The 46,689-nt window shown below is 70.6% G+C and carries 38 protein-coding genes (1 of these 38 only partly in view); 29 read left to right on the forward strand and 9 right to left on the reverse strand.

The window, feature by feature from the left end; all coding sequences use genetic code 11:
- From ABJI51_RS03860 to ABJI51_RS03870, 3 genes are all read left to right on the forward strand, one after another.
- Positions 1 to 443 carry the 3' portion of a hypothetical protein gene (locus ABJI51_RS03860; RefSeq protein WP_348947517.1) on the forward strand. It extends 100 nt beyond the left edge of the window, so the window shows 443 of its 543 coding nt (coding positions 101–543); its start codon lies off the left edge, out of view; the stop codon is at positions 441 to 443.
- 595 nt (positions 444 to 1,038) lie between these two features.
- On the forward strand, positions 1,039 to 2,028 hold the full coding sequence (locus ABJI51_RS03865) for a tyrosine-type recombinase/integrase (RefSeq protein WP_348947518.1): 990 nt from the start codon (positions 1,039 to 1,041) through the stop codon (positions 2,026 to 2,028).
- An 81-nt stretch (positions 2,029 to 2,109) separates the two neighbouring features.
- Entirely contained in the window at positions 2,110 to 2,778 is a 669-nt protein-coding gene (locus ABJI51_RS03870; protein ID WP_348947519.1) for a hypothetical protein, read from the forward strand.
- A gap of 122 nt (positions 2,779 to 2,900) precedes the next feature.
- Here ABJI51_RS03870 and ABJI51_RS03875 read toward each other — a convergent pair whose 3' ends face one another.
- Positions 2,901 to 4,346, reverse strand: a complete 1,446-nt coding sequence (locus ABJI51_RS03875) for an MFS transporter (protein ID WP_348947520.1) — start codon at positions 4,344 to 4,346, stop codon at positions 2,901 to 2,903.
- Between the two features lie 118 nt (positions 4,347 to 4,464).
- Between ABJI51_RS03875 and ABJI51_RS03880 the strand changes: the two genes are divergently transcribed.
- The 6 genes from ABJI51_RS03880 (at position 4,465) to ABJI51_RS03905 (ending at position 9,980) form a co-directional block, all read left to right on the forward strand.
- The gene (locus ABJI51_RS03880) at positions 4,465 to 5,688 is read left to right on the forward strand and encodes a cytochrome P450 (RefSeq protein ID WP_348947521.1); all 1,224 of its coding nucleotides are present in this window, start codon (positions 4,465 to 4,467) and stop codon (positions 5,686 to 5,688) included.
- A gap of 4 nt (positions 5,689 to 5,692) precedes the next feature.
- Positions 5,693 to 6,361 carry a TetR/AcrR family transcriptional regulator gene (locus tag ABJI51_RS03885; RefSeq protein ID WP_431605561.1) on the forward strand — a complete coding sequence of 223 codons (669 nt, stop codon included), beginning with the start codon at positions 5,693 to 5,695 and terminating at the stop codon, positions 6,359 to 6,361.
- Entirely contained in the window at positions 6,358 to 6,558 is a 201-nt protein-coding gene (locus tag ABJI51_RS03890) for a ferredoxin (RefSeq protein WP_348947522.1), read from the forward strand. Before ABJI51_RS03885 ends, ABJI51_RS03890 begins: the two co-directional genes overlap by 4 nt.
- Positions 6,555 to 7,742, forward strand: a complete 1,188-nt coding sequence (locus tag ABJI51_RS03895) for an NAD(P)/FAD-dependent oxidoreductase (RefSeq protein WP_348947523.1) — start codon at positions 6,555 to 6,557, stop codon at positions 7,740 to 7,742. The genes ABJI51_RS03890 and ABJI51_RS03895 overlap by 4 nt, the downstream gene beginning before the upstream one ends.
- A 17-nt stretch (positions 7,743 to 7,759) precedes the next feature.
- Positions 7,760 to 8,950, forward strand: a complete 1,191-nt coding sequence (locus ABJI51_RS03900; RefSeq protein WP_348947672.1) for a cytochrome P450 — start codon at positions 7,760 to 7,762, stop codon at positions 8,948 to 8,950.
- 178 nt (positions 8,951 to 9,128) lie between these two features.
- Positions 9,129 to 9,980 (forward strand): glycoside hydrolase family 16 protein, encoded by an 852-nt coding sequence (locus ABJI51_RS03905; RefSeq protein ID WP_348947524.1) that lies wholly within the window; start codon positions 9,129 to 9,131, stop codon positions 9,978 to 9,980.
- A gap of 220 nt (positions 9,981 to 10,200) precedes the next feature.
- Here ABJI51_RS03905 and ABJI51_RS03910 read toward each other — a convergent pair whose 3' ends face one another.
- Complete coding sequence (locus tag ABJI51_RS03910) at positions 10,201 to 11,211, reverse strand: LacI family DNA-binding transcriptional regulator (RefSeq protein WP_348947525.1); 1,011 nt, start codon at positions 11,209 to 11,211, stop codon at positions 10,201 to 10,203.
- 149 nt (positions 11,212 to 11,360) lie between these two features.
- Here ABJI51_RS03910 and ABJI51_RS03915 point away from each other — a divergent pair, with 149 nt between their 5' ends.
- The 14 genes from ABJI51_RS03915 to ABJI51_RS03980 all read left to right on the forward strand — a co-directional run bounded on the left by ABJI51_RS03915 (position 11,361) and on the right by ABJI51_RS03980 (position 27,000).
- Positions 11,361 to 12,395 carry a LacI family DNA-binding transcriptional regulator gene (locus ABJI51_RS03915; protein WP_348947526.1) on the forward strand — a complete coding sequence of 345 codons (1,035 nt, stop codon included), beginning with the start codon at positions 11,361 to 11,363 and terminating at the stop codon, positions 12,393 to 12,395.
- Positions 12,396 to 12,472: 77 nt separating this feature from the next.
- Positions 12,473 to 13,396, forward strand: coding sequence for a carbohydrate ABC transporter permease (locus ABJI51_RS03920; RefSeq protein ID WP_348947527.1), 924 nt, complete (start codon positions 12,473 to 12,475; stop codon positions 13,394 to 13,396).
- Complete coding sequence (locus ABJI51_RS03925) at positions 13,386 to 14,225, forward strand: carbohydrate ABC transporter permease (protein ID WP_348947528.1); 840 nt, start codon at positions 13,386 to 13,388, stop codon at positions 14,223 to 14,225. Before ABJI51_RS03920 ends, ABJI51_RS03925 begins: the two co-directional genes overlap by 11 nt.
- Positions 14,226 to 14,245: 20 nt before the next feature.
- Positions 14,246 to 15,541, forward strand: coding sequence for an ABC transporter substrate-binding protein (locus tag ABJI51_RS03930; protein WP_348947529.1), 1,296 nt, complete (start codon positions 14,246 to 14,248; stop codon positions 15,539 to 15,541).
- Between the two features lie 25 nt (positions 15,542 to 15,566).
- A complete protein-coding gene (locus ABJI51_RS03935) occupies positions 15,567 to 16,664 on the forward strand; it encodes a Gfo/Idh/MocA family protein (RefSeq protein WP_348947530.1) in 1,098 nt (365 codons plus the stop codon).
- Complete coding sequence (locus tag ABJI51_RS03940) at positions 16,661 to 17,572, forward strand: DUF6807 domain-containing protein (protein WP_348947531.1); 912 nt, start codon at positions 16,661 to 16,663, stop codon at positions 17,570 to 17,572. The genes ABJI51_RS03935 and ABJI51_RS03940 overlap by 4 nt, the downstream gene beginning before the upstream one ends.
- 124 nt (positions 17,573 to 17,696) lie before the next feature.
- On the forward strand, positions 17,697 to 18,746 hold the full coding sequence (locus ABJI51_RS03945) for a glycosyl hydrolase 53 family protein (protein WP_348947532.1): 1,050 nt from the start codon (positions 17,697 to 17,699) through the stop codon (positions 18,744 to 18,746).
- Positions 18,743 to 20,545 (forward strand): GDSL-type esterase/lipase family protein, encoded by a 1,803-nt coding sequence (locus tag ABJI51_RS03950; protein ID WP_348947533.1) that lies wholly within the window; start codon positions 18,743 to 18,745, stop codon positions 20,543 to 20,545. The genes ABJI51_RS03945 and ABJI51_RS03950 overlap by 4 nt, the downstream gene beginning before the upstream one ends.
- 29 nt (positions 20,546 to 20,574) lie before the next feature.
- Positions 20,575 to 21,459 carry an alpha/beta hydrolase family protein gene (locus tag ABJI51_RS03955; RefSeq protein WP_348947534.1) on the forward strand — a complete coding sequence of 295 codons (885 nt, stop codon included), beginning with the start codon at positions 20,575 to 20,577 and terminating at the stop codon, positions 21,457 to 21,459.
- Positions 21,460 to 21,486: 27 nt separating this feature from the next.
- On the forward strand, positions 21,487 to 22,533 hold the full coding sequence (locus ABJI51_RS03960; protein WP_348947535.1) for a glycoside hydrolase family 43 protein: 1,047 nt from the start codon (positions 21,487 to 21,489) through the stop codon (positions 22,531 to 22,533).
- Positions 22,534 to 22,547: 14 nt separating this feature from the next.
- Positions 22,548 to 23,549, forward strand: a complete 1,002-nt coding sequence (locus ABJI51_RS03965; protein WP_348947536.1) for a family 43 glycosylhydrolase — start codon at positions 22,548 to 22,550, stop codon at positions 23,547 to 23,549.
- 18 nt (positions 23,550 to 23,567) lie between these two features.
- The gene (locus ABJI51_RS03970; RefSeq protein WP_348947537.1) at positions 23,568 to 25,058 is read left to right on the forward strand and encodes a glycoside hydrolase; all 1,491 of its coding nucleotides are present in this window, start codon (positions 23,568 to 23,570) and stop codon (positions 25,056 to 25,058) included.
- Between the two features lie 135 nt (positions 25,059 to 25,193).
- The gene (locus ABJI51_RS03975; RefSeq protein ID WP_348947538.1) at positions 25,194 to 26,024 is read left to right on the forward strand and encodes an SDR family NAD(P)-dependent oxidoreductase; all 831 of its coding nucleotides are present in this window, start codon (positions 25,194 to 25,196) and stop codon (positions 26,022 to 26,024) included.
- 31 nt (positions 26,025 to 26,055) lie between these two features.
- The gene (locus ABJI51_RS03980; RefSeq protein WP_348947539.1) at positions 26,056 to 27,000 is read left to right on the forward strand and encodes an alpha/beta hydrolase; all 945 of its coding nucleotides are present in this window, start codon (positions 26,056 to 26,058) and stop codon (positions 26,998 to 27,000) included.
- A 51-nt stretch (positions 27,001 to 27,051) separates the two neighbouring features.
- Here the strand turns inward: ABJI51_RS03980 and ABJI51_RS03985 are convergent, their stop codons facing one another.
- Genes ABJI51_RS03985 through ABJI51_RS04000 form a run of 4 tightly spaced genes read right to left on the reverse strand, consistent with a single transcriptional unit; the run spans position 27,052 to position 32,045 of the window.
- Entirely contained in the window at positions 27,052 to 27,240 is a 189-nt protein-coding gene (locus ABJI51_RS03985; protein ID WP_348947540.1) for a ferredoxin, read from the reverse strand.
- Positions 27,237 to 28,529: a cytochrome P450 gene (locus ABJI51_RS03990; RefSeq protein WP_348947541.1), complete on the reverse strand. Its 1,293-nt coding sequence runs from the start codon at positions 28,527 to 28,529 to the stop codon at positions 27,237 to 27,239. Before ABJI51_RS03990 ends, ABJI51_RS03985 begins: the two co-directional genes overlap by 4 nt.
- Before the next feature lie 19 nt (positions 28,530 to 28,548).
- A complete protein-coding gene (locus ABJI51_RS03995; protein WP_348947542.1) occupies positions 28,549 to 30,315 on the reverse strand; it encodes an ABC transporter ATP-binding protein in 1,767 nt (588 codons plus the stop codon).
- Positions 30,312 to 32,045, reverse strand: a complete 1,734-nt coding sequence (locus tag ABJI51_RS04000; RefSeq protein ID WP_348947543.1) for an ABC transporter ATP-binding protein — start codon at positions 32,043 to 32,045, stop codon at positions 30,312 to 30,314. Before ABJI51_RS04000 ends, ABJI51_RS03995 begins: the two co-directional genes overlap by 4 nt.
- A gap of 56 nt (positions 32,046 to 32,101) precedes the next feature.
- On the opposite strand from ABJI51_RS04000, the gene ABJI51_RS04005 reads away from it, so the two are divergent.
- Entirely contained in the window at positions 32,102 to 32,521 is a 420-nt protein-coding gene (locus tag ABJI51_RS04005; RefSeq protein WP_348947544.1) for a helix-turn-helix domain-containing protein, read from the forward strand.
- Between the two features lie 235 nt (positions 32,522 to 32,756).
- Here ABJI51_RS04005 and ABJI51_RS04010 read toward each other — a convergent pair whose 3' ends face one another.
- Together ABJI51_RS04010 and ABJI51_RS04015 are read right to left on the reverse strand one after the other, a co-directional pair.
- Positions 32,757 to 34,526, reverse strand: a complete 1,770-nt coding sequence (locus ABJI51_RS04010; protein WP_348947545.1) for a glycoside hydrolase family 3 protein — start codon at positions 34,524 to 34,526, stop codon at positions 32,757 to 32,759.
- Positions 34,523 to 35,839: an MFS transporter gene (locus ABJI51_RS04015; RefSeq protein ID WP_348947546.1), complete on the reverse strand. Its 1,317-nt coding sequence runs from the start codon at positions 35,837 to 35,839 to the stop codon at positions 34,523 to 34,525. Before ABJI51_RS04015 ends, ABJI51_RS04010 begins: the two co-directional genes overlap by 4 nt.
- 312 nt (positions 35,840 to 36,151) lie before the next feature.
- On the opposite strand from ABJI51_RS04015, the gene ABJI51_RS04020 reads away from it, so the two are divergent.
- Positions 36,152 to 38,776 carry a hypothetical protein gene (locus ABJI51_RS04020; protein WP_348947547.1) on the forward strand — a complete coding sequence of 875 codons (2,625 nt, stop codon included), beginning with the start codon at positions 36,152 to 36,154 and terminating at the stop codon, positions 38,774 to 38,776.
- Positions 38,777 to 38,781: 5 nt separating this feature from the next.
- Here the strand turns inward: ABJI51_RS04020 and ABJI51_RS04025 are convergent, their stop codons facing one another.
- On the reverse strand, positions 38,782 to 39,783 hold the full coding sequence (locus ABJI51_RS04025; RefSeq protein WP_348947548.1) for a LacI family DNA-binding transcriptional regulator: 1,002 nt from the start codon (positions 39,781 to 39,783) through the stop codon (positions 38,782 to 38,784).
- Between the two features lie 133 nt (positions 39,784 to 39,916).
- Here ABJI51_RS04025 and ABJI51_RS04030 point away from each other — a divergent pair, with 133 nt between their 5' ends.
- From ABJI51_RS04030 to uidA, 4 genes are read left to right on the forward strand one after another with little or no spacing between them, the layout of a single operon-like run.
- On the forward strand, positions 39,917 to 40,510 hold the full coding sequence (locus ABJI51_RS04030) for a TetR/AcrR family transcriptional regulator (protein WP_348947549.1): 594 nt from the start codon (positions 39,917 to 39,919) through the stop codon (positions 40,508 to 40,510).
- 54 nt (positions 40,511 to 40,564) lie between these two features.
- Positions 40,565 to 41,812, forward strand: coding sequence for a glycoside hydrolase family 1 protein (locus ABJI51_RS04035; RefSeq protein ID WP_348947550.1), 1,248 nt, complete (start codon positions 40,565 to 40,567; stop codon positions 41,810 to 41,812).
- Between the two features lie 2 nt (positions 41,813 to 41,814).
- Entirely contained in the window at positions 41,815 to 44,823 is a 3,009-nt protein-coding gene (locus ABJI51_RS04040; protein ID WP_348947673.1) for a glycoside hydrolase family 2 TIM barrel-domain containing protein, read from the forward strand.
- Positions 44,823 to 46,604 (forward strand): beta-glucuronidase, encoded by a 1,782-nt coding sequence (uidA, locus tag ABJI51_RS04045; RefSeq protein WP_348947551.1) that lies wholly within the window; start codon positions 44,823 to 44,825, stop codon positions 46,602 to 46,604. The genes ABJI51_RS04040 and uidA overlap by 1 nt, the downstream gene beginning before the upstream one ends.
- Positions 46,605 to 46,689 lie beyond the last annotated feature (85 nt).

Here is a 46,689-nt window from a genome sequence, read left to right on the forward strand (position 1 = left end):
CCGGGGCCCGGCCGGGCCGGCGGTGCGCCGAGGTCGGCGCAGGCGGCGGCTCGATCGCGGAATGGCTCGTGCGCACGGTCGGACCGGACGGCCGGTGGTACGCCACCGACCTCGACACCCGGTTCCTCACCACCATCGACGCCGAAACCTCGGTGCAGGGCACTGCTTGCCGGAAGAGGGTCGAGTTCCGAGAAATTCTCGACCGTGTTCCCGATGGCGAGGAATCCAAGCCGCGTCATCCGATGTGGTCGGCAGCTGCGGTAGGAAGCCGATTTCCGCGGCACGTTGTAGTCCGAAATCCGGCCCCGGGGACGGTTACCGGGGCCGGACCGGGCTTGTCCATCAGATGGTGCGCTCGAGCAGCACGGCGTCATTCACGCATCGCTGTCAGTTGCAGAAGACATCAGATTCGAAGACATGCGACCCCCAGGAGGTACCTGTGAAATAAGGGCCCAGCACCGTAGGCCTGCGGCCTTCGCTTACGCACTTGAGCGCGTAGACCCCGGCCACTCGGCTGGTCCAGGTCTTGCTCGGGGAGTAGCACTTCTGGAACCAGGCGCCGCTAACGGAATTTAGGCCCTCATTGCAGAAGCTCGGCTCCGAGGCGGAGGTGGCTGCCTGTGCGGGGGTGGCGGCGACCCCGAAACCGGCCGCGGTGATGATTGCCGTGGCGGCGAGTGCCCGGCAGATGCGCTTGCCTGCGTTCATGTGAAGGCCTTTCTTTGTGGCAGTGTGTTCGACCGGTGCCGTCGACGGCGTTGGTCAACTGCTGAAGTAGTGTGGCCTGGGTGCAGGGCACTGCTTGCTGGAAGAGGGTCGGGTTCCGAGATATTCTCGACTGTGTTCCCGATGGCGCGGAATCCAAGTCCGGTCATCCGACGTGGTCGGCAGCAGCGGCAGGACTCTCAGCATGACACCGTGGCCGCGCACGAACACCTCGCCGGGCGTTCCGGTCGGGGAGATCCGGCCGACAGCATTTTGTGAACAGGCCCGGCGGAGTCGCTCCGCGCCGGACGCAGACCAGCAGGCCCCGCGCCCATGCCGAAGCCGTGGGCGACCGGTGCCGAGGACCCCGGACGGATCCGCCGCCGGCAACGTCGAGTCGCCAAGGCCGTCTCCGCAGGTACTCGTCGCGCTTATGGCTCGTACTGGGAGCGTGTCGTCGAGGTTTGGGGTGATCGGCGAATCGACGAGCCGACGCCGCTGGAAATCCGGCAGCTTGCCGAGGAGGTCAAGGCTCGCGCTGTCGTCCGCAAGAACTCACGCGGCGGACGAAGCGCAGCCGAGCATTTGATCGCTGCGCTCCGGTGCATGTACCGGCATGCTGTCGCCGACCAGTTGATCGCTGAGGCGGACAACCCGGCGACACGCGTTCCGAAGCCTCGACGGCTGGCCAGCACGCGACGAGCGTTGCCGAACGATCGGCTTGCCGAGATCGACGACGTCGCAGGGGTGACTGGCAACGATCCCGAGCTGGACCTGCTTATTCTGCGGCTCCATACCGAGACAGCGTGCCGCCGGGGTGGGGCTCTCGCCTTGTGCCCCGACGACCTGGACGCCGAGCAGTGTCTCGTTCGGTTGCGTGAGAAGGGCGAGACGGTGCGGTGGCAACCGGTGTCTCCCACCCTGATGCGTCATCTCCTCCGGCATGCTGCAGAGCGCGGCGCGACCTCGGGTGACCAGCTCTTGCGGTATCGGACGGGCCAGCCGATCACTGCCCGGCGCTACGACTACCTGTGGACGCGCTTGGGCAAACACCTGCCGTGGGTCGCGAGGCAGGGGGTCACTACGCACTGGCTGCGACACACGACTCTGACGTGGGCCGAGCGGAATTTCGGGTACGGGGTAGCGCGGGAGTATGCGGGCCATACCGGCAAGAGCGACGCCGGTACCACGACCACCTACGTCCGAGCCGATCTCCATGAAGCCGCCGCTGCTCTGGCCGCCATGACCGGCGAGCCTCACCCGCTCGCAGAAAGACGCCAACGAGACCTGGCCAGCGCTCGCCAGTACCACCGGGCCGCGTAGTAGGTTCGGCGACTCGATCATTCGTTACCGACGATGTCCGTCACCAGCTGACCGAATATCGAGGCCTACTTCGCCGACGACGTGACGATCCAGTCCATCGAGGTCGCCGAGACCGTGCCGAAGGCGCACGGCGCGGACTCCAACGGCATCGACGCGGACACGGCCACCACCAAGGTGGTCGTCCAGTACAACTGGTCCCCCGGCAACGGCGACGGCGTCCTGCTGTGCCAGTTCGCTTTCGGGGACGTCGTGCTGCGCTACAACGTGCTCGCCGGCAACACCCAGTACTCGCTCTACCTGCACTCCGACAAAGCCGCGAAGGCGAAGGTCTACGGCAACACGCTCTACAACGACCGCGCCAAGAACCTGGTCTACGGCTACGGCACGTCCCTGGCCGCGTCCTACGACTTCACGGACAACATTCTGTACTCGACCACGGCCGGGGCGTCGCTGACCACCAGCCCGACGATCCGCTATGACAGTACCCTCTACGGCGGAGCGACCCTGCCGGTACCTGAAGGGTATGCCCACGCCGTCCGCGCGGACCCGCAGTTCACCGGAGCGCCGGACTACACGCCAGGTACGCCGGCGTCCGGGTCGCGCCTGTCCGGGGCGTACGGCTTGCGGGTTCGTGCCGGCTCACCGGCTGTCAACCGGGGCGTCACGATCGGCGGCAACGGCGGCCGGGACTACGCGGGCAGCCTGCTGTATACCGGCAAGCCGGACATCGGGGCGTTCGAGGTGGGGTGAAGCGAGCCGTGCATGCCCGCCCTTCGAAATGCGGGCCGTGGGCCGCGCTCAGCAACGGTCCACGAGAGACGGACGGGCCACGCAGTCGGACAGCGAACCTGTGTGGCGATCTTGCGAGGTCTTTACCGAGTGGTCGCCAGTGCGTGGTCGTCGGTTGCCTGCCCGCGCCGGGAGGCAGCGGGAATGAACGCCGCTATCGCGAGTGCGGCCAGCGCCATGACGCCGCCGAGGCCGAGGATCAGGCGGAAACCTCCCTGGGAAGGGACGGTTGCCGGGCCGAGTGTGACGGTCAGTTGGGCCAGGATCATTCCGGTGACCGCGCTGGAAATCGAGGTGCCGATCGAGCGCATCAGCGTGTTGAGGCTGTTGGCGGCCGCGGTCTCGGATACCGGAACCGCGCCCATGATGAGGGCGGGCATGGCGCCGTAGGCGAGGCCGATGCCGGCGCTGATCGTCGCGGATACGAGCACCAGCTGCGCCACGTTCGCCATGAGCACGACTCCGAGGCCGTAGCCGACGGCGACCACGAGGGCGCCGGGCATGAGCGTCACCTTGGGGCCGCGGGCCGCCGTGATCCGTGCGGAGATCGGTGCGGTGGCCATCATCAGCAGGCCGGACGGCATGAGCACCAGGCCGGTGACGAGCATGGTCTGGCCGAGGCCGTAGCCGGTGGCTGTGGGCAGCTGCAGAATCTGGGGCAGTACCAGCGACATCGCGAACATGGCGAACGCGAACACCAGCGACGAGAGGTTCGTCAGCAGCACCTGTGGCCGCGCGGTGGTGCGCAGGTCGACCAGGGGCTGTCCGGCGCGCAGTTCCCACCAGCCCCACACCAGCAGGAGCGCCGCCGCTGCGGCGAACAGCCCCAGCGTCGTGGCGCTGCCCCAGTCCCACGCCGCGCCTTTGGAGATCGCGAGCAGCAGGCAGACCAGCGCGGCCGAAAGGCCCGCCGCGCCGACGAGGTCGAAGTGCCCGCCGGTGCGCACGGTCGACTCCGGTACGCAGGTTGCCACGAGCGCGGTGACGACCACGCCGAGGCCGGCTGAGGTCCAGAACAGCACGTGCCAGTCGGTGTTTTCGGCGAGGAAGGCCGCGGCGGGCAGGCCGAGGGCGCCGCCGACACCGAGGGACGCGCTCATCATCGCGGTCGCCGAGCCGAGGCGTTCGGCGGGCAGTTCGTCGCGCATGATGCTGATGCCCAGCGGGATGACGCCGGCCGCGAGGCCCTGCAGCGCGCGGGCCACGACCAGCGGGACGAGTGTGTCGGCGAGCGCGGCGACGACCGAGCCGGCCACGAGCAGGCCCAGGCTGAGCAGCAGCATGCGTCGTTTGCCGTACATGTCGCCGAGCCGGCCCACCACGGGTGTCGCGACGGCGGCGGCGAGCAGCGTCGCCGTGATCACCCAGGCGGTGTCGGCCGGCGAGGCGCCCAGGAGTGCCGGGAGCTTCGGGACCAGCGGGATCACCAGGGTCTGCATCAGCGAGACCACGATGCCGCCGAACGCGAGCACCGGCACGACCAGGCCGGGGCGGGCGTTCGCCGGCGACGGCGGGGCGGGCTGGGGCATGGAGGGCCTCCGGGGTTCGGGCAGGGCGACGTGTCCGGACATTAAGTCAGTCACTTGACTTAATGCAAGTCCTTGGCCATCCTGACGGCAGGAGACATTCACCGACGAGGAGCCGTTGATGACAGCAAGCAACGCCACGCGGGAGCTGCCCGGCTTCCCGTTCGTCTCGGACGCTCCGCTCGAGCCGCCCGCCGAGTGGGCCCAATACCGGGCGAAGTGCCCGGTCGCGCACGTGCGGCTGGCCAGCGGGGACGAGGCGGCCCTGATCACCCGTTACGACGACGTCCGCAGCGTGCTGTCCGACCCGCGGTTCACCCGGCCGACGCCGGGCGACGGCGGGGCGCGGGTCGCGGACACCGAGTCCGGCGGGGTGTTCAACAGCGAGATGGCGACCGTCATCCCGCAGCACGGTGAGGGGCACCTGAAGTGGCGTCGCATGATCGGCAAGTGGTTCACCGCCAAGCGGATGAACGCGCTGCGGCCCGGGATGGCGGCGATGGCCGAGCAGCTCGTCGACGAGATGGTCGCCAAGGGCATGCCCGGTGACCTCAAGGCCGGCGTCGCCTTTCCGTTGCCGGTGTGGGTGATCTGCGACATGCTCGGCGTGCCGGACACCGACCGCGACCGGTTCGCGCACTGGTCGGACGTCATGCTGAGCATGACCCGCTACACGCAGGCGGAGTTCGACGCGGCGCAGCAGGAGTTCGGCCGGTACATGGGCGGGCACATCGCGCGCAAGCGGGCCGAACCGGGGGAGGACATCCTCAGCGCCCTGATCGCCGACACCGACGCCGAGGGCGAGGTCTGGTCCGACAAGCTGCTCATCGCCACCGGCATCGGCCTGCTGATCGCCGGGCACGAGACCACCGCGAACATGATCGCCAAGATGGTGGCGATGCTGCTCGCCGACCGCGGCCGGTGGGAGGCGCTGCTGGCCGACCCGTCGCTGGTGCGCACCGCGGTGGAGGAGTCGCTGCGGCTGGACGCCAACGCCGGCATCGGCATGCTGCGCTACCTCAGCGAGGACTTCGAGGTCGGCGGCACCGTGCTGCCCGCCGGGACGAGCGCGATGTGCAGCATGGCCTCGGCCAACCGCGACGAGAGCGCGTTCGAAAACGCGTCCGAAATGGACCTGGGCCGCAGCCCGAACCCGCACCTGGCCTTCGGTGCCGGCGCGCACGCGTGCCTCGGGCAGCCGCTGGCCCGCACCGAGCTGCAGGTGGTGCTGGAAGTGCTGCTGTGCAAGCTGCCGTCACTCGAACTGGCCGTGCCGGCCGGCGAGCTGCGCCGCGTCGAAGGGCTCGCTGTCGGCGGGCTGCGGGAACTCCCCGTGCGCTGGTGACCTCGTGCTGACGAACAGGGCCGAGGGCAAGGCGGAACGGGCGCACGCGACGCGGGAGCTGATCTTGACCGTCGCGGAACGGCTCTTCGCCGAGCACGGCGTGCTGGCGGTGTCCAACCGGCAGATCGGCGAAGCCGCCGGGCAGGGCAACAACGCCGCCGTCGGTTACCACTTCGGCACCAAGGCCGATCTGGTGCGGGCGATCGCCCGCCGGCGTTCGGCGCAGGTCGAAGAACTGCGTCAACGCATGCTGGCCAGGCTCGGCGACGACGCAGACCTGCGGGACTGGATCAGGTGCCTGGTGCACCCGTCCGCCGAACACCTGGCCGCGCTGGGCAACCCCACCTGGTTCGCGCGGTTCATCGCGCAGGTGATGACCGAGCCGTCGCTCCGCGAAGTCGTCGCCGAAGAGACGCTGTCGTCGCCCTCGCTGATGCGGACCGTGGAAGGGCTCTTCCGCTGCCTGCCCGATCTGCCCGCCGAGGTCCGCGCCGAACGCAATGCCATGACCCGCCAGCTGCTGCTCCACACGATGGCCGAGCGCGAACGCGCGCTCGCCGAAGGCGCGGACACCCCGCGGGCGAGCTGGTGCGAAGCCGCTACCGGCCTCACCGACGCGCTCGTCGGACTCTGGCGAGCGCCTGTCACGGAACAACGGAAGGAAAAGCCATGAAGGTCACCGTCGACGAGGACAAGTGCTGCGGCGCAGGCACCTGCGTGCTGCTCGCCCCGGACGTCTTCGACCAGCGCGACGAGGACGGGATCGTGGTACTGCTCGATGAAAGCCCCGGCGCGGAGCTGCACAAGATCGTCCGGGAAGCGGCCAGCGTGTGCCCGGGTGTCGCGATCACGGTAAGCGAGGATGCGTGAACGCTCCTGGCGACGTCCTGGTCGTCGGGGCGTCGGCCGCGGGGCTGGCGACCGTGGAAGCTCTGCGTCGCAAGGGGTATGAGGGCCGGGTGACGGTGCTCGGTGCCGAGGCGCACCTGCCATACGACCGGCCACCGCTGTCCAAACAGGTCCTTGCGGGTAGCTGGGCCCCCGGACAGGCACAGCTGCGCACACCGGCGGTACTGTCCGCTTTGGACGCCGAGTTCCTGCTCGGCGACCCGGCAGCGGGGCTGGACGCGGCGGCCCGGGCCGTCCGCACCGCGGGCGGGCGGGAACTGACCGCAGAGGCGATCGTGCTGGCCACCGGGCTGCGGCCGCGCACCCTGCCCGGGCAGGACGGGCTCGCGGGCGTGCACGTCCTGCGGACCCTCGACGACACCCTCGCCCTGCGTGCGGACCTGACCCCGGGCAAGCGGGCCGTGGTCGTCGGCGACGGCGTCCTCGGCACGGAGCTCGCGGCCACGCTCTGCGGCTTGGGTGTGCCGGTCACCCTGGCCGGGCCGCAGCCGGCGCCCCTGGCCTGCCAGTTCGGCCCCTTGGTCGCGGAACTGCTCGCCAAGCTGCACGCCGGGCGCGGTGTTCAGCTGCGGCTCGGCGCCGCCGTCACCGGCCTGGCCGACGAGGCGGGGCGGGTCGCGGGGGTGTGCCTGGACTCGGGCGAGGTGCTGCCGGCCGACGTGGTCGTCGTCGCGTTCGGCGCCGCGCCGGCGACGGAATGGCTGTCGGGCAGCGGGGTGCTGTGCGACAACGGCGTCGTGTGCGACTCCCGGTGCCGTGCCGCGGACGGGATCTACGCCGCGGGCGACGTCGCGCGCTGGCACCACGAAGGTCTCGACCTGCTGCTGCGCCTGGAAAACCGGACCAACGCCACCGAGCAGGCGGTCGCCGTCGCCGGGAACATCCTGGGTGAGGACCGGCCCTATACGCCGGTGCCGTACTTCTGGACCAATCAGTTCGATGCCCGGATCCACGTGCACGGCACGCTGTCCGCGGACGCCGAGGTGTCCGTTGTGGATGGTGACGTGGCCGGTGGCCGGTTCGTCGCGCAGTACCGCCGGGACGGCGAAGTCACCGGCGTGCTCGGCTGGAACATGCCCAAGCAGGCGCGTCAGCGCCGTCAGGAAATCGCCGGGGTACCGGCCTTCGCGGGAGGACAAGCGTGACCACCACCGAAACACCGATGTTCCCCGGGACCCGGGCGGCGCGCTGTCCGTTCGACCCGCCGCCCGCCATCCAGGCGCTGCAGGAACAGACCCCGCTGGCGCGGGTCCGGCTGCCGAACGGCATGACCCCGTGGCTGGTGACGCGGTACGCCGACCAGAAGGCGCTGCTGGCCGATCCCCGGGTCAGCTCCGATCCCCGCCGTCCGGGCTTCCCGAGCCCGCTGCCGAGCGGTCATCCGCGCGGAGAGGGCGCTCCGATCAGCTTCATCCTCATGGACGACCCCGAGCACGCGCGGCTGCGGCGGATGGTGACCGCGCCGTTCACCATCAAGCGCGTCGAGGCCATGCGGGCGGGCGTGCAGCAGGTCGTCGACGAGCTGATCGACGCGATGCTGGCCGGGCCGAACCCGGTCGACCTGGTGACCGCGTTCGCGCTGCCGGTGCCGTCGCTGGTGATCTGCCGGCTGCTCGGGGTGCCCTACTCCGATCATGGCTTCTTCCAGGACAACAGCAATGTCCTCATCAACCGGGAGACGACCCCGGAGGAGAAGGCAGCGGCGAGCAAGGCGCTGTTCGGCTACCTCGACGACCTGATCGGGGAGAAGCTCGCCCGTCCGGGCGACGACCTGCTCTCCGGTCTGGTCGGGCGGATCGAGGCCGGCGAGCTGACCCGGCACGACGCGGCCCAGATGGGCGTGCTCATGCTCATCGCCGGACACGAGACGACCGCGAACATGATCGCGCTCGGCACGCTCGCCCTGCTCGAACACCCGGACCAGCTCGCACTCCTGCGCGAGTCTTCCGACGAGAAGCTGGTGGCGTCCGCGGTCGAGGAACTGCTGCGCTACCTACACATCACCCACAACGGCCGCCGCCGCACCGCGCTCGAAGACATCGAGATCGCCGGCCAGGTGATCCGCGCCGGTGAAGGCATCATCATGGCCAACGACATCGCGAACCGGGACCCCTCGGTGTTCGCCGACCCGGACCGCCTCGACCTCGCGCGTGACGACCGCCGCCACCTCGCGTTCGGCTTCGGCGTGCACCAGTGCCTCGGCCAGCCGCTGGCCCGGATGGAACTCCAGGTCGTCTACGGCACGCTCTACCGGCGCATCCCGACCCTGCGATTGGCGGCCGACCTGGCGGACATCCCGTTCAAGCACGACGGTTCGGTGTACGGGGTCTACGAACTGCCCGTGACCTGGTGATCCGGCGCCCCGTCGGGCGTAAGTTCGACGGGGCGCCGGTCGGTAAACGCTTTCCCGCTACCTGTCGAGCTTTGGTGCCGATAGGGGGTGTCGCTGACGGATGTTTTGCGGCATCATGTGCCCACGGCTCGGAAAACGCTTTCCAACGCTGCGGAGCGACCGGACGGGTGGGAGAACCATGACAGGCACACGAAGGTTCACGGGAAAAGCCGCCGTCTGGCCGGCGCTGGCCGCTGTGGTGGTCGCGTGCGTCGGCCTCGCCCCGGCCGCGAGTGCGGCGGACACGCCGCCGAACCCGTTGGACAAGCCCGGGTGGGTCCTGGATCGGCACGACGAGTTCAACGGCAGTCTCGATCCGAACCTGTGGGTCACGCACTACCTGGAGTCGCGCACCCCGGAATGGCGTTCGCGCGCCCGATACGGGTTCCGTAACGGTGCCCTGGTGCTGCGGATCGACGACGACCAGCCCACCTACTACGCCGGTGACCCGATGAAGGTCTCCAGCATCCAGACCGGGCAGCGGACCGGCCTGCACAAGACGTCCCCGCAGGACCACGCGATCCCCAGTGTCTGGAAGTACGCCCCCAGGTACGGCTACTTCGAGATCCGCGGCAGGACGTCCGCGAGGAGCGGGCTCCACGCCGCGTTCTGGACGGTCGGGAAACAGGACACGGCGACCCAGAACGCCGAAGTGGACATCATGGAGCACCCGGGCCGCACGCCGCGGAACTTCAACTTCAGCCTGCACAAGTGGTCCGATCCGGCCGTCCCGGAGGTCAACAACTCGATCGCCACCGGCTTCGACCTGGCGGGCGGGATGCACATCTACGGTCTCGAGTGGACGCCCACGCAGCTCAAGCTCTATGTCGACAACAAGCTCACGAAGACGATCAACGCGTCTCCGGCGTATGCCTCGGTGTTCCTGCTGGGCATCTACGAGAACGCGGGCTGGACGGGCACCGTGGATCCGGCCGACCCGCGGCCCAAGGAGTTCGTGGTGGACTACTTCCGGGCCTACCACAAGGCTTAGCGCCTGTATCGAAGTGGGGAATGGCCTGGACTCACCGAGGCCGAGTCCGGGCAGGGGCGCGGCGGGGTGGTCTGCCGCGGCGATCCGCCGGGGGGCCAGGTGAGCCGAAAGGCGCTTTCGTCACATCTGGTGCAGCGAACGGACCTTTCATCTCACCTGATGCGAGGAAAGTCCCTTTCAGCCCGTCCCCTCACGACCACCGAACGACTTCGATACGACCCTAGCGCCGAGGGGTGCTTCCCCGCAGCACCACGCTCGTCGGCAGCCGCACGAGCTCGGGTTCCTCCGTCTCGGCCAAGGCAAGCTCGATCGCGCGCCGGCCCATCTTCCGCATGGGCACGGCGACGGTCGTCAGCGCGGGGTCGACGTCGACGGCCGCGGGGATGTCGTCGAACCCCGCGATGGCGAGGTCGCGGCCGGGAACCAGGCCCGCGTCGCGCAGTGCCCGCATGGCGCCGATCGCCATGACGTCGTTGACCGCGAACACCAGCTCGACCTCGCCCCGGCCGCGGTCGAGCAGGCCGGACATGGCGGCGTGGCCGCCGTCTTCGGTGAACTCGGCTTCGACCGTCTCGACCGGCTCGAGTCCGGCGCGCGCCAGTCCGGCGGTGAATCCTTCGGCGCGATCGCGGGAGGTGTGGAGGACGTCCGGCCCGCGCAGGATGGCGAACCGCCGGTACCCGTGCGCGACCAGCGCGTCCGCCAGTTCGTCGGCGCCTCGGCGGTTGTCGATCGTGACGGTTCCGTACGGCAGCCCCGGCTGGCTCACGACGGCGACACGCCCGCCCGCTGCCCGGTAGGCGCTCAACTCGTCGGCCAGGGCCTCCTGGTCGTCACCGATGCGGCTGCCCGCGAGCACGATGGCGTGGGGCCGGTGGCCGCGCAGGATCGAGACGATCTCCAGTTCGCGGTCCGGCGACCGGCCGGTGACCGCCATGGTCACGGTCAGCCCCGCCGCCTCGGCGCCGTCCACGATCCCGGCGGCGATGGAGGAGAAGTACGGGTCGGCGATGTCGTGCACGATCAGCGCGACCGTCTTCGTCGACCCCCTGGCGGTGGCCTGCGCGGAGAGGTTCGGCGCGTAACCGAGCCGCGCCGCGGCCTGGAGCACCAGGTTCAGCTTCTCCGCGCTGACGGTGCGGGTGCTGCCATTGAGCGCGCGTGAGGCCGTAGCTGCCGAGACGCCTGCTTCCCGGGCGACGTCCAGCAAGGTCGGAGCTTGCTCGGTCATGTGGGCGAACTCGCTTCCCTGGTCCGTGGGTTCTTGTGAATCCGGACGATAGGTGATGGAATACGTTTTCCGAAAGAGGCGCGACGGCGGCAGGCCGCTTCCCGGAGCTTAGGGTGTCCGGACGCCGGCGCGTTCGAAGTGAGGTGGGGATGCCGCATCCGGCACGGGGCACCGTGACGCTGCACGACGTGGCCGCGGCCGCCGGAGTTTCGCTGGCCACCGCATCGCGGGTGCTGGGCGCCAGCTCGCGGACCGTCGCGCCCGAGTACCGGAAGCGTGTGCTGGCCGCGGCCGAGCGGCTGCGGTACAGCGCGGACGCGGCCGCACGGGCGATGCGCGGCACGAGCAGCTCGCTGGCGCTGGTCGCCGACGACCTCACCACGCCGTCGATGGCCATCGTGGTGTCGGCGATGGAGCGGGCGGCCAGCACCACCGGCGCGTTCGTCACGGTGTCGGCGACCCACGGCGATCCCGCACGCCAGCTCGAGACGATCCGCCACGTCCGGGCCCTGCGGCCACGGGCGCTGGTCCTCACCTCCGGCCGGGTCGACGCCGGCGCGCTGTCCGGGCGGCTGCTCGAAGAACTGCGCGCCTACGAGCGTGACGGGGGGCGGGTGGTCGTCGTCGGCGACACGGACCTGCCGTTCCACTCGGTCGGCTTCGACAACCGGGGCGCCGCTCGCCGGCTCGGCGAGTTCGTGGCCGAGACCGGGCACCGGCGTGTCGCGATCATCGCGGGCGCCCGTGACCAGGCCGCTCCGGCCGCCCGGACCGCCGGCTTCGTCGACGGCCTGCGGGCCGGCGGGGTCGCGGAGGCCGACGTGCGGATCGTGCACTGCGCGGTGAGCCGGGAAGGCGGGCTCGAGGCGGGCCGGCGGCTGGTCGCCGGCGGGCTCGCCGGGACCGATGCCGTGATGGCGGCGAACGACCTGATCGCGGTCGGTGCGCTCCGGGCCTTCCGCGAGGCCGGGGTGGCGGTGCCGCGCGACGTGTCGCTGACCGGGTTCGACGACATCCGGCTGGCCGTCAACGTCACGCCGCGGCTCACCACCGTGGCGCTGCCGCTCGCCTACGCCGGCACGGAGGCGATCCGGCTCGCGCTCGGCGAGCCCGGCGCGATCACCCACGTGACCGTCGAAGGACGTCTGGTGGTCCGCGACAGCACCGCCGAACGCACCGGTTGATCGGCTCTTGACGGTCGGGGTGCCGCACGCCACACTCCAGGAATGCGTTTTCCGAGACTCACCGAAGAGTCGACGGCGTGAGCACCCTCGACGAACTCCGTGGACTGCGCCGCCGCGGCGTGCGGTCCTCCGGGCGGAACAACAAGGCCGCGTTCTGGTTCCTGCTGCCGTGGTTCGCCGGGCTGGTGTTCTTCACCGCCGGGCCGGTCGCGGCGTCACTCGGGCTCGGGTTCACGAAGTACAACCTGATCCAGCCGCCCCGGTTCATCGGGCTGGGCAACTTCGCCCGGATCTTCACCGACGAACGGCTGCACAACGCGCTGGGCGTGACCTTCACCTACGTCCTGGTGTCCGTGCCCTTGCAGCTGGCGTGCGCGCTGGGGATCGCGATGCTGCTGGACCGGGGCATGCGGGGGCTGGCGTTCTACCGATCGGCGTTCTACCTGCCGTCGCTGCTCGGCTCGAGCGTGGCGATCGCCGTGCTGTGGCGGCAGATCTTCGGCACCGAGGGGCTGGTCAACCGGGTGCTCGGTCTCTTCGGCATCAGCGGGCACGGCTGGATCTCCGACCCGTCTTCCGCGCTGTCCACCCTGATCGTGCTCAATGTGTGGACCTTCGGCGCGCCGATGGTCATCTTCCTGGCCGGGCTGCGGCAGATCCCCACGATGTACTACGAAGCCGCGGCCATCGACGGGGCGGGGAAGTGGACGCGGTTCCGGCGGATCACCCTGCCGCTGCTGTCCCCGATCGTCTTCTTCAACCTGGTGCTGCAGATCATCCACGCCTTCCAGTCGTTCACCCAGGCGTTCGTCGTCTCCGGCGGCACCGGCGGTCCCTCCGACTCGACCATGCTCTACACGCTGTACCTGTACCAGCAGGGTTTCGCGCGGTTCGACATGGGTTACGCCTCGGCACTGGCGTGGTCGCTGCTGCTGGTGATCGGCGGGATCACCGGCCTCAACTTCTGGGCGTCGAGGTTCTGGGTGTTCTATGACGACTGAGCTCGCGCGCCTGAGGACCGCCGGCAAGCACCTCGGCCTGGTGCTGCTCGCGGTGGTCATGCTGTATCCGGTGCTGTGGATGGTCGTCAGCTCGCTGCGGCCGAACGACGAGATCTTCCGCAGCCCGGGCTTGGTGCTGGACCACCTGCGGGTGCAGAACTACGCCGACGGCTGGACCGCGCTCGCGTCGCCGTTCGGCCACTACCTGGTCAACTCGGCGATCGTCGTGCTGGGCTGCATCCTCGGCAACCTGGTGTCGTGCTCGATGGCCGCCTACGCCTTCGCGCGCCTGGAGTTCACCGGCAAACGCTGGTGGTTCGCGGTCATGCTCGGCACCATCATGTTGCCGGTCCACGTGATCATCGTGCCGCAGTACATCCTGTTCTCCCAGCTGGGCTGGGTGAACACGTTCCTGCCGCTGATCGTGCCGAAGGTGCTGGCCACCGACGCGTTCTTCGTGTTCCTGATGGTGCAGTTCATCCGCGGGCTGCCGCGGGAGCTGGACGAGGCGGCGCGGATCGACGGGTGTGGCCACCCCCGGATCTTCCTGCGGATCATCCTGCCGCTGATGAAACCGGCGCTGGCCACCACGACGATCTTCACGTTCATCTGGACGTGGAACGACTTCTTCAGCCAGCTGATCTACCTGACCGACCCGCAGATGTACACGGTGCCGGTCGCCCTGCGCTCGTTCGTCGACGCCACGTCGACCACGTCGTGGGGCTCGTTGTTCGCGATGAGCGTGCTCTCCCTCCTCCCGATCTTCCTGGCCTTCCTCTTCGGACAGCGCTACCTCGTCCGCGGGATCGCCACGACCGGGGGCAAGTAGCTCGGAAAGGAACCAAGGTCATGCGGATGAGACACCTCGTCGGGGCGGTTCTGCTGACGATGGCCGCGTCCCTGCCGGTCGCCTGTTCGTCCGCCTCCGGCGGCGGCGACGAGCTGTCGGCGGGACCGGTGACGCTGCGCTTTTCCTGGTGGGGCGCCGACGACCGGCACAAGCGGACGCAGCAGGTGATCGAGCTGTTCCAGAAGAAGCACCCGAACATCACCGTGCGCGGGGAGTTCAAGGACTGGAACAGCTACTGGGACAGCCTCGCCACGACCGTCGCGGCCAACGACGCGCCCGACGTCATCCAGATGGACGAGCTCTACCTGGCTTCCTACGCCCAGCGCGGCGCGCTGCTGGACCTGAACACCGAGAAGACGCACCTGAAGACCGGCGACTTCGACCCCAAGGCCCTCGCGACCGGCACCATCGACGGACAGCAGTACGGCCTGCCGGTGGGCCTCGGCTCCTACGCGATCGTGGCCAACACCGACCTGCTGGCCAAGTACCACGTGCCGCTTCCGGACGACGCGACCTGGACGTGGGACGACTTGAAGAAGGTGGGGGAGCAGGTGTCGAAGGCCGGCGGCGGCTCGGTGTGGGGCGTGCAGTCCCCGGGCTTCAGCGACGCCGGTGGCCTGCAGACGTGGGCTCGCCAGGCGGGCGGGTCCCTGTTCGACGACAAGGGCAACGTCGCCATCCCGCCCGAAGTCCTCACCCGCTACTTCGCCTACCTGCTCGACCTGGCGCACGGCGGGGCCGCGCCGCCGCCGTCGGTCACCATCGAGAAGGCGGGCGGGACGCTCGCCCAGACGGCCGTGGCGACCAATGCCACCGCGTTCGGCTTCTGCTGGAACACCCAGCTGACCGCGCTCTCGGCGGCCAGCGGCCAGAAACTCAAGCTGCTGAAGCTGCCCGGTAACGGGCAGGCGCCCGCCGCGTACTACAAGCCGTCGATGTTCTGGTCGGTCTCGGCGCGCTCCCAGCATCCGGCGGAGGCCGCGCTGCTGCTGGACTTCCTGGCCAACGACCCGGACGCGGCGAAGATCATGCTGACCGACCGCGGCGTCCCGGCGAACCCGAAGATCCGCGCGGCCATCGACGGCAGCCTCAAGCCCACCGACAAGGCCGCGGCCGACTTCCTGACCCAGCTCAAGGTCAGCGACCCGCCACGGGTCACCCCCAACGGCGCGAGCACCGTCGAGACGATCCTCAAGCGACACGCCGAAGACGTCCTGTTCGCCCGGGCCACCCCGGACGCGGCGGCGAAGGCGTTCAGCACCGAACTGCAGGCCGACGTCGACGCCGCGAAGTAAGTCCCCGGCCGGAGAAGGGAGCGCCATGCCGGCGCCGATCCACCGCATCGCGATCGTCGGAACCGGGGCGATCGCGACCGCCCACGCCGCGGCGATGCGCGCGGCGGGCAGACGGGCCCGCCTGGTCTCCGTCGTCGACCTCGAACCCGGCCGGGCCCGGGCGTTCGCCGCCGAACACGACGTTCCCAGCGTGTACCCCAGCCTGGCCGAGCTGCTGGCGCACGAGGACGTGGACCTCGTGCACCTGTGCACCCCGCCGCGGCAGCACACGCCACTGGCGATCGAGTGCCTCGATGCCGGTGTCAGCGTGCTGGTGGAGAAGCCACCGGCGCTGTCACTGGCCGAAATGGACGCACTGGTCGCGGCGGAACGCCGTTCGAGCGCCCATGTCGCCACCGTCTTCCAGCACCGCTTCGGGGCCGCGGCGGTCCGGCTCCGCGCGCTGACCGAGGCGGGCCGGCTGGGCAGGCCGCTGCTCGCCACCTGCGCCACCCTCTGGTACCGCGACGACGACTACTTCGCGGTGCCGTGGCGGGGTTCCTGGGACAGCGAAGGCGGCGGCCCGACGATGGGCCACGGCATCCATCAGTTCGACCTGCTGCTGTCCGTGCTCGGGCCCTGGCGGGAAATCCGTGCGCTCGCTGCGAAGCGGGCTCGCGCCGTGCACACCGAGGACGTGTCGATGGCGTTGGTGACCTTCGCCGGCGGAGCGGTGGCGACGGTCGTGAACTCCGTGCTCTCCCCGCGGGAAACGTCTTCGCTGAGGTTCGACTACGAGCACGCCACGGTGGAGGTGGAGCATTTGTACGGATACACCGACGACGACTGGACGGTGACCCCGGCGCCGGGGCACGAGGACGTCCTGTCGCGGTGGCCCGGCGGTGCGCCGAGCTCACCCAGCAGCCACGACCACCAGCTGACGGCGGTGCTCGACGCGCTCGACCGGGGCGACCCGCCACCGGTGACGAGCGCGGACGCGCGGAACACCATGGAATTCGTCACCGCGCTGTACGCGTCCGCCTTCACCGGACAGCCGGTCCGCAGCGGGGAAATCACCGCGGAGAACCCGTTCTACCGGCGGATGGACGGGACCGGAGCACCGTGGGCGGTGGTGGCTCGATGAACCTCGCGGTCGACTGGGCGGACGACGTCCTGACGGTGCGCGCCGGCGAGACCGAACTGTTCCGCTACGTGTGCCGGCCGGACGCGTCGCCGTTCGAAGGCCCGAAGCCGTACCTGCACCCCGTGCGCACGCTCGCGGGCGATGTCGTGACGGCCTACCGGCCGAACGACCACCGGTGGCACAAGGGCCTCCAGATGACCGCGACGGACGTGTCCGGGCAGAACTTCTGGGGCGGCGTCACCTATGTGCGGGACCGCGGGTACGTGGAGCTCCCGAACGTCGGCACCATGCGGCACGAGGACCTCGTGCCGCACTGCGCCGGCTTCGCCGAACGGCTGACCTGGCACACCCAGGCGGGCGAACACTGGGTGGACGAGATCCGGGAGCTCGCCGTCCAGGACGTCGAGGACGGCTCGTGGGCCCTGCGGTTCGGCACCGAGCTGACGAACGTCCGCGGCGCACCGCTCGTCTTCGGCAGCCCGACGACGAGCGGGCGGGACCTGGCCGGGTACACCGGGCTGTTCTGGCGCGGGCCACGGGCGTTCACCGGTGGCGAGGTGATCGCCGCGGACGGCCAGGGTGGTCCGGAGATGATGGGCCGGGAAGCGTCGTGGCTCGCCTACATCGGGCAGCACGACGAAGTGGACCGGGCCTCGACGCTGCTGTTCCTCGACCACCCCGGCAACGAGCGCACGCGCTGGTTCGTGCGCACCACCCCGTTCCCCGCGGTGAACCCGTCGTTCGCGTTCTTCGACAAGCTCGTCCTCGAGCCCGGGGAGACCTTGCGGCTGCATTACCGCGTCGTGGTGGCCAACGGGGCGTGGGACCGGGCGCGCATCGAGTCCTATGTGGAGAGTCATCGGTGGCCGCGCCGCGATTCGATGAATTCGACCGAAGGGAACGAATGACTCCATTCAACGGAGTCTTGTCAGGACGGCACATATGAGGTTCCATTATCACCAATAGCGCGTGCAGGTGTTTTGAACGTTCAATTCGGACCCGCGCGACTCGTCGTCGGTCAAAGGAGATCGAATGACCGTTTATGGAACTCCGGAAGAAAAGCCAGGAATCGGTTCGGCCCGGATCGGGCGCCGCAGTGTGCTGCTCGGTGCGGCCGCCGGCGTGGGCGCGCTCGCCTTGGGAGCGCATACCGCGAATGCCGCGGCCGCCTTCTTCAAAGGCGCGGACATCAGCTGGGCGCCGCAGATGGAGGCCCATGGCTACATCTGGAAGAACGCTGCCGGGCAGAGCCAGGACCTGCTGACCATCCTCAAAGGCTACGGTATCAACGCCATCCGGTTGCGCACGTTCGTCAACCCGCCCAGTGATCCGGCCAACGGCCACTGCAGCATCACCGAAGTCGCCGCCTTCGCCAAGCGGGTCCGGGACGCGGGTATGGCCATCATGCTGGACTACATGTTCGGCGACACCTGGAACTCCGTCGGCGTGCAGAACCCGCCCGGGGCCTGGAAGAACATGAACTACAACCAGATGCTGTCGGCCATGAACTCCTACGTCAACCAGACGATGAACGTCATGAAGAGAAACGACGTCCTGCCCACCTGGGTGCAGATCGGCAACGAGATCAACAGCGGCATCTGCCGCCCGGTCGGCGGCGTCTCGAACCCCGCCCAGATGACCGGCCTGCTCAACGCCGCCTACAACCAGGTCAAGCAGGTCTCGCCGACCACGACTGTGTGCATCCACCTCGCCCAGCCCCAGAAGTACGATTCGATGCAGACGTTCTTCAGCCGCTACGCCGGCAACGGCGGCAAGTGGGACATGTCCGTGTTCTCCTCCTACGGCAGCGCGAGCCTGGCGGCCGGAATCGTCGGCAACATGAAGAAGATCTCCGACGCCTACCGCAAGCCGTTCCTGCAGAGCGAATTCGGTGGCCCCGTCAGCAAGGTCTCCGCCACCAAAGCCTCATTGGTCGCCTACCTTGGCGCACTCAAGAGCAGCGGCGGGCAGGGCCTCTTCTACTGGGAGCCCGAGGGCTACTCGCCGTTCACCGGCTACGCCAACGTCGCCTGGGACGCCGCCACCCGACGGCCCACCGCCATCATGGACGGCTTCCGGTGAGCCGGGCGGGGTTCTCGGCGCGAGTCGCCGCGCTGCTCGTGGCCGGGCTCCTCGTGAGCGAGGGCGCGGCCGGTGCGACGACGGCGGGTGTGGACTACTCGTTCAATGTCCCGCCCGGCGACTACGAGGTCACGGTGACCTTGGGCAGCGCGAGCCAGGCCGCGCAGACCGGTGTCCAGGTCGAGGCCCTCCGCACGGTGCTCGCACCCGTGAACACCCGGGCCGGGGAGTTCCGCCGGGAGGTGTTCGACGTCAACGTCCGCAGCCCGGAAAGCATGCCCACCGGCGAGGAGGGAACGGGAACGCCCGGCTTGCAGGTCCACCTCACCGGCAGTCACCCGGCCGCGTCGAACGTCTCGGTGAAGCCGGTGCGCCGGCCGCGGCTGTTCGTGGTCAGCGACTCCACCGCGTCGGACTGGCTCAACGGGCCGAAGCGGGGGTGGGCGCAGGAACTGCCGCAGCTGCTCAAACCGGGGATCGTGGTCGCCAACTACGCGGACTCGGGGGAGAGCACGGTCAGCTGGCTGAGCAACCCGCGGCTGTTCGCCACCGTGCAGCCGCTGATCCAGCCCGGCGACGAAGTGCTGATCCAGCTGGCCCACAACGACAAAACCACGCCCGAGGCCACGTTCCGGGCCAACCTGGGCAAGCTCGTCGACGGCGTCCGCCGGCGAGGCGGGCTCCCCGTCCTGGTCACCCCGCCGGTGCGGCACCTGTTCGGGACGAACGGCAAGCTGACCCCGACCGGGCTGGTGGTCAACACCCTCGGCGTCAACCTGCCCGCGGTCATCCGCGACGTCGCCGGCAAGCTCGGCACGCCGTTGGTCGACCTCACCGCGCGCAGCCAGGCCCTGCTGGAGAAGCTGGGAGAAAGCGCTTCCTGGCCGATCTACCTGACCACCCAGCACGACGGGGTCCAGGACTCGACGCACTTCTCCGAGTACGGCGGAACGGTCATGGCCGGCCTCGTCACCCAGGGCATCGCCGACGCTCACCTGCCCGCCGCGGCGTTCGTGAAGACGTCGGCGGGCGCCGCACCGGACTGCGCGACGCAACCGGCGACGCCGCACGCGGCGGCCGCGGCCACGGTCAAGGTCTGGCTCGCCGGTGACTCGACGATGGCGGATCCGAAGTCCTCGTGCCCGGTCGGCTGGGGCGCGAGGTTCGACGCGCTGTTCACCGACCAGGTGACGGTGGTCAACAAAGCCGTGTCGGGCCGCAGCATCCAGACGTGGCTGTACGAGTCGAACGTCACCGGCACCAAGAACTCCGCCGGGGAATGCGTGGTGAGCCCGAACGCGTTCGCCCAGCGGTGGCGGGACATGCTCGATCCGGCGAACGGGATGCACACCGGCGACTACCTGTTCATCCAGTTCGGCATCAACGACAGCGACCGGAACTGCCCGCGGCACGTCGGCCCGGCCCGCTACCAGAGCCTGCTCACCACGATGGTCGACGCGGCCAAGAGCCGGGGTGCCCACCCGGTCCTGCTGACCCCGGTCGCGGCGATCACGTGCAGCGGAAACACGGCGGTCGGGAACCGGGGATTCCTTGCCCCGACGACGGCAGCGGGTACCGCGACCGGCACGCCGGTGATCGACCTGCACAAGCTGAGCTACACCCTCTACAACACCCTCAAGCTGTGCCCCAACAACGGCGACTACACCAAGGGAGCCGTCGGGGCCTTCTTCTGCAACGACCACACCCATTTCGAGGCCGCGGGCGCGGACCGGATCGCCCGGGTCGTCGCCAAGGCGCTGCGCGATCAGAAGATCGGCCTCGCCGGCTACCTCAAGTAGCCGAAGGCCCCAACCCCAGGGAGTCATCAATGACGATGCACCGCAGGACGTTCCTCAGCATGACCGCCGTCGGCGCGGCGGGCGCGGGTCTGGCCCTGCTCGGCGCCGGACCGGCCCTGGCCACTCTCGCGCCGCTCGGCCCCGCCCCGGCCACCCCGTTCGCCGTCGGCGTGCGCAAGTACGACTGGAAGCGCGGCAGCCGTCCCTGCACCACCTACGTCTACTACCCGGCCACCGGAACGGCCGGCGGCAACCCGGTGACGAACGCCCCCGTCGCGGGCGGCGTCTTCCCCATCTACAACTTCACCCACGGCTTCGGCAGCAGCCCGCAGAACTCCCTGTTCATCATCAAGGCCCTCGCCGCAGCGGGCTTCGTCGTACCCGCCCCGTACTTCAACCACAACTTCGGTGACGTCAACAACGGAAACACCTCCAAGGACGTCTCCCAGATCCTCACCAACACCCTCGCCCTCAACGCGAGCGGTCCGCTGGCCGGGCACATCAACACCGGCATCGGTGTCGGTGTCTCCGGCCACTCCCTCGGCGGCATGGTCACCCACGGCCTGCTCACCTCCTGGCCCGACAGCCGGATCGTCTCCGCCAACCCTCAGTCCTGTGTGGACATGGGTAACCCCGCTGCCTCGGTCAACGCCAAGGTCCTGTTCGTGCACGGCGACCGGGACACCACCTGCGCCTACTCTTCGGCCCGGCAGGCCTACAACGAGATCAGGTGGCCCAAGGCGTTCCTCACCTTCGTCGGCGGCAGTCACACGAGTTTCTGGAGTGACAACCGATTCCCGAAGACCGTGGTCGACTGGGCGCGCTGGACCATGTACGGCGACACCGCCGCGCGGGACCGCCTCGCGTCCGACGCGTCCGGTTCCAAGGTCAAGTGGGAAGCCAAGCTGGGCTGAGCGCACCAGCCGACCAGGAGGAGATCCGTGCGAAGAGCACTCACGCGGCTCGGCGCGCTGCTGGCCGCGGTCACGCTGCTCGTCACCGCCCAGGTTCTGGTCGTGGTAGGCCGCGCGTCGGCGGCAGACGCGTTCACCGGCTACCTGATGGCGTACTTCAGCGGGGAAAGCCCGACGGGCGAGCAGATCCACCTTGCCCACAGCAAGGACGGGCTGCACTGGCGCGACCTGAACAACGGTGCTCCGGCGCTGGTGTCCACAGTGGGCACCAAAGGCGTCCGCGATCCCGCGATCCTCCGGTCCCCGAAGGGCGACCGGTTCTGGATCATCGCGACCGACCTGCGCATCGCCAGTGGCACGTCGTGGAACGACGCGCGGGAGCACGGCAGCACCCGGATCGTCGTGTGGGAGTCCGCGGATCTCGTGAACTGGTCCGCGCCGCGCCTGCTGGACGTGGCCGGCGCGATCCCCGCCGCGGGCAATGCGTGGGCGCCCGAAGCGATCTTCGACCCCGCGTCCGGTGACTACGTCCTCTACTGGTCGACCAACGCGACCCTGGACGGCCGCCGGAAGCAACGCGTCCACTACGCGCGCACCCGCGACTTCCGCACGGTCGGCCCGCCCGCCGTCTTCATCGAACGACCGGGTTACGTCCTCGACACCCAGATCGTGACGTCACCCACCGGCGTCGGTGGCTTCCGCTACTACCGCGCCTCGGCCGACGGGCAGATCACCGTCGAGGGCGCCAACCGGATCCTCGGCCCGTGGACCCGGATCGGCGATCTCTCCGCGCTGGGGATTTCCAACGGCGCGACCGGCGGCACCGTGGTCGAGGCGCCGATGTGGATGCCGGTCAACGGGCGCACCGAGTGGGTGCTCTGGCTCGATCAGTTCAAGACGGGCAGAGGCTACCTGCCGCTCGCATCCACCAACCTCGGCAACACGGGCAACTTCCACCGGGTGACCGGCTACTCACTCGGCGGCACCCTCAAACGCCACGGCGGGATCATCGGCCTGACCGCCGCGGAGGAGAGTCGCGTGCTGGCCAAGTGGGGCGAATCCCGATCCACCTGACCCGAGGAGGACAGTTGTCCCTCAAGATTTTACTCACCATGGTGCTCGCCGCCCTGGGGTTGTCGCTGGCCGCCCCGGCGGGTGCGGCTCCCGTGACGGTGACCAACGCGACGCAGTTCAAGGACACGTCCGGCACTGTCGTGCACGCCCACGGCGGTGGCATGCTCAAGGTGGGCGGCTACTACTACTGGTTCGGGGAGAACCGCAACCCGGACAACACCTTCCGCGCGGTGTCGGTCTACCGCTCCACGGACCTGCGGACCTGGGAGTTCCGCAACAACGTCCTCACGCAGGCGTCGAACCCGGAGCTGAACCTCGCGAACATCGAGCGTCCGAAGGTGGTCTACAACAGTTCCACCCGGCAGTTCGTCATGTGGATGCACAAGGAGAACGGCAAGGATTACAGCCAGGCCAGGGCGGCGGTGGCGACATCGGCCACCGTGGACGGGAACTACACCTGGCGCGGCAGCTTCCGTCCGCTGGGCAACATGTCCCGGGACATCACGCTCTTCCGCGACGACGACGGCACGGGATACATGGTCTCCGCCGCGCGCAACAACGCCGACCTGAACGTCTACCGGCTCACCGCGGACTACCTCGGGGTGGCCAGCCTGGTGCGCACGCTGTGGCCGGGATCGTCGCGGGAGGCGCCGGCCCTGTTCAAACGCGGCGGGAAGTACTTCCTGCTGACCTCGGGTGCGACGAACTGGCAGCCGAACCAGCAGAAGTACGCGACGGCGAGCAGTATCGCCGGCTCTTGGACCTCACTGTCCAATGTGGGCAACAGCACCGCCTACGGCTCCCAGACGGCGTTCGTGGTGGCCGTCCAGGGAACGCAGGCCACCTCGTACCTCTACCTCGGTGACCGCTGGGCGGGTGCGTGGAACCGCCCGGTGAACGAGTCGCAGTACGTGTGGCTTCCGCTGGCGTTCCCGACGGCGACCACGATGACGATGAGCTGGTTCCCGCGAGTGAGCATCGACACGGCCACCGGCGTCGTGGCCGGCATGCCGTAGCGAAACGGAAGGAATCTCATGGCCACCAGAACCGGATCGTGGTTCAGATCCGTCGCCGTCGCGTCGGGCTTCCTCATCGGCGCGGCGGGCACCATGGCGCTCCCGGGAGAGGCCGCCGGCGCGGCCGTCGCCCAGGTCTCTCCGGCCGCTGCCCAGACGATCCAGAACATCGGGGCGTCCGGGGCCTGGTGGGTCAACGACCTGGCCCGCTTCGCCCCGGCCACCCGGCAGCGGGTGGCGGACCTGCTCTTCGGCCCGAACGGGATCCAGCTGTCCGCCTACCGGTTCAACATCGGCGGCGGCGGGACCGGCGTGGCCGCCGGTGACCGGGCGCCGCAGACTTTCCTGGTTTCGCCGGGCCGCTACGACTGGAACCGCGACCCCGGCGGCACGGCGTTCCTGCGCTACGCTGCCCAGTACGGGGTTCCAGACATCGTCGGGTTCGTCAACAGCGCTCCGGCGGTATGGACGAGCAACGGCAAGGCCTGCGGCGGGGACCTGAAATCGGGCTCTACCCAGGCGTACGCAGGCTATCTGGCCGACATCGTCACGCACTTCCGCGCCGAGGGCGTGAAGATCAACTACGTCAGCCCGATGAACGAACCGCGCGTCTCCTTCTCCGACTGCCACCAGGAAGGCATGCACGTCGCTCCGGGCCAGCGTGACGACATCGTGCGCGCGGTAGGGCAGACCCTGGCGTCCCGGGCTCCGGGCACGCGTGTCATCGCCGACGAGTCCGACCACGTCGACAAGTTCCTGTCCGAAGTACCGCAGTGGGCAGGCCAGCCCGGCACCGCGCAGTACGTGGCGGCCCTCGCCCACCACACCTACGACTTCCCGCCCGACTCGACGCTCGCGAAGATCCCGGCGTTGGCCCGGCAGTACGGCAAGCCCACCTGGGCCACCGAGCTGTGCTGCTGGAACAACCCCACCAACCCGGCCTACGGCGCCCAGTACGACCCCACGATCACCGGCGGTCTCGGCATGGCCAGCATGATGTACCGGGACTTCGCGGTCTCCGGCGACTCGGCCTTCCACTGGTGGACCGCGCTGTCGAAAGTGATGGGTTGCAACCCTGCGGGCAACGCGTCGTGCGCGACGACGATCAACGGCACCGGCTACAACGACGGGCTGATCTACTACGACCCGAACTTCGCGAGCAACGGCAATCAGAACCTGTACCTGACCAAGCGGTTCTACGCACTCGGCCAGTACAGCAAGTTCGTCCGGCCGGGATCGGTGCGGCACGCCGTGACCGGCGCCCCGAGCGGGGTGCAGATCACCGCGACCTTCCTGGGCGGCACCTGGACGCTGGTCGTGAACAACCTGAACAAGAGCGCCCAGAGCGTGAGCGTGCAGCTCCCGTCCGGCGGTCTCACGGCGACCGGCGCCTACCGCACGAGCGCCGGAGAGAACCTCGCTGCCATCGGGCTGCCGTCCGTGGCTGGCAGCACCGCGTCGCTGAGCCTTCCGGCCCAGAGCATCACGACCTACGTGTTCCGGGGCTGAACCTGCCCCTGCGGGTGGTAGGTCCGCGAAAGGTACCGGCAGCAGCGGATAGCCGGTGGCGGGCACGAGCAGCAGGCTGGGTGTTGTCCCGATCGGACCGGCGTCGCCGGTCCGCACAGCATTCAGGAGTTTCCGATGTCTCGTGTTTGGTTCATCACCGGTTCGTCGCGGGGGTTCGGCCGTGTCTGGGCGGAGGCGGCGCTCGGCCGGGGCGACCGGGTGGTCGCCACCGCCCGGGACGTCGCCGCGCTCGACGACCTTGCCCTCCGCTACGGCGACGCCGTGCTGCCGCTTCGGCTGGACGTCACCGACAGGTCCCAGGTCGAGCAGGTGGTCAAGACCGCGCACGCCCACTTCGGCAGCCTCGACGTGGTCGTCAACAACGCCGGGTACGGCTTGTTCGGGATGACCGAGGAGGTCACCGAGGACCAGGCCCGCGCGCAGTTCGAGGTCAACGTCTTCGGCGCGCTGTGGGTGACCCAGGCGGTACTGCCGTACCTGCGGGAGCAGGGCTCGGGCCACCTCGTCCAGGTGTCCTCGATCGGCGGGCTGCGCGCGTTCCCGCTGCTGGGGATCTACAACGCGTCGAAGTGGGCGCTGGAGGCGATGAGCGAGGCCCTTGCCGCCGAGGTCGCCGGGTTCGGGATCAAGGTGACGATTCTCGAACCGGCCGGCTACGCCACCGACTGGGGCGGCAGTTCGGCCGTCCAGTCGGACGCCCTGCCGGTCTACCAGGGCGTCCGCGATTTCGTCGCCGGGCTCTGGAGCGGGTCGGTGTACGGCGACCCGAAAGCGACCGCGGCCGCCGTGCTCGCGGTCGTCGACGCCGAAGAACCGCCGCTGCGGCTCTTCCTCGGCGCCGGCCAGGTCGAGCAAATGCGGGAGGAGTACGCGCGCCGCGTCGAGCTGTGGGAGCAGTGGAGCGAAGTCTCCGAAGCCGCCACGGGCACCCGGCCGAGCGCCTGACCCCCCCGGCACGGATTCGAGGAGCACTGCCATGGCTTACGCCTTCGACCCCGAACTCGCACCCTGGGTCCCCGGGATCACCGACCTGCCGTTCGCCGATCTTCCCGCCGCACGCCAGGCCGTCAAGGAGCTGACCGCCCACCTGCCGCGGTACCAGCCCGAGACGCCGGTCGAGGTGCGCGACCGGCACGTCCCGGGGCCGCAGGGGGCTCCGCGGGTGCCGGTGCGGATCTACACCCCGGCCGGTGGGACGGCGCCCGGCCGGCCGGGCCTGGTCTACCTGCACGGCGGCGGGTTCGTCGTCGGCGACATCGAGTTCTGCCACGCCGACGCACTGCGGATCGCCGACCAGGTCGGCGTGGTCGTGGTGTCGGTGGACTACCGGCTCGCCCCGGAGCACCCGTTCCCGGCCGCGCTCGAGGACAGCTACGCCGCGCTGGTGTGGACCGCCGCGCACGCCGCGGAGCTGGGCATCGATCCGGCGCGGCTGGCCGTCGGCGGGGAGAGCGCCGGCGGCGGGCTCGCCGCGGCCGTCGCGCTGCTGTCCCGCGATCGCGGCGGCCCGGCGCTGTGCTTGCAGTACCTGGCCGTCCCGGAGCTGGACGACCGGCTGGAGACACCGTCGATGCGGGCGTTCACCGACACGCCGGTGTGGAACCGGCCGATCGCCGAGATCAGCTGGACCCACTACCTGGCCGGCGACGGCCGCCGGGACGTCTCCCCGTACGCGGCACCGGCGCGAGCCGCGGACCTGTCCGGGCTGCCGCCGTCGCTGGTCACCGTGGCCGAGTTCGACCCGCTGCGGGACGAAGGCCTGGCCTACGCGCAGCGGCTGGTGCAGGCGGGTGTGCCGACCGAACTGCACCTGTACCGGGGAACGTTTCACGGCTCCGGGATGGTCGCGCAGGCGGCGATCAGCCGGCGGATGGCCGCCGACATCCACGAGGGACTGCGGCGCGGCCTGAGGGCGGACTGACCGGGGGAGGGGATGCCGTTGCCGGCCGGGCCCGGGCCCGGCCGGCAACGGTCAGCCGACCTCGATGGCGCGTTCGGGACAGCTGTTCGCGGCCGAGCGGACCGCATCGGTGAACTCGGCAGGGACGTCCTCGGTGCGCACCTCGGCGTAGCCGTCGTCGTTGAGGTCGAACACCTCGGGGCAGATCGTCCAGCAGAACCCGTGTCCCCGGCAGCGATCCTGGTCGATGGCGATCTTCATCGGGTCTCCGTTTCGGCGGGTGTGAATTCGAGGTGCAGCTCGGTCAGGCCGCGCAGCACGAACGTGGGCAGGTACCGGTAGCGGCGGGCGCCGGCCGGGCCGTGCACGCGCTCGTTGATGCGGATGTCGGTGGTGCGGTCGAGCAGCCGTTCGAGGCTGATCCGGGTCTCGGCGCGGGCCAGCGGTGCGCCCGGGCAGCTGTGGATCCCGCGGCCGAAGGCGATGTGCTGGCGGGCGTTGCGGCGCCGGGGGTCGAACGTCCCCGGCTCCTCGAACCGGCGCGGGTCGCGGTTGGCGGCGCCGTTGAGCACCATGACCGTGGCACCGGCCGGGATGTCCACCCCGCCGATCGTCGTCGGGACCTTCGCGAGCCGGAAATCCCCCTTGATCGGGCTTTCCGTGCGCAGCGCCTCTTCGATGAAGTTCGGGAGGAGGCTGCGGTCCTCCCGCACCTGCCGCTGGATGTCGGGCCGCTCGGCCAGCACCTTGAGCGAGGTGCTCAGCAACCGGACGGTGGTCTCCTGCCCGGCGGAGAACAGGTTGGCCGCAACGCGCACCACGTCGGACACCGCGGGAGTCGAGCCGTCGGGGAAGGTCGCGGTCGCCAGGCCGGTCAGGACGTCCTCCCGCGGTTCGCGGCGCCGGTCTTCGACGTAAGCCGTGAACCGCTCGTACAGGAACTCCAGCGGGTGGTGACGCAGGCTCTCCGAGCTGGTGCTGCCGATGCCGCCGTCGCCGGACGGCCGGTGCCGCAGCGCCTCGGCGAACTCCTGCTGGTCCTCCGGCGGCACGCCCAGCAGATCCGCGATCACGAACAGGGTGAACGGGCCGGCGTACTCGGCGATGAAGTCGCCCTCCCCGCGCGCCAGCAGGGGATCCAGCACCTGGTCGGCGAAGGACCACATGAACTCCTCGTTCTCCTTCAGCCGCTTCGGCGTGATCAGCCGCATCAGCAGGGCCCGGTGGTCGGTGTGCACCGGGGGATCGAGGGTCGGCAGCTGGTCGCTCATCGGGAGCCGGTGGCGGTGCTGTTCGATCAGCTCGGTGACGTCGTCGCCCTCGAGGGGCAGCGGGAACCCGGGAAAGGGGCCGGTCACCGAGTTGCAGGACGAAAACGTCGTGGCGTCGTGCAGGACCTCGACCGCCTCGTCGTAGCCGGTCACCATCGTCACGCCGTGGTGGGGTTCGCGCCGCACCGGGCACTGGTCTCGCAGCGCGTCGAAGTACGGGTACGGGTCCGCCGCCAGCGCCGGGTCCCGGAAGAAGTTCCTCGCCGTCGAATCTGTCATCGTCTCCATCGTTTCGTTGTCACCGTGCGATTTCTTCGTGGTCGGCGGCGAACTGCGCCCGGTACAGCTCGGCGTAGAGCCCGCCGGCGGCCAGCAGGCTGTCGTGGGTGCCCTGCTCGGCGATGGCGCCGTGCGCCATGACGACGATCGTGTCGGCGTCCCGGATCGTCGACAGCCGGTGCGCGATGACGAAGGCCGTGCGGCCCTCCCGCAGCCGGGACATCGCCTGCTGTACCAGCGCTTCGGTCCGGGTGTCGACGGAGCTGGTCGCTTCGTCGAGGACGAGGATCGGGGGATCGGCGAGGAACGCGCGAGCGATGGTGAGCAGCTGCTTCTCCCCGGCGCTGAGCGCGGCGCCCCCTTCGTCGTCGACGACGGTGTCGTAGCCGTTCGGGAGCGTGCGGATGAACCAGTCGGCGTGCGCGGCCTTCGCGGCCGCGACGACCTGGTCCTCGGTCGCGGTCTCCGCGCCGTAGGCGATGTTCTCCGCGACCGTGCCCTGGAACAGCCAGGTGTCCTGCAGCACCATGCCGATGCCGGCGCGCAGGCGCGCTCGGGGCATCGCCGTGATGTCGGTGCCGTCGAGGAGGATTTGTCCCCCGTCGAGGTCGTAGAAGCGCATGAGCAGGTTGACCAGCGTGGTCTTGCCCGCGCCGGTGGGACCGACGATCGCGACCGTGTGACCGGGCTCGGCCAGCAGGGACAGGTCCTCGATGAGCGGCTCGTCCGCCCGGTACCGGAACCGCACGTGCCGGAACTCGACGCGGCCGGAGGCCGGTCCCGCCGGCGTCCGGTCCGGCCGGTCCGGTGGCTCCTCGGCGGCGTCGAGGAGTTCGAACACGCGGTCGCCGGAAGCGATGCCGGACTGGACCGTGCCAACCATGCTGGCGAGATAGGAGAAGGGCTGGCTGTACTGGCGGGAGTACTGGATGAACGCCTGGATGTCCCCGACGGTCAGGGCGCCGGCGGCCACGCGGAAGCCGCCGGCCACCGCGATGAGGACGTAGTGCAGGTTGGCCAGGAACGTCATCGCCGGCTGGAGCGTGTTCGCCCGGGACTGCGCGGCGAACGTGGCCTCGGCGACCCGGGCGTTGTGGCCGGCGAACTCGGCCTTGGCCTGCTCCTCGCGGCCGAACGCCTTGAGCAGCGCGTGGCCGGTGATCATCTCCTCGACCTGGGCGTTGAGCCGGCCGGTCTCCCGCCACTGGGCGCGGAACCCCGGCCGGGCCCGCCGGCCGAGCCACCCGGCCACCGCGACCGACACCGGCGCGGTCACGAGCGCGATGAGCGCGAGCGGCCAGGAGATCGCGAACATCACCGCGAGCATGCCGATGATCGACAGCAGCGGGATGACGAACTGGCCGAAGACCTGTTGCAGTGCAACGCCGACATTGTCGATGTCGTTGGTGACGCGGCTGAGGATCTCACCCCGCGGCCGGCTGTCGAAGTAGCCGAGGGGCAGCCGGGCGATCTTGGTTTCGACCTGGTCGCGCAACGTCATCAGGACGCGCTGCGCCGCGGTGTTGGCGAGGCGGCCCTGGAGCACGGCGCACAGCCCGGCGCCCGCGTAGGCGCCGATGGCGACGAGGAGTACCCGCCCGATCGCCGGGAAGTCCAGCCGGTGACCGGCGGCCCCGGCGATGACGAGGTTCGTCGCCTGCCCGAGCAGCCACGGCCCGGCGGCGGTCAACAGGACGCTGACCAGGCCGGTGACCGCCATGCCGGCCGGCAGCCGGGGATCGCGGATCAGCAGCCGCCCGAGGCGCCGGGCCGTACCGTTCTTCACGCCGCCTCCGCTTCGCCGGGCTGGGACAGCACGATCTCCCGGTAGACCGGGCACTCCGCCATCAGGTGCCGGTGCGTGCCCTGCCCGGCCACCCGGCCCTCGTCGAGGACGACGATCCGGTCGGCGTGGCGGATGGTCGCGACGCGCTGGGCGACCACGACGACCGTTGCGCCGGCGGTCTCGGTGGCCAGTGCGGCGCGCAGCCGCGCGTCGGTGACCTGGTCGAGCGCGGAAAACGAATCGTCGAACAGGTACACGGACGGCCGGACGGCCAGCGCGCGGGCGATCGCCAGCCGCTGGCGCTGCCCGCCGGAGAACGTGGTGCCGCCCTGGGCGACCGGGGTGTCCAGGCCGAGCGGCAGCGCGGTCACGAACTCGGCGGCCTGGGCGGTTTCCAAAGCCCACCAGAGTTCCTCGTCGGAGGCGTCGGGACGGCCGAGCCGGAGGTTGGTGGCGATCGTGCCGGAGAACAGGTACGGCCGCTGCGGCACGTAGGCGACGGTCCGGGCGAGCACGGCGGGGTCGAGCCGGCGGACGTCAGCCCCGCCGACGAGCACCGCTCCGCCGCTCGGGTCGGCCAGCCGGGGGATCAGGGACAGCGTGGTGCTCTTGCCGCTGCCGGTGCTGCCGATGAGCGCGGTCGTCCGGCCCGGCTCGGCGGTGAAAGTGACGGCGTCGAGCACCGCCGCTTCGGCGCCCGGGTAGCGGAAGCTCACGTCGCGGAACTCGACCCGGCCGGGGTGCGGCAGCGTCCGCACCGGCTGTGCGGGCGGGGTCAGACTGCTTTCGGTGTTCAGCACCTCGGCCACCCGGCGGGCGCTGACCTGCGCGCGAGGCAGCTGCCGCAGCAGGTAGGTCGCCATTATGGCCGCGCCGAGGATCTGGAGCAGGTAGCCGAGGAAGGCGGTCAGCGCTCCCGGCCCGATCGCGCCGCTGTCGACCCGCTGCGCGCCGAACCAGACCACCGCCACGCCCGAGACCCCGGCAACGGCGGTGACCGCCGGCACGATCAGCGCCATCAGCTTGCCGATCCGCAGTGACACAGCGGTCAGCCGTTCGTTGGCTTCGGCGAACCGGGCGTATTCGTGGTCTTCGCGTCCGAAGGCCCGGATCACGCGCAGCCCGGTGATCTGTTCGCGCAGGACGCGGTTCACCGTGTCGATCGTCGTCTGCAGCACCCGCGAGGCGGGGACCATCCGGCGGGTGACCAGCCAGGTCACCGTGGCCAGCACCGGGGCGATCACCACGAGCAGCAGCGACAGCCGCCGGTCCTGGCCGATCGCGAACACGATGCCGCCGGCGCACATCAGCGGCGCGGTGACCATGAAGGTGAGGACGGTCTGGACCAGGGTCTGGATCTGCTGGACGTCGTTGGTGATCCGGGTGATCAGCGACGGGGCGCCGAAGGCCGTCAGCTCCCGCGTCGAAAAGGCCTGGATCCGCTCGACCTGTGCGGCGCGCAGGCCGGCGGCCAGGCCGGTGGCGATCCGCGCGCCGAGCCGGGCGGCCGCGATGCCGCAGGACAGTTGCGTCAGCGCGGCCACGGTCATCAGAGATCCCGCGAACCAGATGTGGCCGGTATCCCCGGGCAGGACACCGTTGTCGATGATGTCCGCGCTCAGGTCCGGCAGGGCGAGGGCGGCGATCGTCTGCACCAGCTGGACGAGCGCGACCACCGCCACGGCGCGCCGGTGCGGGCGGATGTGGGCGGTCAGCAACGGGATCAGCACGGGATTCACGGTAATGGATCTAATTAGATATATCTAGTGTGATGTATTCTGGGGGCGTGAACGCGTTCGAGCTGTACCAACTGGGCCGCCGGCTGATGAAGATCGGCGTCCGCGCGATGCCGGACGACGAGTTCGGCAGGCTGCGCGGCTCGACCCGGGCCATCGTGTCCGACATCTTCGACAACCCGGGAAGCTCGATCTCCGAGGTCACCGCCCGGGTCGAGCTGCCGCAGAGCCAGGTCTCCGCGTGCGTGGCCCAGCTGCGCGAAAACGACGTCGTCGAGACGTTCGCCGATCCCGCGGACGGGCGCCGGACCCTGGTCCGGCCCACGGAAGCGGCCCTGCGCCGGACCCGGTCGCGCCCGCCCGCGGAAATCGACGGCGCGCTCGCCGCCGCCGTCGGCGACGACCCGGCCAGGCTGGCGAGGGCCCGGCAGGCGCTGGCCACGCTGGCCGAACTCCTCGACGGCGCGTGAGGTCGCCGACGTCATGAAAGAGTCGTTCACTACCTCGGATGTCATGAACGAGTCGTTCATGACATCGGCGCCACGGCGTCGGCGGGGGCAGGGTTCCGGCGAAGTCCCCTCAGGCAGTCGTGCCGCCGGGCTCGGCCAGCGTGGCTGCCGGGTCCGAACGTCAGGAAAGGGTCGTTCATGACGTCAGACGCCATGAAAGACCCTTTCCTGACGTCGGCGACCGCTCCACCCGGCCTCAGCGCCGCGGGTATCGCAGGCCCCAGCCGCAGCGGAAGAGGGGGTCGGCGGTGTCGAACGGGACGTCCGTCCGGCTGGCTTCGACCGCCCGCATCGACGACGGCAGGTCGAACGGCAGGGTGCCCTCGGGCTCGGCGCCCTGCCCGAACAGCACCTCGGCGAACGGCCGGTCGTCGGTGCCGAACGAACCGAGGACCGCCTGGGGCGCCAGCATCCCGGTCAGCGCCGCGGGCCGGTCCAGCCGGACGTCGAGGACGGCCGGGACCCGGGCCACGAGTTCGGTGAGCCGCTCCCGCTGCTCCGGCGGGAACTCCAGGCTGCCCTTGTGCATCGACCCGAGGAAGCCCTTGGCCGGGTCCTGGTACGACGGCGAGGGTGTGCGGATCACGGCCACGTCGGCCGCCTCGGGGGTCGTGGTGACCGTGGCCAGCCCGTCGAACGCCGCGGGGTCGACGCCCTCGACGTACACCGTGATCCCCGGTTCGAGGGGCAGCAATGGCCGGTCGCCGGCCGCGGGTTCGTTCTTGAGCAGCACCAGGGACCGTTGCTGGGCGCGGACGCCGGCCTCGCGGTGGGCTGCGCACCCGACGACCGCGGTGGCCGCCTCTTCGTCGGCGAACCGCCGGTCGTCGAACAGTCCCAGCCGGAACTTGACCTCCAGCAGCCGGCGGACCGGATCGTCCAGGAGGCGTTCGGGTACCGCACCGGACTTGACCAGGCCCAGCACCAGTTCGGCGTCGCCTTCGCCACCGAACTGGTCGACGCCCGCGTCGAGCAGTTTGACGACGCGCTCTTCGCGGGTGAGGTGTTCGACGCCCCACGCCTTCGCCGGGAAGGCCTCGTGGTAGCCGGTGATCACCCCGAAGTCGGTGACGACGACGCCGTCGAAGCCGAGGCGGCGGCGGAGCAGATCGGTGATGATGCCCTTGTTGAAGGCGAACCCGACCTCTTCCCATTCGGTGCCGACGGGCATGCCGTAGTAGGGCATGATCTGCGCGGTGCCCGCCTCGATCGCGGCGACGAACGGCTCGAGGTGATAGTCGAACCGCCCGCCCGGGTAGACCTGTTCGCGGCCGTCGGAGAAGTGCGGGTCTAGCCCGTCCTTCTGCGGCCCGCCGCCGGGGAAGTGCTTGGTCGTGGCGGCGACCGAGTCCGGGCCCAAACCAGGTCCCTGCAGGCCGCGGAGGAAGGCGCGGACGAGCCGGGCGGTCAGCTGGGCGTCCTCGCCGAAGGTGTGCGGGATCCGTGCCCACCGGGGCTCGGTGGCCAGGTCGATCTGGGGGTGCAGGGCCACCCGCAGGCCGGTGGCGAGGTATTCGCGCCGGATGATGTCGCCGAACTCCTCGACCAGCTCCGTCGAGCCGACGGCGGCCAGGCCGAGGGGTTCGGGCCAACGGGAGAAACCGCCCGACCGGTTCGCGGTGAGCGGGTTGCCGGCGGCGGAGTGCCGGGGATCGCTGGACAGCGTGACGGGGATGCGCAGCGGGTGTTCGAGGGCGATCCGCTGCACCTGGTTGTGCCACTGCGCGAGCTCCCGGCCGTCGGCCGCGCCCTGCGCGAGCAGGTGTGTGATCCGGCTTTCGCGCACGTGCGCCGCCGCAGCCGTGCGGCCGTACCGATCGGGCTGTTCCGGGTCGCCCACGGCCGTCTGCGGGTGCAGCAGCAGCCCGACCTTGTCCTCGACGGTCAGCCGTCCGGTCAGGTCGGCGATCCGGTTTTCCGGGGCGAGGCCGGCGTCTTCGTAGGGGTAGCGGGCTTCGCGGTTCATCGGCTGGTCCTTACCTTGGTCATGATGATGAGGCCACCGGCGAGGGCGAGGGCTGCGCCCACCAGGTAGAGCAGGTCGTAGTTGCGGGTCCCATCGGTGGCACCGACCGCCATCAGGCCGCCGGCCGCGAGCGGCGCGAGAGCGTGCGGGATCTGCTGGGCGTAGTTGATGATCCCGAGGTAGCGACCGGCTTCGGCGCGGCTGGGCAGCACGTCCAGCACGATGGCCTGGTCGACGGCGGCGAACACGCCGAGCCCGAGGTTGGTCAGCGCCGAGCCCGCGATCAGGCCGGCCACGCTGCCCGAGGTCACCATCAGCACCGCGCCGCTCGCGAACACCGCGCCGCCGAGCAGCACGAACAGCCGGCGCCGGTGCAGCCGGTCGGACAGCAGGCCGCCGCCGAACGCGCCGGCCGCCGTGGCGACGAGCCCGGTGCCGGCGAGGGCCGCCACCAGCCCGCCGATGGCCGTGACGTCGGTCTTCTGGTGCTGGGCGACGAAGAACGTCATGTAGGTCGTGTTGAAGGTCATCCCGAAGTAGAAGACGAACCGGCCCACGCCGTTCCAGGCGAAGTCGGGGTGGCGGCGCGGGCTGAACAGCAGCTTCCGGAACATGCCTGCCGCGGTCAGGGGTTCCGTCGGCAGCGGGAGCTGCCGGCTGTCGGTGTCCGCTGCCCAGAACCACAGCGGGAGGCCCAGGCTCAACCCGACGAGCCCGGGGAGCAGGAACACCAGGACCGGGCTGCCGACCACGGAGGTGGCCAGCCCGATGCCCAGCACCGGGGCGAGCATCTGGGCCATCCCGGTCAGCCCGGACACCTTGCCGCGCTGGTGTTCGGGCAGCTTGTCGGCCTGCAGGCTGCCGATCCCGTGGCCGACTGCACCGTAGCCCAGGACCGCGACCAGCCAGCCGACGCCGAGGACCAGGATGTTCCCGGCGAACCCCATGATGAGCTGGGCCACCAGGCCGACCAGTGTGCCCACGACGAGGTACGGGCGGCGGCGGCCCCAGCGCGAGCGGGTGCGGTCGCTCAGCGCGCCGACGATCGGGCCGGCCAGCAGGGACACGATTCCGCCGAGCCCGGTGATGTAGCCCAGCACTTCCACCCGCCCGGGGGCGATCTGCTGGAGCCGGATCGCGAGCGAGAAGGCCGACGGCGCGACCGAGGCCATCGACGAGCCGATGCCCGCCAGCATGAGCAGGATCATGTACCGCCGGCTCACGTCCGGAAGCCGCTCCTGGTGGCCTGCCGTGGGATCGGCGGTCGCCGCCGCGGCGTCGGCCGCAGCGCCGGCTGGTTCGGGAAGCGGCATGGGATCCTCCTTGATCGGTCGCGCGCTGCGTCGGATCCGCCTGCCGTTCGCCGCGCGGCGGCGACGTGCCGAATCGACCATGCCGCCATGGTCTGAGGGGAAACCCGCCGTGCACAACGAGTTGCCACCAGTTGCCACGCCGGTTTCACCGCCGGACCCGGGATGTCCATTGTGGACGTCAGGCGGCGAACCGGATCTCCTGCGCTGCCGGGCGTGACAACTCGCGGCAACTCGTTGTCTTGCCCTGGTCCGGCCCCGAGCATGGTCGGGTGCCGGTCCGCGGCACCGGATGGCCGAGGCGAGGAGACCGGGATGGCGAGCACCGCCGGGAACACGGACAGGGTGTCCTTCGACGGTCTGGAGCAGCTGCTCGCGCACGCGACGATCGGCTGGGCCGCCGACCGCGTCCGGGCCGCGGTCCGGACGGCCGACCGGTCCGGGCGCCGGCTGGCGGTGGGCTTGTTCGCGCCGGGCCACGGCAGCCGGCGCGAAGGCTTCCCGGAAGCGCCGGACACGGCCGAGTCCTACCGGATGCGGACCGGTGACGACGGCGAAGTGGTCCAGGTGGCGGTGAGCGGCTCCGACATCCGCGGACTGGCCTACGCGCTGACGGAACTGGCCGAGCGGATCACCGCGGCCCGCGCGGTGGAGGCGGCCGGTGCGGGCGAGGAGGAGCAGCGGCCGTCGGTCCCGGTGCGGAGCATCCAGCGGGCGTTCTCCGGGACACACGAAGACCTGCCGTGGTTCCACGACCGGGCGTTCTGGACGGAATATCTGGATTTCCTGGCCGGGCAGCGGTTCAACCGCTTCCACCTGGCGCTGGGGATGCAGTACAACTACGGCGCCGGGCTCACCAGCTCCGACGCCACGGACAACTACCTCTGCTTCCCGTACTCCTTCCTCCTGGAAGTCGACGGATTCCCCGTGCGGGCGCAGGGCGTCACCGAGGCGGAACGGTCCCGGAACCTCGCGTCGCTGGCCTTCATCGCCCGGGAGACCCGGCGCCGCGGCATGGAGTTCCAGCTCGGGCTGTGGAACCACGCCGCGGACTACGGCCTCGGCGCCCGGCACAGCCACCCGATCCTGGGCCTCGGGCCGGAGTCGCACGCCGGTTACTGCGCGGCGGCGCTGCGCGAGCTGCTGGCGGCGATCCCGCAGATCGACGGGCTCACCTTCCGGGTGCACTACGAAGGCGGCATCCCGGAACCGGAGCGGCTCGCGTTCTGGGACGGGATGTTCCGGGTCGTGTCGGAGGCGGGCCGTCCGATGCGGGTCGACCTGCACGCGAAAGGGCTCGACGCCGACCTGCTGGCGGCCGTGCGGAAGCCGAACATCCGGCCGGTGGCCTCGGCGAAGTACTGGGCGGAACACCTGGGACTGCCGTACCACCAGGCCTCGATCCGGCCGTTCGAGCGGATGACGGTGTCCCGCAGCCGGCTGGGCGAGGAGCGGGCCCGGCTGATGGGGGTCACCGAGCTCAGCCGGCGCTTCACCCGCTACGGCTACGCGGACTTCCTGGACGAGGACCGGGAGATCGACGTGCTGTTCCGGATGTGGCCGGGGACGCAGCGGCTGCTGTTGTGGGGTGACCCGGTGTTCGCGGCGGGGTACGGGCGGCACGCCACCCTCGGCGGGGCGCTCGGCGTGGAGTTCTGCGAGCCGTTGTTCTTCAAGGGCCGCAAGGGCTCCGGCCGGCCGGGCGGGCGCGATCCGTACGTGCGGGACGACCTGCGGCTCGGCGTCGGGGACTGGCGGAAGTACCGGTACACCTACCTGCTGTGGGGGCGCCTGCTCTACGACCCCGAGACGCGGCCGGAGGTCTGGCGGCGGTTCCTGCGCGGGGAACACGGCGAGCCGGCGGCCGACGTGGAGGCGCTGCTGGCGCCGTTGAGCCGGATCCTGCCGCTGGTGACCGTGACACACGCCCCGAGCGCGGCGAACAACGCCTATTGGCCGGAGGTGTACGCCGATCTGCCGATCACGCCGTGGGTGCGATCGCGGCACTACGCCTTCGACACGCTCTCCAACGATTGGCAGGGCGTCTCGTCCTTCGACCCCGTGCTGTTCTACGGGGTGGGCGAGTACGCCGACGACGCCGTGGCCGGGCGCCTGTCCGGGAAGTACACGCCACTGGAAGTGGCGGCCTGGCTCGACCGGCTGGCCGGGGACGGCGCGACCGCGCTCGAGCGGGTGCGCCGGCAGGCGGCTCCCGGTGCTCCGCAGACGCAGCGGGTGCTGGTGGACGCGGAGATCCTCGTGCGGCTCGGCCGGTTCTTCGCCGGCAAGTTCCGGGCGGCGGTGGCGTACGCGCTGTGGCGCCGCACGCAGGTCCGTGACCACCTCGCCGAGGCGGTCGAGCTGCTGGAGCGGGCGCACGAGGCGTACGCCGGGATCGTGCCGGTCGCCGCCGGGGTGTACCGGGACGAGTTCACCTTCGGCTGCTCGCTGTCCGAACGGGGGCACTGGGCCGGGAACCTCGGCGCCATGGCCGACGACCTGCACGCGCTGCGGGTCGAGCTGGACCGGGCGGCCGCGGGCGCCGAGCCGGTGCCGGTCGCCTCCCGCCGCACCCGGCCGGTGCTCGGCGGCGTGCGCCTCGTGGTGGCGGACCGCTTCGAACGTGCGGCTCCTTTCGAGGTCGCGCTCGCCGGGCCGCCGGAGGAGATGGGCGAGATCACCGAGGTGACACTGCACCACCGTCACCTCGACCAGTCGCGGGATTGGGTGCAGCTGCCGATGAGCCGGACCGGGGACCGGTTCACCGCGGTCCTGCCCGCGGAGTTCACCGCGACCTCGTACCCGATCACCGTGTTCGCGGAGGTCCACCTCGCCGGCGCCGACCCGGTCCTGGTGCCGGGCTTCGGAGCCGACCTGGCGGATTCGCCCTACCTCGTCGTGCACAGCACCGCCTGGAAAGCCGGCGGGACGACCGGGTGACCCGCTCAAGCCGGGACATCCACTGTGGACCTTCGCAGGACGAGGCGGGTCGGCAACGGCGCCACCGGGCGCGGGCGCCGCGCGGTTCCCTCGATTTGCAGGTGCAGTTCCGCGAAGGCCCGGGTGCCCATCGTCCACAGCGGCGCGGCGACGGTGGTCAGCGGCGGGGTGCAGAGGTCGGCGCAGAAGATGTTGTCGAATCCCACCACGCTGACCTGGTCCGGCACGCGCACGCCGGCCTCGGCGAGCCCGGTCATCAGGCCGATGGCGAGCAGGTCGTTGTAGGCGAGCACCGCGGTCGCCCCCTGGCGGAGGATCTCCTCGGTGGCCCGCAGGCCGCCCTCGGTGGTGGGCGCGCACGGACCGACCCGCCCGGCTTTGAGGTCCAGACCCGGGGCGAGGTCGAGGATCGAGCGCCAGCGCTGGCCGTCGGCCCACGAGCCGGCCGGGCCGGCCAGATAGGTCACCGCGCGGTGCCCGAGGCCGTGCAGGTGGGCCAGCGCGCCGCCGATGCCCGGCCGGGTGTCCGGGACGATGCTGCGCACGCCGGGGACCAGCCGGTTGAGCACCACGAAGGCGTGGTGCTCGGCCAGGGTCCGGATCGTGCGGTCGGGCAGCCGGGAGCCCGCCAGCACCACGCCGTCCACGGTGGGCAGGGTCCGGTCCAGGATGGCTCGTTCCACTTCGTCCGATTCGCGGGCGCTGGCCACGACCACGGTGTACCCGGCGGCCGCCGCCGCGGTCTCCAGGGCGCGGACGATGCCGAAGTAGACCGGGTTGGTGACGTCGGAGACGACGAGGGCCACTGTCGAGGTCCGGGTGGCGGGCGGCCGTCCCGTCAGCGGGGTGGCCCGGTAGCCCAGTTCCGCCGCGACGGCGTGGACGTGGGCCGCGGTTCTCGCGCTCACCCGTCCCGGCCGGGAGAACGCGCGCGACACGGTCGACGCCGCGACTCCGGCCGACTTGGCGACGTCGTAGATGGTGGGCTGCTGTCCCGCTTCGCTCATGCTGTCTCCGAACACCCCGGTGGGTCCGAGTCGAAAATTTGCCAGATGGCTAATTTTCACTGTGCACGACTGTAGGATCGGCTCGGTCTTCCGGGACGAACCGTGACCGGACTGTGATGAACGGGGTGATGGGGTGGGACGCGGTCCCTATGCGAAATCGGCCGCCCGGCGCGCGGAGATCCTGGCCGCCGCCCGGGACAGCTTCGCCGAGCGCGGTTTCGCCGCGTCTTCCCTGCGCGACATCGCCGAACGCGCGGGAACGACGCACGCCGTGCTCCAGCACCACTTCTCCGGCAAGGAAGAACTCCTCATCGCCGTGCTCGCCCAGCGGGATGCCGACGAACAAGCGGCGGGGGAACGTGAAGTCGAGCGCAGTTTCGGGGCACTGACGGCCTACTTGGCCGGCGTGCTGCGGTCCCACCAGGGGGAGCCGGAGCTGATGCGGTTGTGGGCGGAGCTGGCCGTGGCCGCCTCCCGGCCGGACCACCCCGCCCACGCGTACTTCGTGGAGCGCTACGAGCGCGCGCGAGCGCGCATCGCCGGCTCGGTCAGCGACCTCGCCGGCACCGGCCCGCTCGACGCGGAAACCGCGACGACGTTGCTGCACGCTCTGCTCAACGGCCTGCAAGTCGTGTGGCTGCTCGACCCCAGCCTGGACATCGTCACCCCGATCGAGCGGTTCATGGACCTCATCGGCCCGGACGGGCCGTCGCCGGCCGCGTCGTGACAACTCACGGCAATCCGTTGTCGATCCGGTGGCCTGCGCCGGAACATGGCCGACGTGGAGCCGCGAGAACCCGAAAAGACCGCTGGAACGGCGAACTTCCCCGAAGGTTTCCTGTGGGGCGCGTCGACCGCACCGCACCAGGTCGAAGGAAACAACCTCAACAGTGACTTCTGGGCGCGCGAGCGGACCAGGCCCGGCATGGAACCCAGCGGTGACGCCTGCGACAGCTACCACCGCTTCGGCGAGGACATGCGGCTGCTGGCCGAAGCGGGCCTGAACGCCTACCGGTTCGGCGTCGAATGGGCGCGGATCGAGCCGGAACCCGGTGAGATTTCCCGGGCCGAGCTGGCGCACTACCGCCGGATGATCGACACGGCACTCGGCCACGGCCTGGTGCCGGTGGTGACCCTGCACCACTTCACCAGTCCCCGCTGGTTCGCCGCAGAAGGCGGCTGGCTGGGGGAGCGCGCCGTCGACCGGTTCGGCGCGTACGTCGAAGCGGTCACAGGCATCCTCGACGGCGTCGAGTGGGTCTGCACCGTGAACGAGCCCAACATGCTCGCCCTCATGACGTCGATGGCGCGGCTGGCCGAGGATCCCGAGTTCCGGAAGAAGTGGCAGAGCCCCACCGTCGACGGCGGCCCCCGGCCGGTATTGCCGGATCCCGATCCCGAGCTGGGCAAGGTGCTGATCGACGCCCACCACGCCGCGCGCGAGATCGTGCGGCAGCGAACCGGAGCCCGCGTCGGGTGGACCGTCGCGAACCAGGCGCTCGTCGCCCGTCCCGGCGCGGAAGAGAAGCTGCGCGAACTCAGCCACGTCCGGGAAGACCTCTACCTGGAGGCTGCCCGCGACGACGACTTCGTCGGGGTGCAGTCGTATTCGAGCCAGTGGGTGAACCCCGACGGGCTCGAGCCGCACCCGCCGCACCCGGACAACACGCTGGTCGGCACCGCCTACCGGCCCGACGCGCTTGGCATCGCCGTGCGCCACACCCACGAGGTCACCGGCGGTGTCCCGATCCTGGTCACCGAAAACGGGATCGCGACGGCCGACGACAGCCGCCGCATCGCCTACACCGCCGAGGCGCTCCGGCACCTCGCGGGCGCGCTCGACGACGGCGTGGACGTGCGGGGCTACCTGCACTGGAGCGCGCTCGACAACTACGAATGGGGCCACTGGACGCCGACCTTCGGGCTCATCGCGGTCGACCGCGAAACGTTCGAACGCACGCCCAAGCCCAGTCTCGCCTGGCTCGGCGAAGCCGCCCAGCGCAACGCGATCCCCCTGGAGACACCGTGACCATGCCCTTCGACCGCTCCGGGCTGCACGCGGTCAACCGCGCGCCGATGCACGCGCTGCGCCGGGAACCGGAGATCAGCCTCGAAGGCACCTGGCAGTTCCAGCTGCGTGCGTCGGACACGGCACCGGAGGCACCGGACTGGGCGACGGCCGAGGTACCGGGCCTGTGGACCATGACGTCCACAGTGGACCGGCCGCACTACACGAACGTGCCGATGCCGTTCGACGAGGTCTACCCGGACGTCCCCGCGGCCAACCCGCTCGGCGTCTACCGCCGCACGGTCGACCTGGACCCCCCGGCGGGCCGCCGGGTGTTCCTGCACGTCGGCGCCGCCGAGGGCCAGCTGCGCGTGGCGGTGAACGGCGTGGCCGTCGGCACGAGCGCCGACTCGCACCTCGCCGCCGAGTTCGACATCACCGACGCCCTCACCGCGGGGACGAACACGATCGAGCTGGCGGTCGCCAAGTGGTCGGCGGGCAGCTACCTGGAGGACCAGGACCACTGGTGGCAGTCCGGGCTCAGCCGCTCGGTGTTCCTCTACACGGTTCCCGAGATCCGGCTGGCCGACGTCTCGGTGCAGGCGGACTTCGACCCGGAGGCCGACCGCGGTGCCCTGCGGGTCCTGGTCTCGACGGAGGGACTGCGCAGGCGCTCCGAGGTCCACCACACCGTCCGCGTTCACGTGCTGGGGGAGACCCACGAGCTCCCGATCGCGCCGCGGCTGCCCGCGCCGACCCTGCCCCCGCCGCTGAAACCCCCGCACGACCGCGCGACCCGCCCGGCGCGGCGGCTGCCGGACGACTTCATGGACATCCTGAGCATCAAAGCCGCCGCCGCGCCGGTCCCGCCGGAGTACCGGGCGATCCCGGACGTCGCCTTTTCGGTCATGACTCCGCCCGCGGCGGCCGGGACCGCGCTGCTCGAGCTCGCCGGGCTCGAGGTCCCGCCGTGGTCGGCCGAACGGCCCGAGCTGCACGATCTGCTGATCGAGCTGGTCGATCCGGACGGGACGGTCGTCGACTCGACGGCCCTGCGCACCGGCTTCCGCCGGGTCGTCGTCTCCGGCCGCGACCTGCTCGTCAACGGCCGCCGGATCCTCGTGCAGGGCGTGAACCGGCACGACGTGGACCCCCGCACCGGCCGGGTGCTGAGCCGGGAGCGGATGCTGGCCGAGCTGTCGCTGCTCAAGCGCTGCAACGTCAACGCGATCCGCACCTCGCACTACCCGAACGACCCGGTGCTGCTCGACCTGTGCGACGAGCTCGGGTTCTACGTGGTCGGCGAGGCGGACATCGAGAGCCACGCGTTCGCCTCCACCCTCGCCGACGACCCGCGGTACCTCACCGAGATCGTCGAGCGGGTCGCCCGCATGGTCCTGCGCGACCGGAACCATCCGTCGGTGCTCATCTGGTCGCTGGGCAACGAAAGCGGGTACGGCGCGGCGCACGACGCCGCGGCGGCGTGGGTCCGGCGGTTCGACCCGACCCGGCCAGTGCAGTACGAAGGCGCGATCGCCACCGACTGGCACGGCGGTCACGCGGCCAGCGACCTCGTCGTCCCGATGTACCCCTCCTTCGCCGCCCTGCGCGCCTACTCGGCCGACCACCGCGCCGACCGCCCGCTCATCACCTGCGAATACGCCTACTCCCAAGGCAATTCCACCGGCGGGTTCGCCGACTACTGGGACCTCTTCGAAACCCTGCCGGGCCTGCAGGGCGGGTTCCTCTGGGAGTTCACCGACCAGGCCCTGGATCCCGACGGCGACGGCCGGTACCGCTACGGCGGCGACTTCGGCGACGAGCCCAACAACGGTCCCACCCTGCTCAACGGGGTCGTGTTCCCCGACCTCACCCCGAAACCGGCGCTGTTCGAGGTGCGTGGCGTCTTCAGCCCGCTCCGGGTCGTGTCCGATGCGGAAACCCTGCGCTGGGGCCAGCTGCGCGTGCGCAACCGGCAGTCCTTCGCAGACCTGTCCGCCTACGAGCTCGAGGTCCGGGTCGACACCCGCCACGGTCCGTCCGCCGTCCTGGCCGTGGCGACGCCCGACCTCGTGGCCGGGCAGGAGGACACGCTCCTCCTGCCCGGCGAGATCGTCCGAGCGGCGGCCGATCCGGACGCCCTCGGTGTCTCGCTGGTCGTCCGCACGCGCTACGACACCCCGTGGGCGCCCGCCGGGACGGAGGTGGCGGTGGAGCAGGTCGTGCTGCCCCGGCCGCTGCCCGCGCTGCCGGCGGCCGGGCGGGCCGTCGCCGACGGCGAGCTCACCCACCCCCTGCTGGCCCGGGCACCGCGGCTGTCGCTGTGGCGGGCACTCACCGACAACGACCGCGCGTTCTCCCTCGACCAGCGGTTCGTCCGGTCCGGTTTCTTCGCGCTGGAACCGGTCAAGACGTCGGTGACCGCCCGCGAAGACCGGACCGCGGTCGCCATCCACTACCGGACGGCGTTCGGCGACGAGGTCGTCCACCACCGCGACCTGATTGAGGCCGGCCCGCACGACTACGTGTTCCGCGAAGACGTCGTCCTGCCCGAAGACACCCGGGACGGGCTCCGCGTCGGCATGGTCTTCGAACTCGTCGCGGGGTTCCGGGACGCGACGTGGGTCGGGCTCGGGCCGTGGGAGAACTACCCCGATCGCCGCCGCCACGCCCTGCTCGGCCGCTGGGCCGCGCCGATCGACGAGCTCGCGGTGCCCTACGTGCGGCCGCAGGAACACGGCACCCGCGGCGGCGTGACCGAGCTGGCGGTGACCGGGCCGGCCGGGCGCATCGAGGTCAGCACCGCGGTGCCCGTGCACGTGAACGTCGGCCGGCACACGGTCGACCAGCTGGAAGCGGCCGGCCACTGGTGGGAGCTGCCCGACAGCGACGCCACCGTCATCCAAGTCGACATCGCTCACCGCGGCGTCGGGACCGCGCTGCTCGGCCCCGACACCCGCTCCGCCCACCGGCTCGCCGGAACCCGCTACTCGTGGCAGTGGCGGCTCCGGCTGGAAACCCAGGAGGACTGATGCTGAAACCCCGCGCCACCCCGACCCGCGACCTGTGCAACCTCGACGGCCTGTGGGGGTTCGCGACCGACGACCAGGCCGGCCCCGACCCCTGGCGCTCCCGGCTGGGCCTCGGGCTCGAGGTCGCCGTCCCGGCCAGCTACAACGACCTGTTCGCCGACCCGGCGATCCGGGACCACGTGGGCTGGGTCTGGTACCAGCGCACGGTGCAGGTGCCGCGCGGGTGGGACGGCCAGCGGATCGTGCTGCGGGTCGACGCGGCGACCCACGCCGGCCGCGTCTACGTCGACGACCGGCTGGTCGCCGAGCACGTGGGCGGCTACACCCCGTTCGAAGCCGACGTGACCGGGCTCGTCACGCCCGGCACGGCGTTCCGGCTGACCATCGGGGTCAACAACGAGCTGACCAATGTCACCATCCCGCCGGGGACGATCACGGTGGGCCACGACGGCCGCCGCCGTCAGCGCTACCACCACGACTTCTTCAACTACGCCGGCCTGGCCCGTTCGGTCTGGCTGTACAGCACGCCGGTACGGCACGTCACCGACATCACCGTGGTGACCGACACCGCGGACGGCGTCGGCTTCGTCGACTACGCGGTCGACCACGAGGGAACGGCCGACGTGGTGGTCCGGCTGCGGGACGCCGAGGGCGACGTGGTCGCGTCGGGCACCGGGGCCACCGGCAGGCTGAGTGTCCCGGACGCCCGGCTCTGGCAACCGGGCGCGGCGTACCTGTACGAGTTCGAGGCGGAGCTGGTCGAGCAGGGCGAGGTGGTCGACACCTACCCGCTGGCGGTCGGCATCCGGACCGTCGAGGTGCGGGGAACGCAGTTCCTGATCAACGGGGAACCGTTCTACTTCACCGGGTTCGGCAAGCACGAAGACAGCCCGGTGCGGGGCAAGGGCCACGACGACGCCTACCTCGTGCACGACTTCCAGCTGCTGGAGTGGATCGGCGCGAACTCCTTCCGCACCTCCCACTACCCGTACGCCGAGGAGGTTCTGGAGTTCGCCGACCGGCACGGCATCGTCGTCATCGACGAGACGGCGGCGGTCGGGCTGAACCTCTCGGTCACCGGCGGCCTGCTCGGCGCGAAGCCCAAGCCGACCTTCTCGCCGGAGACGTTCAACGACGAGACCCAGGCGGCGCACGCCCAGCACATCCGCGAGCTCGTCGCCCGGGACAAGAACCACCCGAGCGTCGTGATGTGGTGCATCGCGAACGAACCCGCCTCCCACGAAGAGGGCGCGCGCAAGTACTTCGAGCCGCTGGTGCACCTCACCCACACGCTGGACCCGACGCGGCCGGTCACGTCCACGGCCTTCCTGTTCGCCTCCTACGACAACGACCTCATCGCCGACCTGTTCGACGTGGTGTCGCTCAACCGCTACTACGGCTGGTACATCGACAACGGCGACCTCGCGAGCGCGGAGCACAAGCTCGAAGCGGAGCTGCGCGGCTGGGCGGAGACCCATGGCAAGCCGATCATCATGGGCGAGTACGGGGCCGACACGATGCCGGGCCTGCATTCGCTGTGGGACGTCCCGTGGACGGAGGAGTACCAGGTCGCCTACCTCGAGATGAACCACCGCGTCTTCGACCGGATCGAGGCGTTCGTCGGCGAGCACGTGTGGAACTTCGCCGACTTCGGCACCGGGCCGGGCATCCACCGGGTCGACGGCAACAAGAAGGGCATCTTCACCCGCGACCGCCGTCCGAAGGCAGCGGCGCACGCGCTGCGGGCGCGGTGGACGCGCCTGGGGAACCACAAGCCGTGAGGCGGTGGTGGGGGGGGGGGGGGGGGGGGGGGGGGGTGGGGCCCCCCCCCCCCCCCGGGGCGGGGGGGGGGGGGGGCCGGCCCCC

The sequence above is a fragment of the Amycolatopsis melonis genome (genome assembly GCF_040064235.1).
GTDB classification, from domain to species: Bacteria; Actinomycetota; Actinomycetes; order Mycobacteriales; family Pseudonocardiaceae; genus Amycolatopsis; species Amycolatopsis melonis.

What these genes read in the sequence shown, in the direction of transcription:
- ABJI51_RS03890 (WP_348947522.1), top strand. Translation starts at nt 6,358, where the DNA reads ATGAAGGTCACCGTCGACGAGGACAAGTGCTGCGGCGCAGGCACCTGC.
- ABJI51_RS03945 (WP_348947532.1), top strand. Translation starts at nt 17,697, where the DNA reads ATGACCGTTTATGGAACTCCGGAAGAAAAGCCAGGAATCGGTTCGGCC.
- ABJI51_RS03910 (WP_348947525.1), bottom strand. Translation starts at nt 11,211, where the DNA reads ATGACCGAGCAAGCTCCGACCTTGCTGGACGTCGCCCGGGAAGCAGGC.
- ABJI51_RS03930 (WP_348947529.1), top strand. Translation starts at nt 14,246, where the DNA reads ATGCGGATGAGACACCTCGTCGGGGCGGTTCTGCTGACGATGGCCGCG.
- ABJI51_RS04015 (WP_348947546.1), bottom strand. Translation starts at nt 35,839, where the DNA reads ATGCCGCTTCCCGAACCAGCCGGCGCTGCGGCCGACGCCGCGGCGGCG.
- ABJI51_RS03915 (WP_348947526.1), top strand. Translation starts at nt 11,361, where the DNA reads ATGCCGCATCCGGCACGGGGCACCGTGACGCTGCACGACGTGGCCGCG.
- ABJI51_RS03935 (WP_348947530.1), top strand. Translation starts at nt 15,567, where the DNA reads ATGCCGGCGCCGATCCACCGCATCGCGATCGTCGGAACCGGGGCGATC.
- ABJI51_RS03900 (WP_348947672.1), top strand. Translation starts at nt 7,760, where the DNA reads ATGTTCCCCGGGACCCGGGCGGCGCGCTGTCCGTTCGACCCGCCGCCC.
- ABJI51_RS03975 (WP_348947538.1), top strand. Translation starts at nt 25,194, where the DNA reads ATGTCTCGTGTTTGGTTCATCACCGGTTCGTCGCGGGGGTTCGGCCGT.
- ABJI51_RS03880 (WP_348947521.1), top strand. Translation starts at nt 4,465, where the DNA reads ATGACAGCAAGCAACGCCACGCGGGAGCTGCCCGGCTTCCCGTTCGTC.
- ABJI51_RS03970 (WP_348947537.1), top strand. Translation starts at nt 23,568, where the DNA reads ATGGCCACCAGAACCGGATCGTGGTTCAGATCCGTCGCCGTCGCGTCG.
- ABJI51_RS04020 (WP_348947547.1), top strand. Translation starts at nt 36,152, where the DNA reads ATGGCGAGCACCGCCGGGAACACGGACAGGGTGTCCTTCGACGGTCTG.
- ABJI51_RS03980 (WP_348947539.1), top strand. Translation starts at nt 26,056, where the DNA reads ATGGCTTACGCCTTCGACCCCGAACTCGCACCCTGGGTCCCCGGGATC.
- ABJI51_RS03875 (WP_348947520.1), bottom strand. Translation starts at nt 4,346, where the DNA reads ATGCCCCAGCCCGCCCCGCCGTCGCCGGCGAACGCCCGCCCCGGCCTG.
- ABJI51_RS03865 (WP_348947518.1), top strand. Translation starts at nt 1,039, where the DNA reads ATGCCGAAGCCGTGGGCGACCGGTGCCGAGGACCCCGGACGGATCCGC.
- ABJI51_RS03925 (WP_348947528.1), top strand. Translation starts at nt 13,386, where the DNA reads ATGACGACTGAGCTCGCGCGCCTGAGGACCGCCGGCAAGCACCTCGGC.
- uidA (WP_348947551.1), top strand. Translation starts at nt 44,823, where the DNA reads ATGCTGAAACCCCGCGCCACCCCGACCCGCGACCTGTGCAACCTCGAC.
- ABJI51_RS03905 (WP_348947524.1), top strand. Translation starts at nt 9,129, where the DNA reads ATGACAGGCACACGAAGGTTCACGGGAAAAGCCGCCGTCTGGCCGGCG.
- ABJI51_RS04040 (WP_348947673.1), top strand. Translation starts at nt 41,815, where the DNA reads ATGCCCTTCGACCGCTCCGGGCTGCACGCGGTCAACCGCGCGCCGATG.
- ABJI51_RS03985 (WP_348947540.1), bottom strand. Translation starts at nt 27,240, where the DNA reads ATGAAGATCGCCATCGACCAGGATCGCTGCCGGGGACACGGGTTCTGC.
- ABJI51_RS03990 (WP_348947541.1), bottom strand. Translation starts at nt 28,529, where the DNA reads ATGACAGATTCGACGGCGAGGAACTTCTTCCGGGACCCGGCGCTGGCG.
- ABJI51_RS04025 (WP_348947548.1), bottom strand. Translation starts at nt 39,783, where the DNA reads ATGAGCGAAGCGGGACAGCAGCCCACCATCTACGACGTCGCCAAGTCG.
- ABJI51_RS04010 (WP_348947545.1), bottom strand. Translation starts at nt 34,526, where the DNA reads ATGAACCGCGAAGCCCGCTACCCCTACGAAGACGCCGGCCTCGCCCCG.
- ABJI51_RS03940 (WP_348947531.1), top strand. Translation starts at nt 16,661, where the DNA reads ATGAACCTCGCGGTCGACTGGGCGGACGACGTCCTGACGGTGCGCGCC.
- ABJI51_RS03955 (WP_348947534.1), top strand. Translation starts at nt 20,575, where the DNA reads ATGACGATGCACCGCAGGACGTTCCTCAGCATGACCGCCGTCGGCGCG.